Here is a 57,671-nt window from a genome sequence, read left to right on the forward strand (position 1 = left end):
ATCATTCCCGGTACCGCAGGCCATCCGAATGTCATTATCTTTTTGACCGCTGATGCCTTTGGCGTGCTGCCTCCAGTATCCAAGCTGACGAAGGAGCAGGCGATGTATCACTTCCTGTCCGGTTATACATCCAAAATGGTAGGTACGGAACGCGGCGTAGTCGAACCAGAAGCGACATTCTCGGCATGCTTTGGAGCTCCATTCCTCCCCTTGAGACCGGATGTATACGCAGAAATGCTCGGCGACAAAATCACGAAATACGGTGTGAAGGTTTATTTGGTCAATACAGGATGGAGCGGCGGTCCTTATGGGATTGGTGAGCGGATGAATCTGTCGTACACAAGAGCGATGGTCAAGGCGATTATGAATGGAAGTATCGAGAAGGCAGCCTTCACTTCTCATCCTGTATTCGGCATGCTTATCCCTGATGCAGTACCATTCATTCCCCATGAACTGCTTGATCCGAGGAACATGTGGGCGGATAAATCGGCTTATGATCGTAAGGCGAAGCAACTGGCGGAGATCTTTGCTCGCAATTTCGAAAAATTCAGTGATGTAGTGGAATCTATCAAGCTTGCCGGCCCGCGTCTGTAGTTGCCGTGAGAAGGGGCTGCTTCTACGTATTGCTCAACGTAGAGGCAGCTCTGATTCATTTTGGGCGTAAAGACGCATAGAAGGGAAGTCATAGGAATAAGGACGGCGACAAATCTCGAATTATGTTTATTGGCCTGAAAAATGACACCCTTTACGACGGTGAATCGTGCATCACAGTAAACCCGATCTTGCAGATTTGGAGGCGCAACATGGGCCACTGCTGAGGAACCTACGATATCGTTGTCTATCAGGTCGGGGCACTACACGGATTCGTCAAGGCAGTGGGGCAAAAATGCAGCATGCAAAGCCGCATGGCGATTTGTACTCAAATGGTTACAAGGGACTACCTACATTGGCAGAGGTGTTTGCCCGCGCAGTCTATGATATTAATCCGGTCATTGGTGTTGTTTGGTACGATTCAAGCGATCCCGTATGCATTCAGTAGGATCTATTTTAGTGTTCCGTGTAGTAAATTATTGGAAAAAACGAATCTATCATCTCTTGTTCATATTTGAAGTTGATTTTTGTGTTTAGTATGCATTATCGTATAAGTGAAATACGGTAAAATAATGCAATCTACATGTTTTTTGTTAATTTCCTGATGTTGATATGAACATAATCTGTTCATTCACCGGCGGTGCGAATGTATAGTGCACATGAATTTCCCGGAGGATTCGCACCAGAATAATTACAATATATGTAATTCAAGGTGTTGGTAGTTAAGAGATTATCATTTTGTGATTGGAAAAAATCGTTTTTTTATGAATTTATCGATCATTTTGGTGTGGAGTTTTGATTTTGTTGATCAAAATTCGCTGTCGCATCCTACGCGGATGCGTGGATTGAAATAAATTCACATTGCAGCATACTCATAGATGTTTAAGTCGCATCCTACGCGGATGCGTGGATTGAAATATAGTCGAGCGTTTCATCGATATCGTCATCTTTGTCGCATCCTACGCGGATGCGTGGATTGAAATACGCAGACCTTGCGATATGTGACGCGGCAACTCCTGGTCGCATCCTACGCGGATGCGTGGATTGAAATCGCTCAGGGAAACGATACGATGCCCTTCGGAAAGAGAGTCGCATCCTACGCGGATGCGTGGATTGAAATCATCAAAATAAAATACTTTCCCTGATTCGTGAAGTCGCATCCTACGCGGATGCGTGGATTGAAATATAGTTAATAGCCGTAAATTTGGGTACGATATCGTCGCATCCTACGCGGATGCGTGGATTGAAATACTTAGCGTACCTGACACTCTGGCAGTTGCCTAGTCGCATCCTACGCGGATGCGTGGATTGAAATCATGATCCACCTCCGGTATTTGGTATTCGTCATTGTCGCATCCTACGCGGATGCGTGGATTGAAATTATTACTATCTGCCGTTGTGTTATACGGATGAGGTCGCATCCTACGCGGATGCGTGGATTGAAATACGCCGCCAAGCGTCTCGGTGACAGTGATCAAGCGTCGCATCCTACGCGGATGCGTGGATTGAAATTCAGTAAAAATAGACTCACTCTTATTAGGGATGAGGTCGCATCCTACGCGGATGCGTGGATTGAAATGTCCAACGTCTGTCCGTTATCTGCGCTGCCGTAAGTCGCATCCTACGCGGATGCGTGGATTGAAATCTCCAATCCGCATACATGGCCAGCACACCGTCAGCGTCGCATCCTACGCGGATGCGTGGATTGAAATCTTACGATCTGCAAACTAGACTCGATAATGTCATAGTCGCATCCTACGCGGATGCGTGGATTGAAATCTTACGATCTGCAAACTAGACTCGATAATGTCATAGTCGCATTCTACGCAGATGCGTGGATTGAAATGAAACTGCCGCAGGTACACATCACGCGTTCGATAAGTCGCATCCTACGCGGATGCGTGGTTTGGAATAAACAATAAAAAGAGTGCCTAGTTGGAGACTGCTGCAAAAGTCGTATGTTTAGAAAAACTGATGATTTAGGGGAGACAAATATGTCTCCTTAAACACGAAACGAGCCTTAGAAGCGATTCTAGAGGCTCGTTTTCTCTGATGACTAAGTTTTTTATGAAGAAAGTGGACTTTTGCAGGGATCTCTAGTTGGCACTCTTTCCAGTTCAGATACGTAACAATTGAACATATGATGCAGGAAGAAACAGAATGGGCTGTCCTACAAGTAGAGGACCACTTGTAGGCTGAGCCCATTTTTTTATGGTCATGTTATTGGAAGTCGTGCAATTTCTATAACCAGGATTCTTCTCTTGAAAATCAAATCAATGGAACACTATTCTACGTGGAGTAGTTACGATGATGTAAGGCATCAAATGAAATGATGCCGGAAATGACGAATTTTAAAATATTGTGCTTCCGTCTGCGGTAAGTTGCTGCTAACTTTTTTTAGCGAAGAATGCGGATTGGTTGGAAAAAATAGAATCTAAACCCTGCCACTATCTAGATCCTTTTATGTGTTCCTTTTGAAGCTCCAGTATATAAATATCTAGTTGTTGACTAATCTGGACTACTTCGTGATCGCTAAGATTTCGTCCCTTTTTGTTTACGAGGCAGGATAGTTTTTGCTTGAGTCCATTGATTTTACTTAGTAGATCATCACCGTATACAATAGTCTGTCACCTCACTTTAGTTCTTAAAATGGGGCGCCCTTTCTTTACTATTAGTATACAATGAGTCGAATGGATCCTATTAAAAGGAATTAATGGGAAACTTTTAAAAATGAAAAGAGTACCAGCTTGGTACTCTTACCATGGAGTATTCCGCCATTATTACCAAACAATGAAGACATCATAGCTTCCCCGATAATGACAGCGCTCAGAAAAGCAATGTATGCTTTTGGAGCGAAACGTCTCACTTTAATCCCTGCCAATCGGTTCGTTTGTAGTACTCCGACAGTTTTTTCATGGTTGGTATGGTCATCGTAATATCCTGAGCCAAATGATTTTGCATAATTTGGCGAATACACGGTCATTCTTAACGAAGCGTCGTCCGCTTTTAAAAAAATGAAACGCACCTTCGATGAAGTCAGATACGTCTTTATCGAGTTTAGCAACTCTCATATGTTACCAAGGATGAATTCCGTCTCCACTGAGTGCTAATATAGAAATTGCAGCTTCCCCGATAATGACAGCGCTCAGAAGACCGATATATAGTTTTGTCACGAAACGCTTCACTGTAATCCCTCCCAATCGGTTCGTTTGTAGTACTCCGACAGTTTTTCCATGGTTGGTATGGTCATCGAAATATTTTGCGTTAAATGACTTTGCATGATTAGGTGAATGCACTGTTTTTCCCGACGAACATCGTCCACTCTTGAAAAGTGAAACGCGCCTTCGAGAAACTCAATTACACCTTTGTCGAACTCATCTACAGCGATGAAATACTCCGCTCGATGGTAATAATATTCAGCCAGTTGTGAAATCATGATGGGATTATTGTCGCTGATCTGCTGTAGGTTAATTGGGTAAGAAAGAAAATTTTCAATTTCATCTAGTCTGTGTTCCTTTAAATAAAGAATCATTAAGTGATTCAAAGCCTGTAAGGCTATATTTTGATCACACGTTTTTAACAAAGATGTAAACTGGTCTACAGCTCTGTCAATCATACCCTTCTTGGCATCAAGCATTGCGTTCATCAGTTGGGTATTTTCTTTGATGTAAGGAGCATCATGCTGTGAATAAAGGTGAGTGTAATATTCGGACTTATCATATTCCCCAATGCGAAAGTATGCCCCCCGCAATATACCGAGAGCATATATGTAGTACTCATTGTCTGAACTTGCTTCCTCAATAATAGGAAGGAGAAGATCAATGCTCTGTGGGTACAAAAATAAATTATACGCATGAATTCCTAGCTTGTAATAGAGCATGATGCGGTCTTCCAAACTTAAAAAATGTGCGTACATCACGATATGCTTACCACTGTCGTATACATCTCGCATCCGGGAAAAGTCATCACGTTCAATAAGGTATACCTGGAGTAAGCCTCTTGCTAGAAACGGCATCATGCCGTGATCACGGGAGTAATCAACGATTAATTGATACAAGGCTAATCGAATTTCCTTACGTTCCACGCTGGCTGTGAAGCCATATAGGCGTTCGACTAAGGAGTGACTATCGTCGCTGTGCGATTCCAGAAATTTGGCTCCTACTTTTCGTGCAAGCTCGGCAGAGCCTGAATACTGGATGACATCCTGCAACACAAGCAGCAGAATATCTGCTCTTCTATCAATGGCAATATACAGTTCGACAACAGCATCCAATGGTATGTCTAACGCTTCGACAAGCGGGCGGAGTGTCGAATATTCCGGTCTTTTGACATCTTCGTTCTCAATTTTGGAGATTGTGCCTTTTTGGATCCCGGATGATTCCGATAATTGTGCCTGAGTCATACCGCTATTGCGCCTGTAGCTCTGTATTAATTCGCCGATGGACAATATCTGTTCCATCCCATAAGCACCTACTCTCATCCTTAGTTATTATTTCCTATATTTTACCATGTGGTTTATCAAATGGGAATGTCCTACTTCAAAAAACATTTCGTGTTAATCTCCTATAATTCAACAATATTTTACAAATAGCGATTCAGATGTCATGAACGATTCAAAGTAAAACGGCTGATATTTGGTAGACGTTGCTTATAAGCGAGTTGTTCTTACAGAGGTGGATCAATGTGCATTCCTGACGGCAATGTACGGGCATCTTCTCCGTGGAGAAGAAGGATAGCTATGTCGAGTTGACGCTAGCGGGTACCCTCTGTCGAACGGTATCAGGTGGAGCCGTCCTGGTATTAATCACGGTTCATGAACTTATCTTCAAACTTATCATTTTTAGTAGCAGAATTATGAAATTAATCTTTTCCCTATTAAATAAGTACCAGATAATACCGACTAGATCTATTATGCCAAATATAGGTAATTCAGGGGGCTATGATAATCTTCGTAGCGCGTTGGAGGGATTCAGCATGCAAGACAAGGTGATGACGTTCGGTGATATCTATGTGGCGCCGTTTGAGTTTACGAATTTGCAATCGTTGAAGGTTGTCAAGCAGTTCAATGAGCATGTTCACCTGAAGATAACGGGCATCATTCCCGAGGAAAAGAAGGACAGCTATGCAGAGTTAACAGATGGACACGGTCAGATGCGAGTATCACTTAACAATGAGTCAGGTGAGCCGAAATATTGGTTCCGGGGTGTTGTTACTCAAGTAAGCATCAAGTCTGTGCGCGGCATTTATTACTTGACGGCACATGCCGTATCCCATAGCTATCTGCTCGATATAGAGAAGAAGAAGCGTTCGTTCCAGAATCCGTACATGTCGTACGCGGGGCTCGTTCGTTCGGTATTGTCTGATTATGCGGGCTTGGACTTTATCCATTGTGCTTCCAAGGACGAGGTACTGGGTACGCTTGCGATGCAGTATGAGGAGACGGATTGGCAGTTTCTAAAGCGAATGGCTTCGCGATTCTATACGGGCTTGATGCCGGCTGCGGCGTTCGATACGCCGAAGCTATTTTTCGGTTTGCCGGATAATCAGTCCAAGGGGGAGCTGAAGGCTGTCAACTATACGGTGCAGAAGCGGTCGGCAGCGTACAAGCAGGCTGTCGAACACCGTATTCCTGGCATAAGAGAGCAAGATTATGTGGTGTATGAGGTGCAGTCTGAACGGGTGCTGGATGTAGGCGATGAAGTTGTCTTTAAGTCACGAACGTTCGTCGTAGGCGAAGCGGTAACCGAATGGCAGAGCGGTCTGCTGATGCATACGTATGCGCTGTATCCACGAGCTGGATTGAAGCAGAGACGGCTGTACAATCAAGCGATTATTGGAGCTTCGATTCAAGGCCGTGTATTGCAGGTGCGCAAGGATCAGGTGCGAGCGAAGCTCGATATGGACGACCAGCAGGATGAGAGTACGGCGTATTGGTTCCCTTATTCAACTATCTATGCGTCAGAGAACAATACAGGCTGGTATGTGATGCCAGAGGTGAACGATCAGATACGCATTTATTTTCCGAGCAAAAAAGAAGAGGAAGGCATCGCGATTAGCTCCGTTGTAAAACAAAAGCCAGAAGCAAGACCTGCACCTGTAGTCACCAGCAATGGCAGTGCTGGGCGAGGGACGAGCATGCAAGCTGGTGGTTTTGCGAAAGCACCGGATCGCATGGTCGACCCTGCTATTAAGACATTGCGCACGAAGTACGGCAAGGAGATTATGTTGGCTCCCGACAAGATCGTCTTCTCCTCAGGAGGGATGTCGATTACGATCAGTGATGACAGCGGCATTGATATTGTGAGCGATCAGAATGTGAATATTACGGCTGGCGGTGGAGATATACAGTTGTCGTCCCGCAATCTTCGCATCCAGGCGGATAAGGTGGAGCTGACAGGCAACGGGAATACGATCACGATGGAAGATAAGGTAGAGTTGAAGGGTGCAGAAGTGAAAATGAACTAAAGGGCTAAAGGAGCGAATACGTGTGGATAAGGAAGAGGCGCGTCAGCATCTGTACGAGCATGTACTGCAGCCTGCGCTGGAAGAGCAGGTGTCAGTGGTTGCGCGCTTGTTCCACGACCAGCAGGAACGGCTGGTTGCAGAGTGGATTGAATCGTTCCGAGGCATGTGCATGCAAATTGCACAGATGCAGAGGCGCGGGGAGAAGGCTCCTATCGGATTCATTCATTATTCGGTGCTGCGTACATCTGTGCTGGAGGGGACATGTACGTATCAGATAGAGGCCTACTCAGATGATTGGTATTGGGATCCTGCTGAATGCTTTGCACGTTACGATGCTAGATGGGCGCTGCAAGGGCTGACTGCGCTGATCGAACTGTTGTATGAGCGCCGCAAGATGTACATGGGGATGCTTCATGCGGCGGACGTGGAGCGGATGGTGCTGCAGCATATCGGGGCTTTCAGCCAGTTCGTGACGGCGCTTGCGCGCGATAGGCTGCGCGGGAAGTCCGGTCTTCGCGAGGTCGCATCCTTTACGGATGCGTGGATTGAAATACAGCTACGACAATCCTAGTATTACCGAAATCATGACCGTCGCATCCTTTACGGATGCGTGGATTGAAATCGCTTGGTTCGCCTTTGCTTGGGCACCCGCGGGCGCTTGTCGCATCCTTTGCGGATGCGTGGATTGAAATTTCGGTGGTCCTCGTGCATGGGGGAACCGCACAGTCGCATCCTATGCGGATGCGTGGATTAAAATGCATCCAGGATGTCAACGCGCATCGATCGGGTGAAGTCGCATCCTACGCGGATGTCGTGTAGGTTGAGTAGGCGGTGGAGTGGCGAGTCATATCCGATATGGGAACATGAATCGAATACCTAAATTACCTGCACAGGACATCAATGGAACTAATGCTGGTTCGGTAGATGTCCTTTCGTATTATTAGGTCAGCCAGAGGTTTCTGGTTGGCCTATTTTTATAGGCATCTTATGATGGTGGTAGCCGGGAGAACGTGGGCGTCTTAGGGACACAGATCCCGTCAAAAAAACTGTTCTCTCACTACCGTCCAATGACCATGTTTGAGCTGGTAGAGGCTGTTGACCTCGCATCACAAGCGAAGCTATGGGTTTGGAAGCCATGTGGGAATGCCGGCAAATCGAATCAAGGAGGTTATTATGCAGCCAGTAATAGGAATAGACGTGGCAAAAGGGATTAGCGTCATACAGGCCTTTATCGATCGCAATGAACCCTACGGGAAGATGGAGAACCTTCAGCATGGGGAGAAAGGCTTTGAACAGCTAGGGGAATTGTTAGAAACGCTCAAACAGGCAAGTGGCGTCGATCCCGTTGTTGTTCTAGAGGGAACCGGACATTACCATCGAAGTCTGACAGGATATCTTAAACGCAGTGGATGGACTCATTACATTGTCAATCCCCTACAAGCGAAACGATCGAAAAGTATACAGCTTCGCAAGGTGAAAACAGATGCAGCGGATGCATGGCATTTGGCTGAGATGTATTACCGAGGGGATGTTAAAGCGCACCGTGAGTGGGAAGAAACCTATACCGAGCTTCAACACTTGACGAGGCAACATGAGTTCGTAACTGCGATGTATGTGCAGGCCAAGTTAAACAGCAGAGCTTTGCTTGAACAGGTGTTTCCGGACTTTATTGGGCTATTTCATAATTTGTATGCGACAACATCATTGAAAGTGCTAGAGCGATGTTTGAAGAGCAAGACTGAAGATGTGGAAACCCTCATCCGTGAATGTGTAGGTAAATCCCATTCCAAAGGATGGATTGCAGAGAAAACGGAACGGCTGAGGGAAGTCATACTGGGCTGGAGTACACAAGCCAGAAGTCAATCCCAGAGCGTAGCGTTGACCAGCATGGTCTCACTGTTATTGGAATTCGACAAACAGTTAAGTCATTTGGAAAAGCAGATAGAAGAACTGAGTTTAGAGTTACCCGAAGTGGAATTGGTCAAGAGCGTCCCAGGAATTGGGGACAAGCTGGCGGCTGCCATCGTGGCGGAACTCGGGGATGCAAGCCAATTCAAGGATGCAAAGCAACTCGTTGCGTATGCAGGACTAGATCCGGGGATCTACAGTTCAGGAAAGTTTACAGGGACAAGCAACCGGATCACGAAACGAGGCTCTAAGAGACTTCGCCGAGCGCTGTATCTAGCTGTGCAGTGTGGAATTCGCAGAGGTGCAAACCACAGGATAAGTGATTACTATGAGAAGAAAAGGAAAGAGGGCAAGCCTTATAAGGTGGTTGTGATCGCCTGCGCCAACAAGCTTCTCCATCACATTTACGCCATCCTTTATAAAAACGAGCCCTACCAAACTTAATCCCATATTTATCCATAACTTTCACGCCAATGAAGGTTATTTGTGTTACAAATAAAAGTATATCAGTAAGTATTAGACGACTTCAAGCCGCAATACTTGACAAACATTAGCTGGTTTTTTTGTTCACTATTTGTCGTTTACTATGTACAAACAATATGGTAAATTGTAGATAATTGTGGGGTTCTGTAGAAATAGGTCAAAAGTATTGCTTTTGTTGTCTTTGTTCATATCATGAAATTCATGACACACAATGAGGGGCGTTGATATGAATTCGATTGCTCATATTCGTGAAAGTGACCAACAGGTACAGACAGTCGAGGCGCACTTGTTAGAGGTAAGGGCATTAGCGGAAGGTTACGGGACGAAGCTGGGTGTCTCCCATGTGACCGGATTAGCAGGTATGCTCCACGATATGGGAAAATATTCACAAGAATTTCGCGAGTATATTATAGCGGCTGTAAGTGGTTCTAATGTGCCAGTTAAGAGAGGCAGCGTTGACCATTCGACAGCAGGAGGCAAGCTTTTATACGAGTTTTTTCATATGGCCAATATCACGAAATATAAAGGCCTGTTAGCTGAAGTTGTCGGCAACGCCATCATTTCGCACCACTCTTATTTGCATGACTATCTCAATCAGGAGTTGGAGTCTCCTTATTTAAGACGCGTTAGGGATAAGCATTTGGAAGAATATGAGGTAAGCAAACACTCCTTCTTCACGCACGTCATAAGCGAGCGGGAATTTCATCAATATGTAGATCGGGCTGCGGCAGAACTGGAGCAATTTATGGCGCAAAATACGACTGGCAGCTCTGAACGGAAGCTCATGTTCCTCACGAAGTTCGTGTTCAGTGCATTGATTGATGCAGACCGGACGAACACCAGATGTTTTGAAGCAAATGTGTGCGAAGAGCCAACAGTGAATGTGTCGAACCTGTTCGAACACTATTATGCGAAATTACTGGAAAAGGTATGTTCGTTTGCAGAGCATGATGATGCCAATACGTCTATTAATAGGCTCAGAAGTGAGATGTCAGCGCAATGTGAGCAATTTGCTGCGAAACCGTCTGGAATCTATACCTTGTCGATACCAACCGGAGGCGGCAAAACGTTAGCAAGCTTGCGATACGCTTTGAAGCATGCCACGACTTTTCATAAACAACACATTATCTATGTTGTTCCTTATACTACAATTATTGAACAGAATGCCGCCACGGTTCGCAGTATTTTAGAGGACGAGTTGAATATATTGGAACATCATTCTAACGTAGTTGAACATGAACACGATGATGATGAAGAACTGGACGGCTTCGCCATGACACAGCAGCAGAAAGCCAAGCTGGCCAAGGATAACTGGGATGTTCCTATTATTTTTACGACGATGGTGCAATTCCTTAATGTGTTCTTTGCTAACGGGAGCCGTAATATTCGGAGACTTCATAATTTGTGTGAAGCGGTTATTATATTCGATGAGGTGCAGAAGGTTCCAACACCTTGCATTTCGTTGTTCAATCAGGCACTAAACTTCCTTAAGCACTATGGTCAATCCAGCATCGTTCTCTGTACGGCAACGCAGCCAGCACTGGACTTCGTGGAGCAGAAGCTCGATATTAATCCAGACGGCGAAATGATAGGCAACATTGATCATGTCATTGAAGCATTCAAGCGAGTCGAGATTGTAGATCAAGCGACGGGGGAGACGTTTAATACCGATAAGCTGGCCGACTTTGTGCAAGCTACAATCGAAGATATTGGCAGTGTTCTTATTATTTTGAATACGAAGTCTGTGGTCAAACACTTGTATCGGCAATTGATGACACGATCCATGGAAGAGCAAGGCGAGGCTATTCCCGTCTATCATTTGAGCACTTCGATGTGTGCAGCGCATAGGTTCCATATTTTGCAGAAAGTGAAGGAGCATCTGGAGCGAGAGGAAAAAGTCATTTGCATTAGCACACAGCTAATTGAAGCGGGGGTTGATGTCAGCTTCGGTTGTGTCATACGTTCTCTGGCCGGATTGGACTCGATTGCGCAAGCGGCAGGACGCTGCAACCGGCATGGAGAGGATGGGATTCGGAAGGTTTATATTATAGATCATGCGGAAGAGAATTTGGACAAGCTGATGGAAATCAGGGTTGGCAAAGAAGCGGCGAAGAAGATGCTCATCGACATGAAGCGTGATTCGTCGGCTCATGGTGGTGACATATTGTCACGTCGGGCGATGGAGTGGTATTTCCAAGAGTACTATTCGGAATTCAAATTGAATTTGAACTATCCTATTCCGAAGCTGAGAAAGAACATGACGGAGTTGTTGTACGGAGAACGGGGCGGAGAAGATACGTATTTTCAAGCCTACTGTCAAGCGAATAATGCCAAACCGCCGCTATTTATCGCGAACAGCTATGGCACGGCTGCGAAGCATTTTCAGGTCATAGATAGTCATACGACATCCGTCATTGTCCCTTATGGTGAAGGCAAAGACGTTATTGCCGACCTGAACGGAGCTGCCACCATTGATGATCTCACACTGTTGCTGCGGAAAGCGCAGCAATTCACGGTTAATCTCTATAAGCATGAGCTCCAACAACTAGATCGCAGTGGCGGGCTGGATAGCTGTCTGGATGGGAGCGTTCTCGTGCTGAAAGAAGGCGCTTACAGTGAAGATTATGGAGTGGATCTTGAAAATGAAAGTGAAATGGGATTATTGTCCTTTTGATACCTATAGAAAGGAGGCGGCGTGATGAGGAACAGCATCGAGTTCGAGGTATATGGGAACTATGCTCTGTTCACCGATCCACTAACGAAGCTGGGCGGAGAAAAGCTATCTTACCAGGTGCCTACCTATCAAGCTTTGAAGGGAATTGTAGAATCAATCTATTGGAAGCCGACCTTGCTGTTTATCGTGGATGCAGTACGCGTCATGAATCCGATACGCATGGAATCTAAGGGGGTTCGGCCCATTGACTACGGTGGGGGCAACACACTGGCTAACTATACTTACTTAAAAGATGTGCGATACCAATGTAGAGCACATTTTATTTTTAACCCGCACAGACCAGATCTGGAATACGACCGCAATGAGCACAAGCATCACAATATACTGAAGCGTTCCCTGCAAGCAGGTGGGCGCCGGGACATCTTTCTCGGGTCAAGAGAGTGCCAAGGTTATGTGGAACCTTGTGTGTTCGGGGAAGGTGAGAGCTTCTACGATAACTATGGCGATATCCATCTGGGAACGATGGTACATGGCATTAACTACCCGGATGAGACCGGCAGAAGGCAGATGGAGACGCGCCTGTGGAATCCGGTTATGCGGAACGGGATGATTGAGTTTATTGCGCCGGAGCAATGTACCCAAGTACGCGCTGTTGCGGATATGGAGCCTAAGCAGTTCACGGGCGATCATATGGAATCTGTTGATGATCTGTTTGCCCAAATGGAAGCGGGTGAAGCAAGATGAGCTGGTTGCTGCAATTATATAAAACGTATGAAGCGAATCTGGATCGGGTTGGCGTCATCGAGAAAAAGTACAACGAGCAAGAATATACGCTGCTGCCGATTTCGCATACGACGCAGACGGCACATATCGAAGTAAATGTAACGGAAGACGGCGAATTTCATTCTGCAACCTTCGTTGATAAGAGCGATGGCAGTACGTTAATACCTTGCACGGAAGCTTCGTCGAGCCGGGCGGGCTCCAAGGTGGCACCGTATCCGCTGCACGATAAAATCAGCTATGTGGCTGGAGACTATACGGCCTATGGCGGGCCAGTAAAGAAGGAAGATCCGTTCACCGCTTATATCGAGCAATTAGGAGACTGGGCGTCATCTCCCTATGCCCATGCCAAAGTGAAGAGCATATATGCGTATGTGAGCAAAGGACGGTTGATACAGGACCTGGTGGAGGACAAGAAGCTGGTACTGGATGCCAATAACCATCTGATCGGAAAATGGGACAAAAAATATGTCTCTATGTACAGCGAGAAACCGCAGATTTTTGCTGTACTGACCGGGGAACAAGATAGTGCTTTCATTCGTTTTAACGTCTACTCGTCGAGCAAGCATTTGGAAAAGGTCTGGGATGATCCGGAGATGTACGAATCGTTCGTGCAGTATTACAACCAGAGGCTTGGAGCCGAGAAGCTCTGCTATGTAACAGGCAACATGCTGCCCGGTACAGACAAGCATGCGAATAAGATCCGCAACGCGGCAGATAAAGCCAAGCTCATCTCGGCGAATGATACGAGCGGCTTCACCTTCAGAGGACGGTTCAGTCATAGTGATGAAGTGGCAAGCATCAGCTACGAAGTATCGCAGAAAGCCCATAATGCATTAAAGTGGCTTATTCAGCGGCAAGGCAAGATTATTGATCAGCGCGTTTTTCTCGTATGGGCGAACGATGCGCTTTATGTCCCGGCCCCGGAAGACGACACGTTCTCACTTGATCCTTCCCCGTTCGTCGTACAGCAAAAATCCTACACGAATCGAGAGTTGGCACAAGAAGTGGCTAAGGCGTTGGATGGCTATCGCAATAAGCTCGCCTCTTCTTCTGAATCCCATGTAAATCTGCTTGTTCTCGACTCGGCGACAACAGGGCGAATGGCCGTGCTCTACTATCGGATGATGGACAAGCAGCAATACTTCGACCGTTTGTTGAAATGGCACACGACCTGTGTATGGCTGCACCGTTATCGCAAGGACGAAAATGGAGATTTTGTACAGTTTTACGGTGCGCCGTCTACGAAGGATATTGCATTTGCAGCTTATGGCTCCAAGGCGAACGAGAAGATCGTGAAGGGATTAATGGAGCGCATGCTGCCTTCTATCGTGGATGAAAGAGAGATTCCGTCTGACATTGTCAATAGTGCGATCCGCCGCGCTTCCAACCCGATCTCGATGGAAAAATGGGAATGGGAAAAGACGTTAAGCATCGCTTGCGCCTTGGTCAATAAAGATTCGCTGAATAAAAAGGAGGGATACGAGGTGGCATTGGATAAGGAAAATATGGATCGAAGCTATCTGTTCGGGCGGTTGCTGGCGGTTGCTGATGTGTTGGAGCGTCGGGTGTTGGACGAAGAAGCACGCCGATCCGGCAAATCAGGGTCAAGTCATGTGCGTGCCAGTAATGCGGTTCGGTATATGAATTCATTTGCACAGCATCCAGAACGAACATGGAGAACCATTCAAGCCAGCTTGCAGCCGTACCAAGCGAGATTAGGGTCGAAAGGCTATTATTTATCTGGAATCATCGACGAGATTGCATCTGCATTTCATCCTGATGACTTTAATAACAAGCCATTATCAGGAAAGTATCTGTTAGGTTTCTATAGTCAAAGACATGAGCTCTATCAAAAAAAAGAGAATAAAGAAAGCCCAATCCAACAATCCAATGAAGAGGAGCTGGAATCATGACAGTTTTGGATCATAAAGTTGACTTTGCGGTTGTATTTTCGGTAACGAAGGCAAATCCCAATGGCGACCCGCTGAACGGGAATCGTCCGCGTCAGAACTATGACGGACATGGCGAAATATCGGATGTGGCCTTGAAGCGTAAAATAAGAAATCGATTGCAAGACAACGGCGAGTCTATTTTCGTCCAATCCAATGATCGCAACACGGATTCGTTCAAGAGCTTGAGAGAACGTGCCGAAGCAAATGAGACGCTAGCTAAAATTATGAAAGCAAAAGACGGATCAAGTGAGGAGTTCGCCAAGTTAGCTTGTGAGGAATGGATTGATGTCCGGAGCTTTGGCCAAGTGTTCGCTTTCAAAGGGGGAGCGGATAAAGGTGTCTCGGTTGGCGTGCGCGGGCCGGTATCGATCCATACGGCAACGAGCGTAGAGCCGATTGATATTACGAGTATGCAAATTACGAAAAGCGTAAATTCTGAACCGGGCAAAGAGAAAGGTTCGGACACGATGGGGATGAAGCACCGCGTTGACTTTGGCGTGTATGTCTGCTACGGCAGCATTAACACCCAATTAGCAGAGAAGACGGGATTTTCGAATGACGATGCGGAGAAGATCAAGCAGGCACTCGTGACATTGTTTGAAAATGACGCATCTTCTGCCAGACCAGACGGCAGTATGGAAGTAGTGAAATTGTTCTGGTGGGAGCATCATTCGAAGCTTGGTCAGTATTCTTCAGCCAAAGTACACCGTTCCTTGAAGGTTAGCAAAAACAAGGAGGAACCTAAATCCATAGAGGATTATACAATTGCCTGGGATGAGTTGGAAGGATTGAAGGTAGAGGTTATTGATGGCCTGTAAGGATGAGGACGACTTTTTACTTCTGTCTGGCATTCAGCACTTTCAATTTTGCAAGCGGCAATGGGCACTCATTCATGTAGAGCAGCAGTGGGAGGAGAATGTAAGAACAATCGAAGGGCAGCATCTCCATCGCCATGCCGATCAGCCGTTTACGAGAGAAAAGCGTGGCGATAAGCTTGTCGTTCGTGCGATGTCTGTGAAATCGCATGAACTGATGTTCACCGGAGTGTGCGATGTTGTAGAGTTCCTCCGCGATGAGCGTGGGATACCTATCAACGGAGCGGATGGCACATATTTGGCATATCCGGTCGAATACAAGCGCGGCAAGCCGAAGAAGGATGAATCGGATGTGCTGCAATTGGCGGCGCAAGCGATCTGTCTGGAAGAGATGCTGCTGTGTGATGTACAGACTGGATACCTTTTTTATCAAGAGCTGAAGCATCGGATTGAAGTGCCGCTTACGGATGATGTGAAGCAGAAGGTACGGAAGATCGCCGCAGAGATGCATGATTATTATAAGCGCAAGATTACGCCGAAAGTGAAGACAGGAGCATTTTGCAAAAGCTGTTCGCTTCATTCGATATGTTTGCCCGCACTGATGAATAAACGGACGGTCAAAAGCTATATTGAGGGGAAGATCAAGGATGAGGCGTCTTCTTAATACGTTGTATATAAATCAGCCCGACGTTTATTTGTCGTTGGACGGTGATAATATCGTACTGCTGAAGGAGCAGCAGAAGCTGGGCAGACTGCCGCTGCATAATCTGGAAGCAATCGTATCCTTTGGATATACGGGGGCCAGTCCGGCGTTAATGGGATATTGTGCGGATCGGAATATTTCGATTACCTTTTTGACGCTGAGCGGAAGGTTTCTAGCTAGGGTCATCGGGCAGAGCAAAGGTAACGTTGTGCTAAGGAAAAAGCAATATGCGATATCCGAGGATGAAGCTTGGTCAGCGAAAATTGCCCGCAACTTTATCGTAGCTAAGATATACAATCATAAATGGATGGTTGAACGAATGACCCGGGATTATCCGCTGCGGGTGGATGTGGCACAATTCAAAGCGGTGTCGGAGCAGCTATCCGCCCTTATGCTTGAAGTCAGGGCATGTGAGGATTTAGAGCGGTTGAGAGGCTTGGAAGGTCAAGCTGCTGTAAGCTACAATAGAGTGTTCGGTCACATGATCTTGCAGCAGCCGGATGATTTTTATTTTCACACACGTTCGCGCAGACCGCCGCTCGATAACGTCAATGCGATGCTGTCGCTAGCCTATACCTTACTGGCTCATGATATGGCAGCCGCCTTGGAAGCAGTCGGGCTTGATGCCTATGTCGGCTTTCTGCATCGTGACCGGCCGGGACGAGTGTCTCTGGCGTTGGATGTGATGGAAGAACTGCGGGGCGTCTATGCGGACAAGTTTGTTCTCAGCTTGATCAACAAGCGTATTGTGAATAAAGATGATTTTTTCAAGAAGGAAAATGGCGCCGTCCTGATGACGGATGAGGCGCGAAAGAAGTTTTTGGATGCGTGGCAGAAGAAAAAACAAGAGAAGATTAGCCATCCTTTTCTCGGGGAAGACATAAACTGGGGATTGGTCCCGCATGCCCAAGCTTTGTTGCTAGCTCGCTATTTGCGCGGTGATCTGGATGAATACCCTCCATTTTTGTGGAAGTAGGTGTTATGGGATTGTTGGTGTTAATTACGTATGATGTCAGCACCACTAGTAGTGACGGACAGAGACGGTTGCGCAAGGTGTCGAAGATGTGCCAAAATTATGGTCAGCGTGTGCAGCATTCGGTGTTCGAATGCAATGTGGATGCCGCTCAATTCGCCGCTCTCAAGATCCAGCTTGCAGATATAATTGATCAGAAGGCAGACAGCCTTCGATTCTATCAGTTAGGCAATAACTATAAGAACAAGGTGGAGCATATCGGTGTGAAGGAATCGATCGATTTGGACGGGTCATTAATTTTCTAGTGCGAATGTGAAGTGCACATGATTTCCCTGGGACATTCGCACCTGATTTTTGCCATTTTTATTCCAGTTCCATGATATTGATGTATGGTTGTCAGTTGTTTTTTTTCAATAATCGCGAAATTTGACTAATTCAATCATTGTATCCAGTTATTTTGATTGCTTTGGTCAAAAATCGCTGTCGCATCCTACGCGGATGCGTGGATTGAAATAATAGAGACATCCTTCTCCCTGGACAATGAACGGTCGCATCCTACGCGGATGCGTGGATTGAAATACTACGTTGCCGTTCGGCACGCCAATCCTCATTCAGTCGCATCCTACGCGGATGCGTGGATTGAAATCCGTATAACTGGGTACCCATGTATTTCACAAATCAGGTCGCATCCTACGCGGATGCGTGGATTGAAATAACCATAGCTTTGATCCATATCGCAGGGTCATTAGTCGCATCCTACGCGGATGCGTGGATTGAAATTATCACTTGGTGGCGCGTTGTCTAGTGTTGGTATGTCGCATCCTACGCGGATGCGTGGATTGAAATCCAGACGGAACGCCCCCAATTCTCCACCTGTGCCAGTCGCATCCTACGCGGATGCGTGGATTGAAATAAAAGTAAGGTTATGGTGTATATTGGAAGCGTGTAGTCGCATCCTACGCGGATGCGTGGATTGAAATTTAATTTTAAGTGAAGCTGTACAGGAACTAAATGTGTCGCATCCTACGCGGATGCGTGGATTGAAATTTAAAGGATAATAAATATGAATGCAGATATATTAGTCGCATCCTACGCGGATGCGTGGATTGAAATTGTAAAGCTGAGTCGGTGCATTTAATGAAATTAGTCGCATCCTACGCGGATGCGTGGATTGAAATATCCAAGATAATACCGTGTATAAGGCGACATCTCGAGTCGCATCCTACGCGGATGCGTGGATTGAAATTGCTTTGTCTCTACTTCTCGCATGGAGTAACCGTAGTCGCATCCTACGCGGATGCGTGGATTGAAATTATCGACTCCGGTACCTGTGCATAGGTTACTGTCGTCGCATCCTACGCGGAAGCGTGGATTGAAATTTCGTCGCACTGTGCGGAGTCGATTCCGGATACAACGTCGCATCCTACGTGGATGCGTGGGATGAAATGAATTAAATAAGAATGCGAAGCAAGCATTTCTACTACATGATTCATGCGATCATGGAGCGAAATGCTTGTTTTTTTGCGTAGAACATATATTCGCTGACAAGATTTGTCGTTGAGAGCCTCTATAATAGAGACAATATATCTCAGAGAGGTGACAAAAAATAGCTATGAGTTCAACGGTTAGTGAGCAACAACTTCATCCGAATGTCATACCCTACTGGCGGATATACCGATTTCTGTCAATACTAAAGAAGACTGCACTGGTCAGTATTCCGATTGCCATTCATCTGTTATGGCTCCCTCAATGGAAGTGGATCATGTATGCAGCAACGGCATATCTCCTTTTTCATTGGTGCAAAGCATTATTCTATATCTTCTATGGGGTTCGATTCTCTTATGCACGAAGAAGCTATGTCCTGACTTCTGATGAAATTATAATCCGGTGGGGCAATATATGGTCTGCTCATTCATCGGTTATTCCGCTCAGCCGCGTGCTGCATGTGGTTATCGAGCAGGATGTCATTCAAAAAAAGCTTGGCATATCTGATCTGGCCATTGTGACGGCAGGTGATGCGAACTACATCTTAGGCTTGTTGGAGGAAGATACGACAAAGCTGCGGCGACAGGTCATTGAGCTCGCCAAGATAGGGGATACGGGTGCGTATGGTGAATAGACAGCATCCAATCAAGATTCTCGTTCATGTATACCGTTCCGTCCGTTACATGATTATTCCGTATACACTTATGCTGTTCAACGAGATTAAGGCAGGAACAGGACAGCAACCATACTGGGTGTATGGATTGGCGGTGGTAATCGGTGTTTCTATTTTGCTGTGGTCTATGATTACGTGGTGGAAAGACACTTATCAGATCGATGAGTCTGCACTTCTGATTCAACAAGGGGTATTCAACACGACTCATCGAACAATCCCACTGGAACGGATTACGAATATATCGATGAAGGCAACGTGGATGGATCGAATCATGGGGGCGACAACCATAGAATTGCAAACCTCTGATTCGAATGAGGAGGCGGATGCAACATTTGTACTGACAAGAGACAAGGCGGACATTCTCCTTGCTGAGATCAATCTGTCAGTGCGTAGTCACGGTCAAGCCAAGCCATCATGGGTGCTTCAGCCGAAGGATATTTTTATGAGATCCATTAGCTCGAATACGTTTTGGATGGGAGTACCCTTGTGTCTATCCATCGTTACGTATATATGGGATTGGATTGAGCCTCGTGCTGAGGGAGAAGAAGTAAGCTTGGTAGCCTTTTTCAAAAATGAAATGTGGAAAATGATACTCAACATAGATGTTATACCCGTCCTGCTCCAAGTTCTTGGAATTATTGCTTTATGTGCGTTCGCTACATGGTTGTTCTCGCTTGTCATGTTGCAAATTCGATATAATCGATGGACCGTTATCCGAGACGGCGCATATCTGCATGTGCAGTATGGCTGGCAGGAGAGAAAGTCTATTTCCCTTCATGTAGCCAAAATTCAGTCGATTCGCATCAAGGAGCATTTACTCAGTCGAGCGTTCGGCTATGTATCTATCTGGATGGATTGCGTAGGGTATGAGGGGGAACGGCGAATGAAGCTGCTTCTACCTGCGGTTCATCGTCCAGAACTGTATACTGCTATGGAGCGTTTGCTTCCTGAATTCACCTTAACGATGCCTAAGCGGAACCTGCCTTCGGGCAAGGCGATGTATTTTATTGGGCTCCCTCTCGCTATGGGGATGCTTGTTATCGGATTGGGTGCTTGTATGTCAATTTGGGCTTGGTTAGCAACGCCGTTGATAGCGGCAGTGTATTGGTCAGGTAGAAAAAGGTATGCCGGAATGTACTGGGATACTCACGGCAAACAATTTGTGCTTGCAAAGCCTGGCATCACCCGAACAACGATCTATGTCCTTAGACAAGCTATTCAATCTATCGATTATCATCAGAATAGGATTCAGCATGGATTTGGCATCTATCAGGTGGAAATCATCATCAATTCGCCGTCGAAAGCCAAGGAATACATATTTACAGGCGCAGCCGAAGGAGATATTGCGAAGTTAATTGACTGGTATAAAGGGCAGCAACGTTATTGAACATTGCTCATAAGCGCAGGAGATGACGAAATCCTCTATTTGGATAAATTGGGCAGGAAGACCTATGGGCGTTGTCGAATATCCAATATTTATAGGGGATTTCAACATCTGGAGGGAAGCACAACCATGTCGGATAAAATGATTAAGGTCATGAAGATCATTATGGCGATACAGGCGAATCCAGGCATATCTGCGCTGGAGTTGGCACGCAAATGTGAAGTGTCAGATCGAACGATCTATAGATATTTACGCACACTAGACTTTGTTGCTCCGGTAACGAATGAAGGATATGGGGCAGGGTATCACTTTATCGGCAACTTTGCGCTGTATCCGCTTAATTTTACAGAGGAAGAGGAGATGGTATTTTCCATTCTTCCTTCAATGTTAGACAAGAGTAAGCTGACGCCTGAATTCGATTCGGCATACGACAAAGTCATGGCGACGCATGTGAAAGAGAAGCAGAAGCGACGGGATGCGATGGAAAGCTTTGCGAATCTCATTCAGATGGGGGCGCCTGCCTACAAGGAAGACAGTCCGAATTACCTTCTTCCGATCATGGAGGCAATTGTGGCTCAGAAGACGATTCGCGTCATTTATCATACTCAGAGTCGCAATGCGGAGAGCGAGAGGGAAGTCGACCCTTACTGTTTAGTACCACGCGAACAGCGCTTCTACTTGATTGGGTTTTGCCATCGAAATGAAGAGATTCGAATGTTCCGTATGAGCCGCTTTCGCCATGTAGAGATGACGAACAGCAGCTTCGATAAAGGGGACTTCAATATTCAACAGTATATGAAGCATACTTGGTCGGTGCATCGCGGAGAAACGCTAATCACGTTCAAGGTGAAATTCCAGCCTGATGTGGCGAGATACATCAAGGAAGAAGAGATGTTCGTTCGTCCCAAGATGACGGATATGCCTGATGGGAGCTTGCTGTTCGAGGCAACCGTGAATCATGAACAGGGCTTCCTGAACTGGGTAGCACAGTATGGGCCGTCGGCGGAAATATTGGAGCCGCAGTCGATTAGGGAGAAATTCGAAGAGCAGCTGAGGTGTTGGATAGGCGTATACAATAATTAGCATGTACATACCTATAGCTGCCGTTTGCGCCATGCAGCAGATAGCGGCAAGCAAATTGTCGAGGCGGCGCAAACGATCCAGACCGCCTATTTCCGGGACAATGATCCGCAGGTGCTAGAGCGTATCGACGCTCAAGTGGCGCAGATGGAATTGTTCTGAATAGCCAACTTAAGGCGAACATTGATTTCCTAGTGAGTCACTGAGGAAATTACGAGGGCATAAGTAGTCAAACCGTAGCAAGAAATGAAGCTATCCTAAAGGTGCGTTGCACCTTTAGGATAGTTTCTATTTCCTTTACCTACATCACTATTAGTATTTAAATCCACGCCAAGTAGGCGACGAAGATAGATCATTAATATTTTAGTAGAAAAAATAGGGAGAATCAATATGCGCTTATTTACATTTCTAGCCATCATTCGTTATAATTATAAGGTACATAGATACTTTCACTAAAAGTGAAGTACATTAGATCTTGCTTTATATTAGAATTTCCTTGAGACACCTAAGCAATCACTCCATGTACAGAGCTCCTTTATTAATTTATTTAGATATTAAGACTCCATCGAGAATAGGTTTTGAGATTATTTCAGGAGGGAATTTAGTTGAGTTGGACTTTAATCCATCGTAACGGTGAACATTATGAGGGAGACTTCAGCTTACTGACTAAGACTGATCTAGTACAACTAAAAAAGAACAATGGATGGACACGTGGATTAAATTGGGGCGCATATTTACAGAAAAATGAAGAGTTCACAGCGTATAAGTTACAAGTTATTGGAGATACCCATATTCAAGGGCTAATTGCTGTAGCTATCAGAGATGGGTACGTAGAATTAGCACTTGTAGAAAAATCGAAGCACAATCGAAAGCCGGTGCAACAATTTAGAAATATTGGAGAAGTTTTATTCGCGCAAGCTTGTTTGCTCAGTGTAGAAAATAATGGAGATGGATATGTATTGCTCAGAGCGAAGACCGGCTTAATTAATCACTATATTCATTATTATCGAATGGAAGTAGTTAATAGCAGACAGCAATTGATGGCTATTCCCCCTGTTGAAGCCAAAAGGTTAATTGAGCTATACTATAGACAAAGGAGCTGATGCAATATGCACAAGTCCAAATCCTTGCAAACGGTTCGTGTTATAGGGCGGAAAGATGGTAATATCGACCCGCTCGATGATGGAATTCTGGCTGTTCCCATTCCAGCGCAGCATCGTGCAGATGCTGATATTGAGATGAAGAATTATATCCAGCGTAATAAACATAATAAGCAGTCTTTGTAAAAACAATAAATTCCAGAAAAAGAGGATCGCATGTTCAATGCGTCCTCTTTTTGCGTTATGTTGAAAGTAGTGTGTTATTGCGATTGCTGCTCAAGTCTGCTGAGCATGAGCCGGTAACTTCCGTTGCCATTGTGCAGGATACGCTTGACGCGCGAAATAATGGCCGTGCTTGCGCCAGTCTCCGCTTCGATTTCCATATACGTGTTGCCGTTCAACAGCAATTTGGCGACTTCCAACCGTTGGGACAGTGCCTGCAATTCTTTGGGTGTCGTCAATTCCTCAAAAAAATCATAACATTCCTCAATGCTTTGCAGCTTCATTATGGCCTCCAGCAATTGCTCAATCGCCGGGTCGCCGGAACGCTTGGCACACATATCGTCGATCAACTCCAATTCGAAATGAATACCACGAATGCGCTTACGCTTTACTTTTTGACAAGAAGACGTCTATTTCCTTCTATTTGTTCAAAAAACATTCACATTCAATTCAATGAAGATACGCTCCACTTGTTTGCTTCCTCACTGCGATAGTGCGTCGATGCGGTTTATCCCCGCCGAATTCATGCGTATCAGTTCAGCCGCGGTTCTTCCGCCGTGCGTTGGAGCATGGGCGCGTTCGAGTACACTTTTGCTAGATATTGGTATCCATCATATACTCTCAGTGGAAGCAATCAATGTGAGTGTAGGAGGATGTTGAATGAAGAGACAAGAGGTTTTCGAATTAACGGAGAAAGAGATTTTCCCAATTCAAGAAATCGACTACATTGAACTTTATACAGGGAACGCAAAGCAAGCGATGCACTATTTCGTAAAAGGGTATGGATTCCGCCCTATTGCCTACTCTGGACTGGAAACCGGAAACCGGGAGCAAGTATCGTATGTAATCGAGCAGAATAAAATTCGGTTCGTACTCTCTGGCGCTCTCTCTGACGACCATCCAATTGCCGAGTTCGTTAAATTGCACGGGGACGGGGTCAAAGATGTTGCATTGCGGGTTAGTAATGTTGAAAAGGCTTACAAGGATGCGGTCTCACGCGGCGGAATTCCCATTATGGAGCCGGTCGAATATTCGGATGAGCACGGCAAGGTCAAAAAAGCGATTATAGGCACATATGGAGATACGATTCATACGCTGATCGAGCGGGATAATTACGAAGGATTGTTCCTTCCTGGCTATCAATCCATCGAAGATACCCTTCCACATCAATCGTCCGGACTGATCGGCATCGATCATGTCGTCGGCAATGTGGAACAAATGGAAGAATGGGTAGCTTACTATGAAAATGTGATGGGCTTCAAGCAAATGATTCATTTCGATGACAAGGATATCAGCACGGAATATTCGGCCTTGATGTCTAAAGTGATGCATAACGGCGGCAGAATTAAATTCCCGATCAACGAGCCGGCGACTGCCAAGCGCAAATCGCAGATTCAGGAGTATCTGGAATATTACAAAGGAGCGGGTGTACAGCATCTAGCGCTGCTGACGAACGATATTGTCTCTACGGTTACGGCGCTTCGCGAGAACGGGGTCGAGTTCCTGAGCACGCCCGATTCCTACTATGAAATGCTGACGGAACGGGTTGGAAGCATTGACGAAGATATTGCCAAGCTTCAGGAATTGAAAATTTTGGTGGATCGCGATGATGAAGGCTATTTGCTGCAAATCTTCACGAAGCCGCTTGTCGATAGACCGACGTTGTTTTTCGAGATTATTCAACGCAAAGGAGCTATTGGCTTCGGCGAAGGCAATTTCAAGGCCTTGTTCGAATCGATCGAACGGGAGCAGGAGCGCCGCGGCAACTTGTAGCCCCGCGCCGCAGGAAGGAGTAGAAGCCGCATGAATATTACACCGCATGATCTGCATTGGAGAGACGCTTATAAGCTGATGATAGGCTCCATCCTGCCGCGACCGATTGCTTTTGTGTCCACGATCGATTCGAACGGTATGGCGAACCTGGCGCCGTTCAGTTTTTTCACAGCAATCTGCGCGGATCCGCTTATGATCTGCTTCGCCCCGATGCGCCGAGGGACGGACGGATGCAAGAAGGACACGCTCGTCAATATTGAAGCAACCGGCGAATTCGTGGTCAACATTGTTGGGGAACAGATTGTCGAGCCGATGAATGAGACAGCTGCTGAATTCGATCCTGAGGTGGATGAATTCCAAGTCACGGGCTTGACCCCGATCCCTAGCGAGCTCATTCGCCCCTACCGGGTTCAGGAAAGTGCCATTCACATGGAGTGCGTTCTCCATGATATCCTGCATTTCGGCGATCAGCCGGGCGCTGGCAGCCTTGTTATCGGCAAGGTCGTAATGATGCATATCAGCGACGAGCTGTATGCCGATGGCAAAATCGACATGGAGAAGCTGCTTCCGATTGGACGCATGGCCGGCCAAGTTTACACCCGTGCCGCTTCTGACACCTTCATATTGGAAAGAAAAAAGTAGTGGTATACGGAAAGCGGGAGGTTCTATGAAGTTCGTGACATTTGACACTGGAACCGGCTCGCCGCGTTCCGGTTGGCTGCGGGAAGGCTGCGTCGTCGATATGCATGAGGTCAGTGCAGGGCGGCTGCCGAGCGAATTGCTGGAATTTGTGCGCCGCCATGAGGATTATATGGAGGAGGCCGAGCGAATCGACAGCCGCCTTGGCTCAGATGCGAAGGCAATGCTCGCGCTTAAGGGCATCTATCCGGCATCCGATGTCGCCTTGCTCGCGCCGCTTCCGAAGCCGCCGAGCGTCCGCGATTTCTACGCCTTCGAAGCACATGTGATCGGGGCGAGGCGGAGACGGGGACTTGATATCATGCCGGAATGGTACCAGTTCCCGGTGTTTTATTTTAGCAACCATCAGGCCATTGTAGGCCCGAACGCGCTTATCCGCAAACCGACCGCCACCTCCGCTCTGGATTACGAGCTGGAGGTGGCCTGCGTCATCGGCAAGGAAGGACGCGATATTACTGCCGAAGAGGCTGATTCCTATATATTCGGCTATTGCATCATGAACGACTGGAGTGCGCGCGATATCCAGAGGGAGGAAGTGAAGGTCGGCCTCGGCCCGGCCAAGGGCAAGGATTTTGCCACCTCGCTCGGACCCTATCTGGTCACCAAGGACGAGCTGGAACGGTATCGTACAGGTGAGCGCCATGACTTGGAGATGACGGCTCGCGTCAATGGTGCCGAGTTGTCAAGAGGGAATATGCGCGACCTCCACTATACGTTCGGGAACATGCTCGCGCGGGCATCGTCAGACGTCACTTTGTATCCTGGGGATATTATTGGATCGGGTACGGTCGGAACCGGCTGCCTTCTCGAACTGGGGCCGGAGGTTCACCGCTGGCTGGAGCCCGGCGATGTCGTCGAATTAGAGGTCACGGGACTTGGCTTGCTGCGTAATACCATCGGTTAGGCGAAGAAGCCGCTCAACCGGTATTGAATTGGAAAGAGGAGGATTCGTGTTATGGCCTATTACCGCCGCATGGGAGACATCCCTGGAAAGAGGCATACGATGTTCCGCAAGCCGGACGGCACCCTGTACCGTGAGCAAGTGATGGGAACGAAGGGGTTCTCCGGCATTCAGTCGATCTTGTATCACCATTATCCGCCGACGGCTATCAGCAAGGCGGAAGTGCATGCCGTCTTCGATATTGAGTTCGAAGAGCAGGGGGCGCTTCGCCACCGTCATCTATTGACTGGCGATTGCATGGATGCGGACGACGCTGTCGCTGGCAGACGCTATATGCTTGGCAATGAGGATCTGCTTATCGCGACTGCGAACGTCGATCAGCCGATGGATTATTTCTACCGGAACGGGGACGGGGATGAACTGTTGTTCGTACATGAAGGAGAGGGTGCCGTGGAGACGATGTTCGGCACGCTCCATTACCGTCCAGGGGATTATATCAACATACCGATCGGCACGATCTATCGCGTCATACCGGAGCTGGGGGGCGGACGTACAAAGCTCCTGGTCGTGGAAACGAACAGTTGGATTACAACGCCGAAGCGCTATCGCAACCCGCATGGCCAGCTTTTGGAGCATAGTCCGTTCTGCGAACGGGATTTCCGCGGGCCGGATAAGCTGGAGACTTACGCTCAGGTTGGTGAATTCGAAGTAAGAACGAAGTCTAGGGGATATATCCATCTGCATATATTCAACCATCATCCTTTTGATGTTGTAGGCTGGGATGGGTATTTGTACCCGTGGATTTTCAATATTGCCGATTTCGAGCCAATAACGGGCCGCATTCATATGCCGCCGCCGATTCACCAGACCTTCGAGGGGAATAACTTTGTCATTTGCTCCTTCGTGCCTCGATTATACGATTATCATCCCGATGGAATTCCTGCCCCCTATTTCCACAGCAATGTAGACAGCGACGAGGTGCTCTATTATGTCAGGGGCAACTTCATGAGCCGCAAGGGAGTGAAGGAAGGTTCCATTACCTTGCATCCATCAGGCATCCCGCACGGACCGCATCCTGGCAAGATCGAAGACAGCATCGGCAAAAAGGAAACGACAGAGCTTGCGGTCATGATCGACACGTTCCGTCCGCTGCGCGTTGTCAAGCAAGCTCTGTCCTACGAGGATAGTCAATACATGTACAGCTGGTGCGCGGGTTCGCCGGAAGCGTCGCGAACCGTGTAGGTGTGTGCATGAGGTGTAAGATACGCTGATGAAAGGAGCGCATCGCATGAAGGATAGGAAAGTCGTGCATTCCGCCGCTGAGGCGATACAGGGAATTCAGGACGGCGCTACCTTGATCGTGGGTGGATTCGGCCTATGTGGAATCCCCGAGTTGGCTATTGCGGCACTGAGAGACAGCGGCGTGAAAAATCTGACTGTTGTGAGCAACAATTGCGGCGTAGATGATTGGGGACTCGGTCTCCTGCTCGCGAACCGCCAGATTAAGAAGATGATCTCCTCGTATGTTGGGGAGAACAAAATATTCGAACGCCAGCTTCTGAATGGTGAGCTCGAGGTTGAACTCGTTCCGCAGGGCACGCTGGCTGAGCGCATTCGCGCGGGCGGAGCCGGTATCCCTGCCTTTTATACGGCTACCGGCGTCGGCACGCCGGTAGCGGAAGGCAAGGAGCTTAAAGAGTTCAACGGCCGCACATACCTGATGGAAGAGGCGATTGTCGGCGATTTTGCGTTCGTGAAGGCGTGGAAGGGGGATACGCTCGGAAATCTGATCTACCGGAAGACAGCCCAGAACTTCAATCCGCTGGCAGCAGCTGCAGGGAAAATTACGATTGCCGAGGTGGAGGAGCTGGTCGAGCCGAGACAATTGGATCCGAATCATATTCATACGCCTGGTATCTATGTGCAGCGGATACTTCACGGAACCGGATATGAAAAGCGGGTGGAACGGCGCGTTGTCCAGTCGGCGGCGCAGCAAGGAACGGAGGGATTCGCATGAGTGATGCACGTCAAGCCATCGTGCGGCGAGCAGTGCTGGAGATTGCGGATGGGATGACAGTCAATCTCGGCATCGGCATGCCGACCCTCATTGCAGGAATCATTCCGCCAGAGTTCGATGTGATGCTCCATTCGGAGAACGGCCTGCTCGGCATCGGGCCATACCCATTGGAGGGGAGCGAGGATCCGGATCTGATTAACGCAGGCAAGGAGACGGTAAGCGCTGTGGAAGGGGCGTCCTACTTCGACAGTGCCGAATCGTTCGCCATGATCCGCGGTGGTCATATCGATCTTGCCATTCTGGGCGGGATGGAAGTATCGGAGCAGGGTGATCTGGCGAATTGGATGATTCCCGGCAAAATGATTAAAGGCATGGGAGGCGCCATGGATCTGGTGAACGGCGCCCGGCGCATCGTCGTCATTATGGAGCATGTGAATAAGCATGGTGAATCTAAAATCAAGCGCGAGTGCAGTTTGCCGCTGACGGGCAAACGAGTCGTCGACCGGTTAATTACCGATTTGGCCGTATTTGATTTTACCGAAGAAGGCATGGTCTTGATCGAGACACAGCAAGGAGCTGACGTAGAAGAGATTCGTCACAAAACCGAGGCGACGTTCCGAATAAGCCCAGCATTGAACGCGGCGAACGCAACGCCTCGGGCATCGGAGTAAAGGGCTAAGGAGGAGCGTGTATGCAAGTGTCTGTCAAGATCTCGACGAGAAAAGAAATCGAGCCGCTCGGCGTGTACGTGCCGGGAAAACCGATTGAAGAGGTAAAACGGGAGTTCGGCCTTACGGAGATCATCAAGCTCGCGTCCAATGAAAATCCGTACGGCTGTTCGGAATTCGCCGCCCAGGCTATTGTACGCGAAATGGAGAAGTGCGCCTTGTATCCGGAAGGAACTGCTCCCGAATTGGCGGCGAAGCTGTCAGCTCATCTGGGCGTGGAGCCTGAATATTTCATTGTCGGCAATGGTTCCGACGAAATTATCCGTTTACTAACACGGAGTTATATCGCCGCAGGTGACGAGGCGATAATGGCCGATGTCACATTCCCTCGTTACGATACGAACGTTCGTATTGAGGGTGGCATTCCCGTTGCGGTGCCGCTCATTGAGGGCGTTCATGATCTGGACGGCATGTTGAAGGCGATCGGCAGCAGGACGAAGATGATCTTCATATGCAACCCGAACAATCCAACAGGGACAATTGTGAGGCGAAGCGAGCTGCTTGCCTTCATCGAGCAGGTACCGCGTCATATTTTGCTGGTCATCGACGAGGCATATTACGAGTATGTGTCCGACCCGGACAACTTACAGACCATACCTCTGCTTGCCAGCTATCCAAATCTGGTCATCTTGCGCACGTTCTCTAAGATTTATGGCTTGGCTGCGCTGCGAGCAGGCTACGGTATGATGCATCCGAGCATTGTGCAGGAGCTGATCAAGGTAAAGGAACCGTTCAATTCGAATCGGATGGCGCAAGCTGCGGCTCTTGCCTCACTGGATGATACGACGTTCGCCGAAGACTGCGCCCGGCGGAATGAGGCGGAGAGAACCAAGCTGGTTGCGGAATTGAAGCAGTTGGGTCTGTCCTGCTATCCATCGCACGCCAACTTCCTGATGGTGAAGCTGAATTGTTCTGGTGACGACGTATTCCGCTCGTTACTGGAGCGGGGTGTGGTAGTGCGCGCGGGCAGTTTGCTTGGCTATCCGGATACGATTCGTGTATCCATAGGAACGGAGCAGGAAAATCAAGTGTTCATCGAGGCGCTGCGGCATATTCTCGGTCCTTGCGTCAAATCGGTTTGAACCAATCGCGCGCTTCTTTATTGCTGACCTATGTTCGAACGGTTGGTATTGGGATATAACGAGCTATGTTTGCATAGCGATGACTTGAATGATTATCTATTGCACTTAGTAACTATCGATGGTTATCAGTAAATATCAATGTCTATCGGTGACTATCAGTCACTATCAGTGACTAAATAATGCATTGCAGATGGGGGTGGCGATCTGTCTGACGTTGTAATTGCAAGCGCTGTGCGAACGCCGATCGGCGCGTTCATGGGCGGATTGAGCACAGTACCGGCTGTTGAACTGGGAGCGCGGGTTATCGCAGAAGCACTGGGGCGAGCCGGAGTACAGCCGGGAGCAGTGCACGAAGTGATCATGGGCAATGTACTGCAGGCGGGCAGCGGCCAAGGGCCAGCACGTCTGGCCGCAATAAAGGCAGGGCTTCCCTGCGAGGTTCCGGCCGTTACGATTAATAAAATATGCGGCTCGGGTTTGAAGGCGGTCATCATGGCTGCGCAGGCCATCAAGGCAGACGATGCAGATCTCATTGTCGCGGGCGGCATGGAAAATATGTCACTAGCGCCTTATGTATTGGCGCAGGGAAGAACGGGATATCGGCTTGGGAATGGGGTAGTTGAGGACAGCATCCTCAAAGACGGACTTACCTGCTCGATATGTGACATTCATATGGGCAAAACTGCGGAAAATATTGTGGGAAAATATGGCATTGCGAGAGAAGAGCAAGATGCCTTCGCTCTGACGAGTCAACAGCGGGCTCGCGAGGCATGGGAGCGCAGCGAGTTCTCCGCTGAAATCGTGCCGGTGGAGATTCGAACCAAGAAGGGGCTGGCGACGATTGAAGCCGATGAGCATTTCCGTCCTGATGTGACGGCTGCTGCCCTGGCCCGACTCAAGCCTGCATTCCAGCCAGACGGCACGGTAACAGCCGGAAATGCTTCCGGCATTAACGATGGGGCGGCAGCGCTAGTGGTCTGCTCTGGGCGTATGGCGAAGCAGCTTGGGCTGTCTGTGTTGGCGCGCGTCCGCGGCTATGCCTGCACCGGCGTGGATCCAGCCTATATGGGCATGGGCCCTGTATCAGCCGCGCAGGCGGCGGTAAAGAAGGCGGGCATGTCGCTGGCGGATATTGACCTGGCGGAAATAAATGAAGCTTTCGCCGCCCAATCTATTGCCGTCATCGGTGAGCTCGGGATCGATCCAGCGATCGTCAATGTGAACGGCGGCGCCATTGCACTCGGGCATCCGATTGGCGCCAGCGGCGCGCGTATCCTCGTGACGCTGTTGCATGCCATGAAGCGCAGGCAAGCAGCCACTGGGCTCGCCACCTTGTGTGTCGGCGGCGGCCACGGCGTCGCTGTCATCGTCGAGCAAGTGTAACCTTTCCATTACGTAGCACCTCCGATTCCCATTGAGTCGGAGGTGTTGTCGTCTGATAGAGCTAAGGAAGAATAAACATGAATGAAGTCGTGAAGGGTCTAAGATGATATGGCTTTATCCTGTATCCGATGATGTGGACAAAATGGCTCCATCTTGGTCAAGTTTAAATGTGAAATATTGTATAATGATAAAAGGCAGTATATTTCAAGCAGTATATTTCAAAGAAAAAAGGAGGAAAAGCATGAAGCAAACCCCATCAGTTGAAGCTTTGTTTAAACCTTTCTCGATTGGCCCACTAGAGCTGAGTAATCGCATTGTCATGGCGCCTATGACGCGCATGTTCTCTCCAGAGGGTATTCCAGGGGAGAATGTGGAGGCGTACTATAGACGTCGTGCAGAGAATGGTGTTGGGCTTATTATAACGGAAGGTACAGTCATTAATCATCCTGCTTCCTCATCACACCCAAATATTCCGAGATTTTATGGAGAAGACGCCCTAGATGGTTGGTCTAGGATCGTTCAGTCGGTACATAAGGCGGGGGGAAGAATCATTCCACAGCTATGGCATGTCGGAACCCAGCGCGCAGTTGGGCAAGCGCCGAATCCAGAGGCTTTGCCTATTGGACCATCGGGTATAACAGCTGATGGCTTGAAGGTAAATGAACCGATGACGAAGAACGAAATTGACATGGTAGTGGATGCATTTGCTCAAGGTGCAGCAGATGCGCAAAGACTTGGTTTTGACGGTATTGAGCTCCATGGGGCACATGGCTATCTTATCGACCAATTTTTCTGGGAACAAACGAATCAACGAAAGGACGAGTATGGAGGCGGGATCGTAGAACGGACGCGTTTTGCAGTTGAGATTGTGAAAGCTTGCAGACATGCTGTTGGCCCAGACTTCCCGATCATATTCCGTTTCTCCCAATGGAAAAGAAGACCCTTTACGGCTAAATTGGCTTATACATCCGAAGAGTTGGCTCAATTTTTATCTCCGTTGGTAGATGCCGGGGTAGATGTATTTCATTGCTCAACTCGTCGTTTTTGGGAACCCGAATTCGAAGGCTCTTCTCTTAATTTGGCTGGATGGACGAAGAAGATTACAGGCAAACCCGTAATAACTGTAGGCTCTGTGGGACTAGACAGTGAATTTTTAAGTTTCTTTGCGGAGGGTAAAGGGGCCCAGAATGTAAGCATTGACGGGTTGATTGAGAGACTTGAGCAAGATGAGTTTGATTTGGTAGCAGTGGGCCGGGCTTTGCTCGTCGATCCCGCGTGGGCTGCAAAAATACGCGACGGAAAAGTGGATGAGTTGATTCCATTTACAAAGGAAGCGTCAACTGTTTTATTCTAAAATGTTGGTTTACCTCGTTTAAAGAAACAGCTGTTGGAGGCATTCCTCCACGTTGACGGTTATTGTGATTACTTGTATAATTTTGGATAACATGAATGTCAATGAAAAGAGGGTTACTCTTGTCTCCACGTACGAAAGAGCAGAACGAAGAAATTCGAAAACAGCGAAAACAAGAAATATTGCAAGCAGCCATACTTGTGTATGCAGATAAAGGATATTCAGCTGCCGAGGTTGGTGATATCGCTGCAAAGGCCGGACTGGCGCGCGGTTTGATGTACCATTATGTTGATTTTCCACTTCTAGATACGACCGTATCGAGTTCCCAATAGACAAAACTACTACATATCTATCTCTTCTAGTCGTTGGCTGTTAGACACCCACTGATAAATCATCTTGAAGCTGTGCACTCTAATAATGAAAAATTGTGAATAGCCCTGTTGGTTTATTCTGTACAAATGGTGTCGCGAAGACTTCCATTTTACATAAAATCCAACAGGGCTTTATTTCTAGTGTCTTACTTCATATTAGAATTCGCCATCTAATCGCCGTCATTCTTCCGATGATGCGGACATAATGCTTCCATCATGGCTACGGTTTCCTTGTCTAAGTCTTTATCTCGTTCCAGCAGACCATTCGTCACGATTTCAAATTTCTCTTCTTTCATATTTTGTCCGAATTTATACTTGGCTGATAACTCATGCACGTTGATGCGGACAACGGAGGTGCTTTTGATCTGACCCGTATAGTCTGGATCCTCCGGATCAATCGGAGCATAGCCTCCCTCTGGCTGAAGCTTCTGCATAAAGGCGGTCAATGCTTCCGCTTTCTCTGTTAGATCCGACACCTTTTCCGCATGGCCTTTGATCAGAACCGATTTGAAGAATGCTGTTGCAGGGCAGGCCAGCTTCGCTTCAGTGAAATAGGAGGGAATGATTGCGTACTCCTTCGCCACAGAGAATGTAACACGCTGATCTACCTTGATGTTCTTCATCTTGCGTCCTGATACGCTGCCGTGAAAATAAATAAAGCCGTTGTGATATACAAAATTAAGCGGGGTAAGCTCTGGCCATCCATCCTCATTGATCGTCCCGAGAATGCCAAAGCTCATTTCTTGCATAAATTGCTCGGTTTCCACTGTGTCCATGACTTCGAATTCTTTTCTTCGCATTAACAAAGACCTCCTCCGATTACTCCATTCGATCTTGTTTGTGTAGTATTTAGCTTACCTCACGAATTGACAATGAAAAAGATCCAATTTAGATTAGTTTTACTAGACCATTGGTGACGGAGGATGAGTTTATGCAATTCCACATTCCTTACCATTCCTATCTGGAACAATATCCATCTAAACGCCTCGCACTGTATCATGCCATCCGAGATTCCATTGCCTCACAAGTATTTGTAAAGGATACAAGACTGCCATCGAGCCGGGAAATGGCTGCCCTGTTCGGGCTATCTCGGGGAACTGTCAATGAGGTGTACGATATGTTGTCTGCTGAAGGTTATATTTCAAGCGGGGTGGGAAAGGGAACCTTTGTTGCGTTCCAGCCCTCAACCAAGAGAGGAACTGATACTCCCTGTCAAGAGCTGAACGTATTGTCCGACTGGGGGATGCGTCTGAAGGAGATCGAGGAACGGCGGGATGAAAATAGTGGAATGCGCATCAAGGCCGGCTTGAGAGTAGCGAATTTCAAAGAGTTCGGTCCTGGTACACAATGGTTTCCAGATAAAGAGTGGAATCGCAGCTTGTATGCGCAGGCCAGATTGCTGCACAGCAGTGATCGAATGAACCTATTGGTGTCCACATTAGGCGATGATAGGCTTAGAGACAGTATTGCCCAATATATAAGGCGAGCACGGGGCATAGCTGCTGATCCGAGTCAGGTGATTGTGTTCAATGGTTCGAAGCAGGCACTCGCTTTGACGGCACAGTTGTTCATTAATCCTGGGGATCGCGTAGTTGTTGAGAATCCGGGATATACGGGAGCAATACATATCTTCCAGACGCTAGGGGCGAGCTGTGTTCATGCACCTATTGATGGACAGGGGATAATACCGCATGATTGGCAGGCTAAGCTGCTTCTTGTGACGCCTAACCGCCAGTTTCCGACAGGGGCTGTGTTGACAATGGAGCGCCGTCAGCAACTGCTCGCTTGGGCTTCGGAGAACAATGCGCTCATTCTAGAAGACGATTATGACAGCGTGTTCCGTCATCGGGGCAAATCGCTGGAGCCGTTGAAAGTGTTAGATAGTGAGGGTCGAGTCATCTATATCGGAAGCTTCAGCAACACGCTGCTCCCACATATACGCATCGGTTATGCGGTTGTGCCGACATCGCTCGTCTCCGTGTTCGCTAAAGCGAAGGGGGTATTCGAGCCGAATCCGAGCAACTTGCTGGAGCAGCGCACGTTGGCTTCTTGGATGCACAATGGCCAATATGAACGGCATCTACGAAGAATGAAGCGGGTGTATGGGAAGAAGTTCAAGCTGCTGCAGGATTTGTTGACGGCACATGTATCGCACTTGTTCCATTGGATCGAAGCGGATGCCGGATTAAGCATTTTCGGATGGTGGCGAGGCAGCACAGAGCAATATGTCACGTTTCGTACAAAGTGCTCGGAAGAAGGCATTTACTGGTCTGATACCTGCATTCAGGAAGAAACTGGTGAAGGTATGAATCAGTATGGTGCGTACTTTTATTTCCCTCGAATGTCTGAAGAGGACATGATTTATGGGGTTATGAAGATGAAGGAGGTTTGGGCGAGTCTGGTGGTGGAAGGATGAAGGCAAGTGAAGTGTCAGTTTAGCAGACAGAACAGATAGCGCAAAGTATTGAGGAGAACGAACAGATTGTCTTCCCTTGTGTGCGAATCGAATTTTACACTTTCCCGGTTACACGGTCTTAGATCGACTTCACCCTGCATACAGTGCAAGGAGGGAGTGTGATCCAATGATCGAGAATGAGAAGATAAAGAGATATTATAAGCTGAAGCAGCAGCAAAAGGAAATTGAGGATGAGCTGTCGGCGCTGCGAAGCGATATTATTCAATACTGTGAAGAGCAGGGAGAGTCAGAGATAGACGTGGGCAATTTCCATGTGAGGCTGGTTCAGCAACAGTATAGACAATATGATGATGCCAAGCTGTATGCGGCTCTGCCTGACCCGGAAGTATGGCGCTTGCTGTCCAAGCCGGATACTGCGAAGATAAAGAGCTTGATACAACTGGGTGTCATTTCAGATGAGAGCATTTCAGACACGTACAGCGTGCATCCGAAGGTATTGCTTCATGTGGATAAAAAGTAATTGATTTCGGGAAAATCGAAGTAGAGGGCATCGGCAAAGCAAGGATACTGTCGATGTCTTTTTGCTGTATGGAGCAAACGATGCTCATGGAGGGAATGTATCTGAAAATCGAAATTTATTTATTTTTCAGGAAACATTTTACATATATTCAACGTATAAGAAGAAACGAAATATATGAGCGTCATCGATAGAGTGGACAACATGGAGAAGGTTAGTAGGTTGCTAGATTTGCAATCAGCATTCGGGATGTTCTTCATTTACACACCGATTATGCGAGGTGATTCATAATGTGTTATCTTCACTTCCCCCATGATCTTCAAATGCTTGAGAAAATCGAACGACTTAAAAAGCAACTTATTTCGATTGTCAATGAAAAGAACGATTTCAAAGATGATGAGGTTGTGAGGATTAGTCAGGAATTAGATGTGTATTTGCTAGATTATCAAAAAAAACGATTGTTCGCTTCTACTTCTACCTCTACAGTACCTACTCAGAGGCAGAGGAAAGAGTCGATGGCGGAGTAGTACGTACATCCTCAAACTGCTGTCGACTCTTTAGACTCTGTAGACATCAATACAACAACTGGGTATACCACTTGGTAAGGTACAAACTACCCATATAAGTACCATTCGTCAATCCATGGATAATCCCCATAGTGCTCGCGGATAAAACGAATCACGGAGTCAATCATCTCCCATGCTCGCTGATAGCATGGATATTCATTCAGCTCCATATGAGGAGTAATCGACCCCCCAGTTGGTATCACGCTTAAATAGGATACAATCCGTTCTTCCTGCAAGCTGCCGAAGCGGGTAGTTGATAAAAAACTAGACAGCCACTTGTCATGTGGATAGCTCTTTCCATCCAAAATATAGGACAGCTGACATAGCTCCCTTACAATCTTGGAGCAGTGCAGACTAGTGGAAATCGCATCGCCGCGCTTCAGCGGATGCCGCATCCAATCGAGCGTAAACTGCAAGCTGAGGTATAGAGGCTTGATAACCTTAATCGGATTGGACAAGAAGTGCGCAGATTGCTGCGCAATTGTATGCTTGAATCGTGACTCAGGATCATGAATAGGGATCGCCTGCTGGAATTCCCACACTTGCGGATAGTTATTTTCCCCGTAATATCCTTCTAACATAGTGAACGACTCAAAGTGATAATGGCCCTCCCAATCTCCAATCGGTTGGAATGCGTTATCTTTTGTCGTGCTTAAACCTGCTTCCCGATATCCGATGATAATCGCTTGCCGAACATCTTCGTCACAGAAAAACACAAAATCAATATCCGAATATTGATCGCAATTGCCACGGGATACACTGCCCTTCACTACAAGTGAACATTGATTCCAGTAGTGAGAGAGGACAGGGTGTCTGGATAGCTCATTGGCATGTATATAGGCTTGCTGCAATAGCTCTTTGCTCTTGTCATTCATAGATGGACCTTCTCTCAATCTAGTAGTGTAAAGAGTACGGATGCTCTTTCGATTGTAGTTCGAAGGAGCGATCAGTGCAAGGACGTTGATAACGGGTGGCAGCTGGGAACAGAGCCCTTTGGCTTCCTCATAGAAATCGAAAGGGCTGAGATATTAGCATCTGTTTACTATTATCTACTCATAGCGAACGCCGCCCGAATATCATTCAGCAAGTAGCGCTGGCTTATTTCCTCCAGGCGTGCGAACTCTTCTTCCAGCTGATTTTTCAGGTTGCTGTCAGGCACATATCGCGGTGTCAGTACTTGATGATGCTGTAGACTCTGTAATCTGTACGGTGGTCGGCGGATGAGTAGAATCCAATTGTACAGTGATAGAATCGCGAATCCGTTGGATTCGTTTCTGCTCGCTTGCGGGGACATGCTCCATCTTCTGGCGGAATTCCTCGAACAAATCCGAATTAAAGCGGTAGCGTGCGATTTGTTCAGCCGTCAGCCAGAATACGGGAGCGAAGTGAGATTTGCTTAAGGCCGAGCATGCGGCATCTGTTCCTGCAATCTCGCCCGCGACGCGGTCGGCCAAATACTCGGCGCGCTGGCTCTCATCCCAGACCGTAATACCGAGGCCGTAATACAGGATGAAAATCAGATTGGCCAGCTGCAGCTGGGCATATCGCATCGGTGTGGATATAGGCCTGAGCACTTCTCCTTCTTCGCAGTATGGATATACGAACTCGTACCAAGAAGCCATAATTCGCCTCGCTGACACGATAAACCAGGAACGGGTCACATCCTTATGCGCATGATGCGCGGTCTCGTGGGCGAGGATTGCGATCTTCTCCGATAGGCTCAATGCCGAAAATAGAGGTACTCCAATCCCGATGATCTTGGTTCGGCGCCGGCCGAACTTGGTAAAGTACGCATTGTATGAGTTCGTCATCCGAATCTCGTCGATGGGCGGTGCTTGAACGGCTGCGGCAATGTCATCGGCGAGACGATATAATCCGGGATATTCCTCCCGCCGCAGAGGCTGGCCCGACAGTCTCCACCTGGAGGGCAGCATTAAGCCGATGAATAGTAGAAACGGGACAATGGCAAGCATGGTAAGCAATAACGAATTGCTATAGAAAAACCAATACACCGCAATAATCGGTAGGCTGAAGGTACCTGCAAGGATACTTCCGGCTAACAAATAAGCGAGCGCTTTACGCCAGGTTAAGGGATACGTAATCGGTATGCAGATTCTCCTCAAGCAATAGCTGTGATTTTTTGACTCCCATGCGGTAATTGAGCCGTTCCACAAGGCCCAGTGAAGAGATGGGGCGCCAGTCCGGATCGATGTTCCAATTGCATTCCTCGCACCAGGTAACATACCCCGGCACGGATTCCATTTTGTGCCCGCATTCCGGGCAGTATTCCGTTGTATGATTGGTCATTTTCCCACTCCATCATGAAGGTTTCATAAAAGCTTCCTTATCATGTATCGGTAAATGACACCAAAACGTGAATCGCATGGGAAATTAGGGAGGTGCAATCTGACGTCTGATCAGCATTATAGTTCTGTCATCATAAAACTCAACTATGCTGCGTTTCTTCATGAATATAGTGCCGCTGCCTTTCAGGGTTCCATGTACGATGGAACTCGATCTCTTTTTTATATACAGAGAATAAATGGAAATCCCATTTCCAACCTATGAAATCATGAAAATAAGTGATAAATTAATATACCGTCTACTATGTGCGTAAATATGAACATGAACATCGACATGAACATCAATGGAAAAGAGGAAATGGATAGTGGAACTAGGTATAAGCACGTTTGTTGAGACTACGCCTGATGTGAATACCGGAATCACGATTAGCCACGCAGAGCGGCTGCGGCAGGTGGTCGAGGAGATGATCCTCGCAGATCAGGTAGGGCTGGATGTATATGGGATAGGGGAGCATCATCGTCCGGACTTTGCGGCATCCTCTCCTGCGGTTGTATTAGCTGCAGCAGCAACTCAGACGACAAGAATTCGGCTGACAAGCGCAGTGACGATCCTGTCGTCTACCGATCCTGTGCGTGTATTTCAAGACTTTGCAACTGTGGATGGCCTCTCTAATGGTCGTGCAGAAATTATGGTTGGTCGCGGTTCGTTTCTGGAATCATTCCCTTTGTTCGGTTGTGATCTGAACGATTATGAAGAGCTGTTCGATGAGAAGCTGGATTTGCTGCTGCAGATTCAGAAGTCGGAGAAGGTAAGCTGGAGCGGGAAGCATCGCTCTGCGATTCATGAACAAGGCATCTATCCGCGACCTGTGCAGGATCTATTGCCAGTGTGGATTGGAAGCGCAGGAAGTCCGGAATCCGCGATCAGAGCAGGGAAGATGGGACTTCCATTCGTTCTAGCGATCATCGGCCCGGTGAAGCCGCTTGATTATGCATCTCAGGCTGAACTATACAAGAAAGCTGCTGCGGAAGCAGGCCACGATGTAAGCCGTCTAACGATTGCTTCGCATTCTCATGGATTTGTCGCGAAGGAGCAGAAGCAAGCAATCGAGACGTTCTTCCCGTCCACATTTGCAAGAACGAATGTGAGAGCGAAGGAAAAAGGAGCGCCTCCTTATACGAGAGCGAATTACGACGCGGCTTGCAGCCCTGAGGGTGCTCTCTATGTTGGCGATCCCGAGACGGTAGCCCAAAAAATTATCGAGCTCCGTAAGCACGTAGGGGTTACGCGATTCATGCTGCATATGCCGCATGGCACTATGCCTCACGAAGAGGTTATGGAAGCGATACGGCTGTTCGGAACAGAAGTAGCGCCTCGTGTCAGAGAAGAAGTGGCTCGATGGGAACAAAATCAAGGTTGAGCTGGATGCGAGAAGACGCTGCCCGAATGAGGCAGCGTCTTTTTTATCGTTTCTAACCGTAGTTTCTCGTAACCCAGCCAATACATATGTAGGTTTATGGAAATGCATGCTTGTTCATTTGAATCAGCCATTGATGCCATCAGTTTTGGAAATCATTTGTTAGATGATACTTCGTCGATATGAATTTGCAGCAGTTTGGGATTCCAGGTCACATGAAGACCAAGTCCTTTTTCTAACAACTGATAAGGTATGGAGGTAGTACCAGTTGCACCGACTAACGGTTTCTCACGATCAATGAACCCACCGTCATAAACAATGCGATCTTGTTCATATCCGAAGGACAACGTTCGGCTCTTATACGTTATAGAGTAAGGCATTGCAACACCGTATTCCGCGTTGAACTGCAGCTTCGTACCGAGTGCCGCCGCGACTGTCGCTGCGGGGAGAAGCACGGTATTGGTTTGAATGAAAGAAGGATACCTGGAGTTGATGAGCTTGCCATTGACGTAAATGTCTGCCGTACGTTCTACAGGAACAGGGCTATAGACCATATTGTCTTTAAAGTTCTTCGTTGTCCCGATCGAAGAAAACATATTTCCACCCCAGCCCCATACGTTCCCATCTTCCGCTATGGCTTGACTGTGGAATGCCCCTGCGGCTATCGCCGTAACTTTAGGCAAACCGTTTACTTTTCCTTGCTTTCCAGTCGGTGTTCGTCCTCCATAGCTGTACACTTCACCGGAAGTCGTTAATAATAGTTCGTAATCGTCATAAGTGCGAATCGATTTTATCGTCAGCTGGGGCTGAACGGCGACAGGCTTTTTTTGTTCCTTTACTCTCCAGACCTTTCCCTTCTTGTTCAGAGCAAGCAGAGAATAACCGGAGGAGATCATGCGAATATCAGATAGTCCTTGGATTTTTGTTGGTTTTGCTGCGTCTGACCAACTCCACACGGTACCATCTTTTTTCACTGCATATATTTTTTCTGCGGAGGCTTCAATTTGAACGACTTCGGATAAGCCTTTCACTTGCACGGGCTTCACAGGAGCTGTCTCTGTTCCTTTTGCACGAGGCCAGTACCATACCGTTCCGTCATTGAGAACTGCTGCACCCCTATTGGATGTTGCGGTTGTGGAGACAGCATGCTTAATGCCTTGAATCGGATGCGGCAGGATGGAATGCTGTCGAGCGTCTTTAGAATCTCCTGCAGCACCCCATGTCCATACGGTTCCATCCGCTTTCGTGGCCAAGTGATATCCGTCTCCGCTTGTTGAGATATGACGGATGTCTGTCAGTTCAAATAGTCGAATCGGATAGGAGTCGTAAGTGGTCACTGTTTCTTGGATGCCCAATTCCCCAGTGAGATTGCGGCCCCAAGCCCATACTGATCCGTCACTGCGCAGCGCGATGGAATAATAATATCCGCCCTCGACTTGTATGAATTTTGGCAGTGATTCTTTTGTAGAGTTGGATGCTGAGGCAGCACGGGCAGTCGGTGTTAGCGATGCGGTGAAGAGGATCATAAATGTGAGAGCGACAGACAGCAATCGAAAGGTATGTTTGTGTCGTGATGAGGACGTGTGAGTAAGAGAGTCGCGTGTAATGGACGGTTGCATACGTTTTCTCCTTCCTAATAAGAGGGATTGAGTAATATAGTAGATCAATATATTAACGATCCAAATTCGTATAAAGTTGCCAATTTGTTATTGTTAACATGGAATTTTTTCTCCGGCAGATTTATTTTCATTAACTTAACTCGTATCTTCTTCATTTTCCCTGTTCTTTAAGCTCTGATGGATAGCACTCATAATAGTCCCGGAACAGCTTGGCAAAATGGCGTGCACTGTAATAACCGACGGCTTCGGCAACCTCCTGCACTTTAAGATGAGGCTCCTTGAGCAGCAGCTCCTTCGCTTTCAACATTCTTGTTTCCGTTACATATTTCAGAAATGGTATGCCATGCTTCTTATGAAATAAGCTGCTTAAATAATTCGGCGTCACATGGAACATATCAGCGATTTGCTTCATTCCAATGTTATGCATATAGTGCTCGTCAACAAAAGCAACGACTTGCTGTACGATATCTTTGTTCATGCTGTCATGACGTGGCGGCTGGATTATCATCTGATCCCCGAGACTTTTCAATTGCCCAAACCAGCATTCTTGATCTTCTATCTTGTCTATCGATATTCCAATCGAATAGGATATGGACTCTTGAATCCGATGAATAAGGGATTGATCAGCCAAGTGTGTTCCGCGCAGTTCTCTTTCCATGCTCACGATGGCTTTGGAATAACCGTGATAGTCTTGCTGACGGAACAATCGGCTTACTTTCTCAACGTGATGACTTACAGAGAGCCATTCAGGCTGCTGATCCAGATCGAGTAGGTCATGAAGTGACAAAGTGCGCTCCATCGGGAACAGCATGCGAAGGGGAGCGATTCGTTGAAGCTCTTCCACCTTCTGCGCCGCTTCTTGAAGATTCGCACACTCTTCGATCTGAATGGTAGTAATGGTAGGAGAGGAGGAAAACTCATCTTTACACATTTGCTGCACAGCATCCTCCATCTCCTGTTGAAGCTCCATCGCATGTTGTTGATGTGCAGCCGGCCATGACCATACGATTGCAGGATTACCGCTAGTGAGGGGCAATGCAACGGTATGGAGACTGGTGGTAAGAGATTGATTACGGATGAGCAACTGCAATTGCTCATGGAACTGCTGCTGACACAAAAGCGTCTCTTGCTCAGAGAGACAGCTGTTCAAATAGAACACGCTGACTTTGTATCGCCGTGCCCCAAGCTGACATAGGTTTGCTTGATTGCCGCTGCTGCCATGCATACCAGAAAGAATGGCATGTTCAAGCTGGCGATTGAGATCCAAGATATGTGCATCATGGATTTCCTGCGCACGGATTAGGCTATCCTGAAGCTCATCGAGACTGAATGGCTTCAATAAATAATTGCATGCGCCAAGACGCAGCCCTTCCTTCGCATATTGGAATTCCGAATGGCCGCTTACGATAATCCACTTCGTATGAGGGGAGTTATCCCGACTCTGCGCGATGACCTCCAGACCATTCAACTTCGGCATCCGAATATCGACGAACACAAGATCTGGCTGCCGCTCTGCCACATACCGAAGGGCTTCTTCTCCGTTACGGGCTTCTCCGATGACGTGGACAGTCATGTTCAATTCAGCCAGCATGCTGCGCAAACTGGCTCTTACCAAGGCCTCGTCGTCTGCCACTAAAATCCTCATGATAAGCTGTCCTCCTTCGAAATCTGAATCGTTACGCAAGTACCGATATGAGGCTCGCTTACAATGCTCAGTTGTGCGTTCGGGTAGACGAGCTTCAATCGCGAATTTACGTTGGCAAGACCAACATGTGCTTGAGATTGCATTGCCTTCGCATCGAATCCAACACCGTCGTCACGTACCCCGATACAGATAAGCGGAACGTTGTCTTGCTGCTTGATGGAAGCGGACACGTGAATGGTGTGCGCTTGATCATCGGGTTCAATGCCATGGATGACGGCGTTCTCCAATAGAGGCTGGATGAGCAGTTTTGGAATACGGCACTCAGCAGCTTCATCATCATAGTGAATATGAATCGTCAGCCTGTCTTGGAAGCGAAGCTGCTGCAGCAGCGCATATTTGGTTAGAAACTTGAATTCGTGTTCGACCGTTGTCCATTGATTTTCCTCTAGAATGTAGCGCAGCATGCCGCTCAGTGAAATAATGGCCGTTTCCAGACTCTTCGTATCGCCGATACGGTTCAATCCGATGAATCCGGACAGCACGTTGTATAGAAAATGGGGCTGAATTTGCGATTGCAAGGCTCGATATTCTGCATGCTGCTGTGCCAGAACCGCTTTATATTCACGATTAATGAGCTCATCGAGCTGGATGACCATTTTATTTAACGAATGCCCAAGGTAAGACAACTCGTCTGATCCTGCCCCTTCATAACGTGCTTGCAAATTTCCATTGCGCACTTTTGTCATCACTTCTTTCATCTGCGTGATCGGTTTAACGATCCATTGCGATGAGTAGCGGAATACGAAAAAAGTGACAATGAGGCCGCCAATCGAAATGAGTGCTGCCGTAATGTAAATCCAATGCACCTTCTGCTTAAGCTCGTCATTGGATAAGAATACGGTGATTTCCCAATTTGCTGGCTTGATAGTCTGGGTTACGGTCACGAATCCGGTGTTCCGTACGTCTTCATTCCCTCGGGTCTGAAGTTGTTTGAGCATTTCCTCGGTCAGCGGCTTGCCTGAATAGATTACATTTCCCATGTCATCCGTAATTGCGACGACAGAACTAACGTTAAATGGAATGTCCTTCGTGATCTGATCGAGTACATTCGTATCTGCATCGGCAGATATGACCGCGAGCGGCTGGCCGGATTCTGGATTTTTAATTAATCGGGATACGGAGAATACCTGAATGTTGGATGGGTTCGTCAAGTAGGTCTGCGAATGAGAACTGATGAATGCAGCTTGCCCATCTCTTTTCACTGCTTTTTGATACCATAATTCGTACTGGAACGGAAAGTCGGGAACGAGGTCTATGCTGCTGTTCTTGGTTGTGAGGTAGGATTTTCCGTTCATCGTAATGATGAGCGTGCTGAGAATATCTTTGCGGGTATTTATTAAATAATTTGGCAATGTGCCTGTTAAGGCGCGATCCGTCTGAAGCTTCGTGTATGCGCCTGCATGATCATATACATTGTCGGCAATAATCTTCAGCGCCTGTATGACATTATCATTCAGATAGGGGGAAGCCGTCAGCCGTTCCAAATCATCCAGATAGGTCTCGATATTGCCGGCCATAGCACGCAGTGTTCCTGCCGTCAGCTTCTCCGTGTCTCTGATGAGCACATGCTGGGCGTAGATGGGGAGTACAAATGCCAATATGACAAATGGAGTGACAATGGTCAGACCATATACGAGCGTCAGCTTGGATCGTATTGACTTGAATCCAGCCATAGTCGCCAGCCTCCTTCACTTAAGTTAAAGGATAGGTACTCCTTGCAGGTTCGTCAATACGAAAATCGACAGTGTAGAAATGAGCGGATCAATTGTAGGTTTATAGCATATGAAAGCGCAATCATAAATGGTATCTTCTAAACAGAAAACGGAATCAACGACCATATCGTCGGCAAGGGGGATACAGATGAAACGGAACAATTGGTTCAAGATGCTCACACTGCTTGTTATCGCAGCATGTCTGCTTGCGGCATGCGGAACAGGAAGTACGGGCGGGGATGCAGCTGGAGGAAAGGCATCTAGCAGCGACCCTGGTCAGAGTGCAGGAAGCAAGGGAGGAACCGGGGTCAATCTTACGGTTATGACGAACGTGGTTGGCGAGCCAGCGAAGGTGCTCCAGGAGATCGCCAATCAATTTATGAAAGACAATCCAGACATTAAAGTGGATTTCAGTGCTCCAGGTGCGGAGTATGAGAACATTATGAAAATGAAAATGGCATCCAATGAGCTGCCTGATGTATTTGCGACTCACGGTTGGGCCAAGGTTCGTTACGGCGCGTACTTAGCTGACCTGAAGGACGAAGAATGGGCAAGCAAGCTTAACGCCTCCATCAAACCTGCTGTAACCGACGATCAGGGGAAAGTGTTCGTGCTCCCTATGGATCAAGATAAAGGCGGGCCTGTGTACAATTCATCAGTGCTGGAGAAGTATGGCATACAGGTTCCGATGACATGGGATGAATTGATGAAGGCCGCGGAAGAAATCAAGACGAAGAGCAATGGAGAAGTCGTGCCAATTCATATCGGAGGCGCGGATTCATGGCCGATCGGACAATTTTTCGATTTCTATGCGACGTCCGTTTTTATAAGCCCTGAGAAGAATGATGCAGCACAACTGCTCGACGGAACCTTCGATTGGAACCGATTCGACGCACTGCCGCAAATGTTCTTATCCTTGCAAGAGAAAGGGTACCTGAACAAGGATGTGCTGACTGCGAAATATAGCGATTCCGCTAAAGCCTTCGCAGAAGGAAAAGCTGCATTCGGGATATATGGTCCGTTCCTCATCGAAGAAGCAAAGAAGCTGAATCCTGATCTGAAAGCAGGCTTGATGCCGATTCATTCGGTAGCAGCTGGCGATGCGCCAACGCTTGTAGGTGGAGAGAAGACGACATGGGGCGTGTGGAAGGATTCCCCGAACAGCGATGCGGCTCGTAAATTCGTCGCCTATTACGCCAAGCCGGAGAATATAGCCTTGGTCGCCGCTGCAAATGTGCTCCCTCCTGGGCTTGATGGAGTAGCCACCAACGCGGGCAGCTTGACTGCTGACTTTGAGAAGTTCAAAGATTTGCGCGTGTTCCCGTACTTTGACAGAGTGTATTTGCCGAACGGGATGTGGGACGTCATGTGCAAGAACGGCCAGGATCTGCTGGCTGGCGGCATTACACCTCGAGAATTCTCGGAAAATATGAAAAAGGAATATGAAAGATTACGTGCTGCTAAATAACAGATAGGCAATTCATCGACCCGCGGCTGCATCTGTCTTGCTGCGGGTCTATTTTCACATCTAGGAGGATGCATATGGCTAGAAGTCCGTCGAAGATGGAAGCCACGCATGAAGGACGAGTGCAGCTGCGTTCGGGCTTCATGGTCAGATGGGTTCATTCTGCTGGAATACTCAATCTGATGTACGTCCCGGCGCTAGTGCTGTTTGCCGTGTTCATTTTCTATCCTCTAATCCAGGGTGTTAAAATCTCCTTCACCAATTGGGACGGCTATTCGCAGCAATACGCATGGGTAGGCTTCGACAAATATCGGCTAATGCTGTCGGACAAGAAGATTGTCCAGACGATTCAGAACACGTTTATTTACGGCTTCGGAAGTACGTTATTTCAAAATGTGATGGGTCTTGCTTACGCCTTGTTTTTGGATCAGAAGTTAAGAGGGAAGGGTATCATCCGTATGATCGTGTACATTCCCGTTATTATCAGCCCCTTAATTATGGGCTACATCAGCTACTTCTTCTTTCAGTACGACGGCGGGGCGCTGAATGATGCGATCCGTTTATTTGGCGGAGAGGCTGTGGATTGGCTGTCGAACGGCTCACGTGCGGTATGGATGATTGTCCTAGTTAACACGTATCAGTATATGGGCATTGCGATGATTATTTTTTTGGCAGGCTTACAGTCTGTTTCGAAAGAGTATCACGAAGCGGCCAATATCGATGGCGCTGGCTGGTGGAGCGGATTCATGCGGATTACGCTCCCGCTGCTTATGCCGGCAATTACGATCAATATTGTGCTTAATCTCATTGGGGGCTTGAAGCTGTTTGACGTGATAGTAGCGATGACGAACGGCGGACCGGGCTATGCGACGCAGTCTTTGTCCACGATGATGTACAATCTGTATTTCGCCCGTCAGGATGCGGGATATGCGGCAGCGCTCGGGAATCTGATGTTCATCATCATCGCGGTCATCAGTATTTCATCACTTGTACTGCTTCGTCGGAAGGAAGTGGATGTGTGAAGATTGCCAAATATATAGCGCTAGTACTCATCGTGCTGATTCACAGCATCCCTTTTTACATTTTAGTCAATCTGTCCTTCAAACCAATAGAAGATACGAGCAGTAAATGGATGCCTTCACAGCAGCTCCAAGTGGATAATTTCATTCATGCATGGCAGGATGCTCAGCTAGGAAGAGCTGTTATGAACAATGGGATTATCACGGTTACTGCGGTTATTCTCGTCGTGTTCATCGGTGCGTGTGCTTCGTATCCGCTGGCTCGCCATCAGACCAAATGGAATCGATTCGTATACACGCTGTGCATCTCATGCTTAATTGTCCCCGCATTGACGATTCTCGTACCTTTGTACAAATTCATCGTAGACGTAGGCGGAATCAATACATATTGGGCGATTATTCTGACACAAGTCACTTTTGCGCTGCCGATGACGATATTTTTGTTCACCGGGTTTATCAGTACGGTTCCGCGAGAGATGGACGAGGCGGGGCTGATCGACGGCTGCAGCCGGTACGGAATTTTTCTGCGAATTATTTTCCCTTTGCTGAAGCCAATTACGGCTACTGTGGTCATTTTGATCGGTGTGCAGGTGTGGAATGACTACCAATTCTCCGTGTTCTTCTTGCAGAAGAAAGAGATGATGACGATTCCGGTTGCCCTGTCGGGCTTTGTCTCGCAGTTCCATAGCAACATTAGTTGGGTCGCTGCGGGCTGCTTTATTGGGATGCTGCCGCTCACGGTCGTGTATTTGTTTCTGCAAAAATATTTCGTGAAAGGGATGGTAGACGGGGCGATTAAAGGTTAGCAAGTTAGCATGGCAGCAAGGCAAGGAGGTAAGGTCAAGGTAGGCAACAAGGAAGAGGCTACAAGATCAAGGTAACAAGATCAAGGCAAACAAGGACGAGACTACAACAATTAGGAATGTGAAGGGGGTTAATCATGTTCAGGAAGAAATCGAGTGCAAGGATCACTTCATTAGCGCTTGTTCTTGCTATGGTGTTGGGCTTATTCACTCCCGGCGGTATGATTCAAGCCCAAGGGACAGCTGATAATGACAATCCACTTGTATCGGTTAAGCTATCCGCTGACGATACATCAGTGCCTTTGGACGGTGTGACGCAGCTGCAGGTGACAGGTTGGTTGAAGGATGGCAGTGAGATTGACTTACGGCATGATGAAAAGACGACAATTGCATATAGCTCTCCTATCGATATGTTCACCATCGGGGATGATGGACTAGCAAGGGCAGGGACACAGGATGTTGGTGAAGTCCAGATCGGCGTGGAAGTAGTTAGAGACGGTATTCGCTTGACAGATACATTGAAGCTGACGATCAAGCCTGAGCCTGCGCGGCCATTTTTGCGAGATTACACTGGCACTTTAACGATGAAGCTATATTTGGGAGACAACGGGAAAATAGAATTAACGCTGGATGAAGCGCTGGAAGCGATCAAGAAGGTGGATCACATGACGCGCGGCATGCCGAAAATCATCTATTTGGTTGGCTGGCAGCATGATGGCCACGATTCGAAATATCCAGATTGGAATGTCGTCAATCCGAAGCTGAAGCGACCAGGTGATGCTACGGCGCTGGACAGCCTGAAATGGTTCATGGATGAGGCGGAGAAGTACAATACGACGATCAGCTTCCACATCAATATGACGGATGCCTATCAAGATAGCCCGCAGTGGGATGAGTTTGCCAGCAAGGATCTTATTCGCAAGGATGAGAATGGTGAGCTTATAAAGGGCGGCTATTGGGTAAGCGGCCAGAGCTACAAAATCAATCTGACACGCGCTTGGGAAGCAGGGCTATTCCAGCGCAATATCGATGACTTGCTTGCGAAGATTCCGGAGCTGCTTCGTGGAAAGACGATTCATATCGATGCATTCGTAACGAGTCCAACGGAATGGGTGCCTTCCGTCGGATATGCGGATCCGTATCATAAGACAACGTATCGTCAGGAGAGCGACACGCAGAAAAAGATTATGCGATACTGGCGTGATAAAGGAATGGACGTTACGAGCGAGTATTTCCATGGCTACCGCGGTGATCCGTTATTCGGTCTGCAGCCGATGGCGTGGTGGGCGGATTGGCGTTCGTTCGACAGTCAGATGAAGCTGCCAGCAGCGCTTGCTGTCGGTGGAAAGGGTGGCAATGAGTTGTTCGGCACGAGCATGCATGGCGAAGACATTGTCAAAAAAGACAAGGTGAGGCTGACGGGATTTTTGCAGGAATTCAGTACGACAACATTGCTCTTGCAGTATCTCAATCAGTACGAACGCCTAAGTTACGATGGCGCAACGGACACTGTGCAATTTTCAGATGGAGTGACGAGCTCTAAGCAGAACGGCAAACGCGTCGTGAAGCACGGTGATGTAACGATTGCCAACGGTACAGAGATGTTCGTACCTGCCTTATGGCGTAAGGATAAGCTGGAGATTATCGCATTCAGCCAGGATGGCTACAAGGATAAAAGCTGGAAGCTGCCTGCTGGATGGACGGGCGTGCAGGCGGTTGACGTGTTTGAGATCGGTCTTGGATTGCCAAGATTGATCGAGCGAGGGCTGCCGACTGCTGGGGGAGCCGTCACATTATCCTTAACAGCGGGAACGACAGTATTCCTTGCTCCAGCGAATCAGGAACCATTGGATCCGATACAGACAATCGCTGCGGGATTGAAGTCAGTTCCAGCGCCTGCGAAGAATGCGACTCGTTTAACGCTGCCACAGGTACCGGAGGGCTACGAGATTGAGCTGCTTGAATCCAAGCGTCCAGATATTATTGATCATACTGGACTCATCTCGCCAACGAGCCAAGCGGAAGAAGTTATGCTTATCTTCCAAGTAAAGCAGAAGGCTGACGGTGTGAGTACCCATACGGCTGCAATCCCTGTTATCGTTCCGGCAGGAAGTGTTGTGAATATTAACGACGTGTATGATGCGAGGAATGCCGTATTGACAGGAAATGCGGTACTGCGAAGCAATGGCGCGTTTATGACCGGGAGTGTGGTTGGATTTGTCGGCGGGCCTGCTGGAAACAACAACACCGTTACTTTCCAACAAGTCAACGTGCCTGGGGATGGCGTCTATGAATTGCAGATCGAGTATGCAACTGCCGCACCTCGTTCGGTGTTCATGCGGGCGAATGAGGAGCAAGGTATCGAAGTACCATTGACGGGGACGGATTGGAATAAAGCACAGCTCAAAACCATTCAGATTGTGCTGAAGAAAGGCTTGAACTCGATTACCTTATATAATACGACGGAATATGCCCCTGACATGGGATCGATTATTGTGAAATCCATTACACCACACGTGATTGCAGACTGGATTACCTCCATCCAGCCACCTGGGAAAAACGATAAGTACGTAACGCTTCCTTCTGTACCGCAAGGCTTCACGGTTTCGATCAAATCGTCGGACAACGAGATGGCTATTCAGCCGGATGGTACGATTGTACGTCTAACTGCGGATCAGATCGTTCATCTTATTTTGCAAGTGACTCGAAATTATGATGGCGTAACGGCTGAGACGGCAGCAATCCCTGTCATCATAGCTGGAGAGCCTCACATTATCAGTGTTGCTCCGGTAGTTGTGAATACGGAAGTCGGGAAGCTTCCAGTGTTGCCGTCAGTCGTCACAGCGACGTATTCGGATATGACGGTAGCAGAGATATCCGTTGTGTGGGATGCGATTGAGGCTGAACAGTATGCGAAGGCGGGAACATTTACGGTAATGGGGAAGGTTGCGGGTACGAATATCCAAGCCGTTGCAACGGTTCATGTCAAGGAGTCGCCTGTACAGACACCATATATTACGAGTCTATCGCCAATAGCTGTGGATACGGAAGTCGGGAAGCCTCCATTGCTGCCGTCAGTCGTCACAGCGACGTATTCGGATATGACGGTAGCGGAGATATCTGTTGTGTGGGATGCGATTGAGGCTGAACAGTATGCAAAGGCGGGAACATTTACGGTAATGGGGAAGGTTGCGGGTACGAATATCCAAGCCGTTGCAACGGTTCATGTCAAGGAGTCACCTGCACAGACACCATATATCACGAGTCTATCGCCAGTATTCGTAGAGACAGTAGTTGGAACACCGCCAGTGATGCCGTCTGTCGTAACGGCCACGTATTCGGACTTATCGATAGCGCAGGTGTCAGTGGTGTGGGATCAGATTGATGCTAGTCTTTATAGCAAGGTTGGCAGCTTTACGGTGAAGGGAGCTGTTGAAGGTGCGCTCATGAAGGCAGAGGCCACTGTTACGGCGAGGGCAGATCGGGGATCTGGGAACGGAACAGACAATGGATCAGGTGGGGGAAGCAGCAGTTCCAGCACGTATACAACAACCCTGCCGCCAGCTAAAGAAACGGAGAAGCCAAAACCTAACATAAAGCACGGTGCACCTAAGCCTTTGGAGCTGCCCTATGAGCCGACAGCTGAACAGCTGCAGCATCCACACTATATATCTGTCGTGCGGGTGAATGAGGATGGGAACACCACACCGGTTGCATTCAGTTACTATGACCCTTCAGCTCTAAAAGTGAAATTCCTTGGTTACGATGGTGAGGATTACAAAGTTGTGTACAAAGAAGCAAAGTTCACGGATTTGCAGAAGCACGCTTGGGCGAAGGAAGCCATTGAAGCACTTTCCTCACGCGGTATGCTGAATGGCGTATCGTCCTATCGATTTGCACCAGAACAAGAGATAACACGTGCTGAGCTCGTAGTCATGCTCGTTCGTATGCTCCGCCTCACTGCGGAAGCGGATTCGAATTTTGCAGACGTCAATCCATCTGCCTCCTACTACCATGACATCGCAATAGCCAAAAAAGCTGGGCTTATTCAGGGAGTTACGGATAAGAAGTTCCAGCCTGAGGCAAAAGTGACGCGGGAGCAGTGGATGACTATCATCGAGCGTGCGCTCCGCCAAATGAAGCTCATCAATGCATCAGCAAATGGCGACGAATTGAATATATTTACGGATCGTGAGCAAATTGCAGATTATGCACTGCGAAGTGCAGCAGCACTTGTGAAGCTGAAATTGATCGAAGGAGCGAATCAGCAGCTTCTGCCGAGAAAAACAACGAGCCGTGCCGAAGCCGCGTTAGTTCTGTATCGAATCATTCCTTTGGCATTGCAGAAGTAAGTACAGAAGATGATCATGACAACAGCCTTCTCCTCGTAATAGGGAAGGCTGTTCATGCTTTACATGGTAGCTGAACTGATAGTTTCTGATCTGTATGATTCTTTTTTGGTAAAATAGATGTTGATTAAATGATTGAATTGATTGGATGATTGAATGATTATATGCCTGAATGTGAACCCCTCAATCTTGTTGTTGGTATGTTGGCTATTAGCTTGCTTCTCCGTATGATCAAAAAGGCTGCATGCCAAGCGTGTTGAGCTTCTCACCTGTAACATCCACGCCCATTTTGCTTGTAATGTCCAAATAGTGGCCGGTGCGGCGCTTGATGGCGCCGTTCGATTCATCCAGATTCGCTTCGAGCCCATTGAGCACCATGATGCTGGCTCCGAATCCTGCAGGAGCTAAGCCCTTCGCTTGTTCCTCTGCGGAAGGCTTCCATCTGCCAATCATAACATCATGGGCAGAAGGCTTTGGGGCTTGCGGTGTCATCCAGAATAAGATAGCGGTTGCAAAACCAAGCTTGCCGTCGGCCGCAATCCATTCCGGATTTCGAAGCAGCACATGTTTATCCCCGTATATAATGGCACTCATTAACCCGTAATTGAAATTCCAGCTCAGCATGATTGGCCCACGGCCGTAGTATCTCTTGCCTGGAACGCCCGGATATTCCTTGCTGCTTGCAGGATCTACGAACTCCGATTTATTCTGTCCCGTTCTGCCTGCAATGTTCTCGTTCCAATAGAGCCCCCAGCGCAGCATGCCTCCCGGAGCCGTATCCCAGCCTCCGCCAGTTTCATGAGACAGATTGGCGAGCAGCGCCGCGAGATCGCGCTTGCGATCCTTCTCCAATCCTTCATTCAAGAAGGCGCCGTAATCGACGATTTGTGTGATGATGCGCTTAGTCTTGTTCTCTGGTGTATTGAAGTCATCGGAACGTACAATGAGCGTTTCTGTTTTTCCCTTTTTCTCTAAACGATAAATTTCTTGAGCAGAATAGTTGCCTTCCCGATACGAAACTTTGTATTTCACATTGGCTACAAGGCTGACGGCATTGATGAGATTTTGATAGGAGTAATAGTCGGTCTGATTGGGATTATAGTCTTTCTTATCTTTGTTGAAGGCATGCCATTCTTTCGAACCAAGGCGCATTGGGAATAACGCTTCGTATTCCTTCTCGGGGAGTGCGGAACGGACAGCCTCAACCGCCTTGTCTGCGGTATAGTCAGGATCGATTCCATCCCATTGGGATTCAATCTGCTGTCTGGTCAGAATGCGGCTGTCGCCAACGGACAAGCTCTCATCTAGCAGGTACACAATATCAGCTTTGCCTGAAATGGAAGTAACGTCAGCAGCCGAGGCAGAGGCAGTTGTGAATTCAAGCGAGGTGAGAAGCAGTGTTGAGCTGAGTGTCAACAGCAGTGTGCACCGAATCCATTTCTTTGAAAGCGGATACGAAACGTTGGACATCAATACATCCCCTTTATAATCGAATAAGTGCAAGTTTTATTGATACATATTTATATCGCTTTCATTTTGGAATATGACAAGTAAAAGAGACGAAATTGGAAGACCGACCCCAACAAGCAGCGAAAAAATATAGTTGAAGGTATGATGATACTTACATATAGTAATTCCGACTATTCTGGTGTATAATGACGGAAATAAAATTTTCGGTAATTCGGCAGTACATAGAACGACCAGGAAGGGTTGGACATCATGATCTCATTATCGAATATTAGGGTAACGTTTGACACGGGTACTCAATCGGTTGCTGCTGTACAGGATGTCAGTCTGCATGTGAACGCGAGTGACGTATACGGCATTGTTGGATACAGCGGAGCGGGGAAGAGTACCTTGGTGCGTGTCATTAACTTGCTGCAGCGGCCTGCATCAGGGAGTGTAGAGGTGAACGGTCAGGACTTGCTGGCTCTGAGCCCCAAGGAACTGCGGGCAGCTAGGAGGAAGATCGGAATGATCTTTCAGCACTTCAACCTGATGAATTCCAGAACGATCTATGACAATGTAGATTATCCCTTAAAGAGCTCCAAGCTTTCGAAGCGTGAACGCTCGCAAAAGGTTAAGGATTTGCTCGAATTAGTAGGCTTGTCAGATAAATTGGACGCGTATCCCTCTCAATTGTCAGGGGGACAGAAGCAAAGGGTGGCAATTGCCAGAGCGCTGGCGAATGATCCGGAAATCCTATTATGCGATGAAGCGACGAGCGCCTTAGACCCCAAAACCACACTATCCATATTGGAATTATTGAAAAAATTAAACCAAACTTTAGGGTTGACGATCGTGCTCATTACGCATGAAATGCAAGTGGTTAAAGAAATTTGCAATAAGGTTGCCGTAATGGAAGACGGTCGGATTATCGAGCAGGGCGATATCGTTTCGATCTTCAGCCGTCCGCAAAATGCGTTAACTCGTGATTTTATTAATACAGCTACTCATATTGAACAAACGCTGGAGAAGCTCTCCCAGCATCCGTCATTGGTGCAGCTGAAGAACAACGATATTTTGTGCAAGATATCCTACATTGGCGATAGCACAAGCGAGCCGATTATCTCAGCGCTTACCGCTCGTTATCGGGTAACGACCAACATCTTATATGCGAATGTGGAGATATTGCAGCAGACGCCTATCGGCAATTTGATTGTGGTCATGTCGGGATCAACTAGCGATCTAGAAGCGGCGCTCGAATATTTGCAGTCGATTCAAGTTGCGGTGGAAATGATTGATTCCCGTCTTGTGCAGAACGTTAAGGTAGGTGAAACGGTATGAGTGAGTTTTTGATGAATAACTTCCCAAACATTTGGAATTTAAGAGAAGAGATTCTGATCAGCATCTATGAAACGATATACATGGTGGTCGTAACCTCCTTATTCTCGGTACTTTTCGGCCTTCTGCTAGGTGTAACCTTGATTGTAGTTGATAAGGGCGGGATTTTAGAAAACAAGCTCGTTTACAGTGTCTTGGACAAAGTCATTAATCTATTTCGCTCTATTCCGTTCATTATTCTTATCGCGGTTGTCGTTCCGCTTACCCGCCTTATTGCGGGGACATCGATCGGCATGCAAGCAGCAATTGTGCCGTTAGTTATCGGGATCGTTCCTTTTTATGCGAGACAAATTCAAAATGCGCTGGTCGAGGTAGACCCGGGAATTGTGGAAGCCGCTCAGTCCATGGGATCAGGGCCAATTGAGATCGTATTTCGGGTCTATTTGAAGGAAGGTTTAAATGCGATTATCCGTGCTTCTTCCGTGACGGTTATTAACTTGATCGGGCTGACGACGATGGCGGGTGCGATTGGCTCGGGTGGTTTGGGCAGTCTGGCAATTAGCAAGGGGTATAATCGGTTCCAAAATGATATCACCATAGTTGCTACCATTTTGATCTTAATTCTGGTGTTTGTGTGCCAATTCATTGGCGACTATTTTACGAAGAAGACGATGCATTAGCAGCGGATTAGTGAACTTGATTTATGCAGTATGCTCCCTTAGGTGCGTACTGGATTAAATACAAACTACAGACAAAGGACTGAAGAACAATGGCAAAAGTAGAAAGCTTCCAACTGGATCACACAATCGTAAAGGCTCCTTATGTAAGAGCAGCAGGAGTTGAACATGATGAGAAAGGCAGCACCGTGCAAAAATACGATCTGCGCTTTTTGCAGCCAAATAAAGACGCAATTCCAACAGCAGCGCTTCATACGCTGGAGCATCTGCTTGCTACGTATATGAGAGACGAGATTAAAGGGATTATCGATATTTCTCCGATGGGATGCAGAACGGGATACTATCTGATTCTATGGAACGAGCACAGTCCGGAAGAGATTGCTTCCGCTTTGGAGAGAACGCTGAAGCGTGTATTGGAGACAACAGAGGTTCCTGCTGTATCCGCACTGGAATGCGGCAACTACAAGGATCATTCTCTGTTCTCTGCGCAAGAGTATGCAAAGATTGTGCTGGAAGCGGGAATCAGTAGAGATCCGTTTGAAAGAGTGCTGTAATTGCGATGATTACGCTCAATCTATCGCACCAGACAGCGATTGTCACAGGCGGGAAGTCAGGCATAGGGCAAGGTATCGTGCAAATCTTGCTGGAAAGCGGAGCTACGGTCATCTCTGCTGATCTGGCGTACGAAGCTGGTTATCTAGAGGTTAACGGTCAGCTCATCG

At 47.6% G+C, this 57,671-nt stretch carries 50 protein-coding genes and 2 CRISPR repeat arrays (2 of these 52 running past the window's edge); of the genes, 39 read left to right on the forward strand and 11 right to left on the reverse strand.

Annotated features, from left to right (window positions below):
- Positions 1-594, forward strand: the 3' end of a protein-coding gene (pckA, locus tag M3661_RS03425; RefSeq protein WP_285852759.1) for a phosphoenolpyruvate carboxykinase (ATP). The gene continues 1,029 nt to the left of window position 1, outside the view; the window shows 594 of its 1,623 coding nt (coding positions 1,030-1,623); the start codon falls outside the window, past its left edge; its stop codon occupies positions 592-594.
- Positions 595-886: 292 nt separating this feature from the next.
- The gene (locus tag M3661_RS03430) at positions 887-1,039 is read left to right on the forward strand and encodes a hypothetical protein (RefSeq protein WP_251482376.1); all 153 of its coding nucleotides are present in this window, start codon (positions 887-889) and stop codon (positions 1,037-1,039) included.
- A 372-nt stretch (positions 1,040-1,411) separates the two neighbouring features.
- Positions 1,412-2,504: direct repeats of the CRISPR family, unit length 32 nt; unit sequence GTCGCATCCTACGCGGATGCGTGGATTGAAAT.
- Positions 2,505-3,038: 534 nt separating this feature from the next.
- On the opposite strand, the gene M3661_RS03435 is transcribed toward M3661_RS03430, so the two are convergent.
- Together M3661_RS03435 and M3661_RS03440 are read right to left on the reverse strand one after the other, a co-directional pair.
- Positions 3,039-3,212: an aspartyl-phosphate phosphatase Spo0E family protein gene (locus tag M3661_RS03435; protein ID WP_083189656.1), complete on the reverse strand. Its 174-nt coding sequence runs from the start codon at positions 3,210-3,212 to the stop codon at positions 3,039-3,041.
- A gap of 560 nt (positions 3,213-3,772) precedes the next feature.
- The gene (locus M3661_RS03440) at positions 3,773-5,050 is read right to left on the reverse strand and encodes a helix-turn-helix domain-containing protein (protein ID WP_251482378.1); all 1,278 of its coding nucleotides are present in this window, start codon (positions 5,048-5,050) and stop codon (positions 3,773-3,775) included.
- A 515-nt stretch (positions 5,051-5,565) separates the two neighbouring features.
- On the opposite strand from M3661_RS03440, the gene M3661_RS03445 reads away from it, so the two are divergent.
- From M3661_RS03445 to M3661_RS03515, 15 genes are all read left to right on the forward strand, one after another.
- On the forward strand, positions 5,566-7,056 hold the full coding sequence (locus M3661_RS03445; RefSeq protein WP_251482381.1) for a phage baseplate assembly protein V: 1,491 nt from the start codon (positions 5,566-5,568) through the stop codon (positions 7,054-7,056).
- A 22-nt stretch (positions 7,057-7,078) separates the two neighbouring features.
- Positions 7,079-7,627, forward strand: coding sequence for a hypothetical protein (locus M3661_RS03450; RefSeq protein ID WP_251482383.1), 549 nt, complete (start codon positions 7,079-7,081; stop codon positions 7,625-7,627).
- A gap of 602 nt (positions 7,628-8,229) precedes the next feature.
- A complete protein-coding gene (locus M3661_RS03455) occupies positions 8,230-9,408 on the forward strand; it encodes an IS110 family RNA-guided transposase (RefSeq protein WP_251482387.1) in 1,179 nt (392 codons plus the stop codon).
- A 265-nt stretch (positions 9,409-9,673) separates the two neighbouring features.
- The gene (cas3, locus tag M3661_RS03460; protein WP_251482391.1) at positions 9,674-12,121 is read left to right on the forward strand and encodes a CRISPR-associated helicase Cas3'; all 2,448 of its coding nucleotides are present in this window, start codon (positions 9,674-9,676) and stop codon (positions 12,119-12,121) included.
- A 24-nt stretch (positions 12,122-12,145) separates the two neighbouring features.
- Positions 12,146-12,865: a type I-C CRISPR-associated protein Cas5c gene (gene cas5c / locus M3661_RS03465; RefSeq protein ID WP_065294233.1), complete on the forward strand. Its 720-nt coding sequence runs from the start codon at positions 12,146-12,148 to the stop codon at positions 12,863-12,865.
- A complete protein-coding gene (cas8c, locus tag M3661_RS03470) occupies positions 12,862-14,817 on the forward strand; it encodes a type I-C CRISPR-associated protein Cas8c/Csd1 (RefSeq protein ID WP_065294234.1) in 1,956 nt (651 codons plus the stop codon). The genes cas5c and cas8c overlap by 4 nt, the downstream gene beginning before the upstream one ends.
- Positions 14,814-15,674: a type I-C CRISPR-associated protein Cas7/Csd2 gene (cas7c, locus tag M3661_RS03475; RefSeq protein ID WP_065294235.1), complete on the forward strand. Its 861-nt coding sequence runs from the start codon at positions 14,814-14,816 to the stop codon at positions 15,672-15,674. Before cas8c ends, cas7c begins: the two co-directional genes overlap by 4 nt.
- A complete protein-coding gene (cas4, locus tag M3661_RS03480) occupies positions 15,664-16,335 on the forward strand; it encodes a CRISPR-associated protein Cas4 (RefSeq protein WP_251482395.1) in 672 nt (223 codons plus the stop codon). Before cas7c ends, cas4 begins: the two co-directional genes overlap by 11 nt.
- Positions 16,319-17,350 (forward strand): type I-C CRISPR-associated endonuclease Cas1c, encoded by a 1,032-nt coding sequence (gene cas1c, locus M3661_RS03485; RefSeq protein ID WP_251482400.1) that lies wholly within the window; start codon positions 16,319-16,321, stop codon positions 17,348-17,350. Before cas4 ends, cas1c begins: the two co-directional genes overlap by 17 nt.
- Positions 17,351-17,361: 11 nt before the next feature.
- On the forward strand, positions 17,362-17,652 hold the full coding sequence (cas2, locus tag M3661_RS03490) for a CRISPR-associated endonuclease Cas2 (RefSeq protein WP_251482730.1): 291 nt from the start codon (positions 17,362-17,364) through the stop codon (positions 17,650-17,652).
- A gap of 177 nt (positions 17,653-17,829) precedes the next feature.
- Positions 17,830-18,794: a CRISPR direct-repeat array (repeat unit 32 nt; unit sequence GTCGCATCCTACGCGGATGCGTGGATTGAAAT).
- 165 nt (positions 18,795-18,959) lie between these two features.
- Positions 18,960-19,466, forward strand: a complete 507-nt coding sequence (locus tag M3661_RS03495; protein ID WP_251482403.1) for a PH domain-containing protein — start codon at positions 18,960-18,962, stop codon at positions 19,464-19,466.
- Positions 19,456-20,892 (forward strand): PH domain-containing protein, encoded by a 1,437-nt coding sequence (locus tag M3661_RS03500; protein ID WP_251482406.1) that lies wholly within the window; start codon positions 19,456-19,458, stop codon positions 20,890-20,892. Before M3661_RS03495 ends, M3661_RS03500 begins: the two co-directional genes overlap by 11 nt.
- 126 nt (positions 20,893-21,018) lie before the next feature.
- Complete coding sequence (locus M3661_RS03505; protein ID WP_251482409.1) at positions 21,019-21,972, forward strand: helix-turn-helix transcriptional regulator; 954 nt, start codon at positions 21,019-21,021, stop codon at positions 21,970-21,972.
- 602 nt (positions 21,973-22,574) lie between these two features.
- Positions 22,575-23,072 (forward strand): hypothetical protein, encoded by a 498-nt coding sequence (locus M3661_RS03510; RefSeq protein WP_251482413.1) that lies wholly within the window; start codon positions 22,575-22,577, stop codon positions 23,070-23,072.
- A gap of 6 nt (positions 23,073-23,078) precedes the next feature.
- Positions 23,079-23,255 carry a hypothetical protein gene (locus M3661_RS03515; protein WP_251482416.1) on the forward strand — a complete coding sequence of 59 codons (177 nt, stop codon included), beginning with the start codon at positions 23,079-23,081 and terminating at the stop codon, positions 23,253-23,255.
- Between the two features lie 74 nt (positions 23,256-23,329).
- Here M3661_RS03515 and M3661_RS03520 read toward each other — a convergent pair whose 3' ends face one another.
- The gene (locus M3661_RS03520) at positions 23,330-23,629 is read right to left on the reverse strand and encodes a YerC/YecD family TrpR-related protein (protein ID WP_065293161.1); all 300 of its coding nucleotides are present in this window, start codon (positions 23,627-23,629) and stop codon (positions 23,330-23,332) included.
- Between the two features lie 322 nt (positions 23,630-23,951).
- Between M3661_RS03520 and hppD the strand changes: the two genes are divergently transcribed.
- The 10 genes from hppD (at position 23,952) to M3661_RS03570 (ending at position 33,557) form a co-directional block, all read left to right on the forward strand.
- Positions 23,952-25,064: a 4-hydroxyphenylpyruvate dioxygenase gene (gene hppD, locus M3661_RS03525; RefSeq protein ID WP_072730438.1), complete on the forward strand. Its 1,113-nt coding sequence runs from the start codon at positions 23,952-23,954 to the stop codon at positions 25,062-25,064.
- 30 nt (positions 25,065-25,094) lie between these two features.
- A complete protein-coding gene (locus M3661_RS03530) occupies positions 25,095-25,706 on the forward strand; it encodes a flavin reductase family protein (protein ID WP_021256898.1) in 612 nt (203 codons plus the stop codon).
- Between the two features lie 25 nt (positions 25,707-25,731).
- Positions 25,732-26,667: a fumarylacetoacetate hydrolase family protein gene (locus tag M3661_RS03535; protein WP_065293158.1), complete on the forward strand. Its 936-nt coding sequence runs from the start codon at positions 25,732-25,734 to the stop codon at positions 26,665-26,667.
- A 51-nt stretch (positions 26,668-26,718) separates the two neighbouring features.
- The gene (locus M3661_RS03540) at positions 26,719-27,906 is read left to right on the forward strand and encodes a homogentisate 1,2-dioxygenase (protein WP_065293157.1); all 1,188 of its coding nucleotides are present in this window, start codon (positions 26,719-26,721) and stop codon (positions 27,904-27,906) included.
- 46 nt (positions 27,907-27,952) lie between these two features.
- The gene (locus tag M3661_RS03545) at positions 27,953-28,681 is read left to right on the forward strand and encodes a CoA transferase subunit A (protein WP_251482419.1); all 729 of its coding nucleotides are present in this window, start codon (positions 27,953-27,955) and stop codon (positions 28,679-28,681) included.
- Positions 28,678-29,352, forward strand: a complete 675-nt coding sequence (locus M3661_RS03550) for a 3-oxoacid CoA-transferase subunit B (protein WP_021256894.1) — start codon at positions 28,678-28,680, stop codon at positions 29,350-29,352. Before M3661_RS03545 ends, M3661_RS03550 begins: the two co-directional genes overlap by 4 nt.
- A gap of 20 nt (positions 29,353-29,372) precedes the next feature.
- Entirely contained in the window at positions 29,373-30,491 is a 1,119-nt protein-coding gene (gene hisC / locus M3661_RS03555) for a histidinol-phosphate transaminase (protein ID WP_251482421.1), read from the forward strand.
- A 204-nt stretch (positions 30,492-30,695) separates the two neighbouring features.
- The gene (locus tag M3661_RS03560; RefSeq protein ID WP_251482732.1) at positions 30,696-31,874 is read left to right on the forward strand and encodes an acetyl-CoA C-acetyltransferase; all 1,179 of its coding nucleotides are present in this window, start codon (positions 30,696-30,698) and stop codon (positions 31,872-31,874) included.
- A 241-nt stretch (positions 31,875-32,115) separates the two neighbouring features.
- Positions 32,116-33,228 carry an NADH:flavin oxidoreductase gene (locus M3661_RS03565; protein WP_251482425.1) on the forward strand — a complete coding sequence of 371 codons (1,113 nt, stop codon included), beginning with the start codon at positions 32,116-32,118 and terminating at the stop codon, positions 33,226-33,228.
- Positions 33,229-33,347: 119 nt separating this feature from the next.
- Positions 33,348-33,557: a TetR/AcrR family transcriptional regulator gene (locus tag M3661_RS03570; RefSeq protein WP_251482427.1), complete on the forward strand. Its 210-nt coding sequence runs from the start codon at positions 33,348-33,350 to the stop codon at positions 33,555-33,557.
- A gap of 209 nt (positions 33,558-33,766) precedes the next feature.
- Here M3661_RS03570 and M3661_RS03575 read toward each other — a convergent pair whose 3' ends face one another.
- Positions 33,767-34,396: a pyridoxamine 5'-phosphate oxidase family protein gene (locus M3661_RS03575; protein ID WP_251482430.1), complete on the reverse strand. Its 630-nt coding sequence runs from the start codon at positions 34,394-34,396 to the stop codon at positions 33,767-33,769.
- 131 nt (positions 34,397-34,527) lie between these two features.
- Between M3661_RS03575 and pdxR the strand changes: the two genes are divergently transcribed.
- From pdxR to M3661_RS03590, 3 genes are all read left to right on the forward strand, one after another.
- A complete protein-coding gene (gene pdxR, locus M3661_RS03580; RefSeq protein ID WP_251482433.1) occupies positions 34,528-36,012 on the forward strand; it encodes a MocR-like pyridoxine biosynthesis transcription factor PdxR in 1,485 nt (494 codons plus the stop codon).
- A 166-nt stretch (positions 36,013-36,178) separates the two neighbouring features.
- Positions 36,179-36,532, forward strand: coding sequence for a hypothetical protein (locus tag M3661_RS03585; protein WP_251482436.1), 354 nt, complete (start codon positions 36,179-36,181; stop codon positions 36,530-36,532).
- A gap of 320 nt (positions 36,533-36,852) precedes the next feature.
- Positions 36,853-37,056 carry an aspartyl-phosphate phosphatase Spo0E family protein gene (locus M3661_RS03590; protein WP_251482734.1) on the forward strand — a complete coding sequence of 68 codons (204 nt, stop codon included), beginning with the start codon at positions 36,853-36,855 and terminating at the stop codon, positions 37,054-37,056.
- 86 nt (positions 37,057-37,142) lie between these two features.
- Here the strand turns inward: M3661_RS03590 and M3661_RS03595 are convergent, their stop codons facing one another.
- From M3661_RS03595 to M3661_RS03605, 3 genes are all read right to left on the reverse strand, one after another.
- Complete coding sequence (locus M3661_RS03595) at positions 37,143-37,970, reverse strand: hypothetical protein (RefSeq protein WP_251482439.1); 828 nt, start codon at positions 37,968-37,970, stop codon at positions 37,143-37,145.
- A gap of 276 nt (positions 37,971-38,246) precedes the next feature.
- Positions 38,247-39,158 carry a M48 family metallopeptidase gene (locus tag M3661_RS03600; protein WP_251482443.1) on the reverse strand — a complete coding sequence of 304 codons (912 nt, stop codon included), beginning with the start codon at positions 39,156-39,158 and terminating at the stop codon, positions 38,247-38,249.
- 13 nt (positions 39,159-39,171) lie between these two features.
- Positions 39,172-39,402 carry a hypothetical protein gene (locus tag M3661_RS03605; protein WP_251482446.1) on the reverse strand — a complete coding sequence of 77 codons (231 nt, stop codon included), beginning with the start codon at positions 39,400-39,402 and terminating at the stop codon, positions 39,172-39,174.
- 361 nt (positions 39,403-39,763) lie between these two features.
- Between M3661_RS03605 and M3661_RS03610 the strand changes: the two genes are divergently transcribed.
- A complete protein-coding gene (locus M3661_RS03610) occupies positions 39,764-40,819 on the forward strand; it encodes an LLM class flavin-dependent oxidoreductase (RefSeq protein WP_251482450.1) in 1,056 nt (351 codons plus the stop codon).
- A 152-nt stretch (positions 40,820-40,971) separates the two neighbouring features.
- On the opposite strand, the gene M3661_RS03615 is transcribed toward M3661_RS03610, so the two are convergent.
- The 3 genes from M3661_RS03615 to M3661_RS03625 form a co-directional block, all read right to left on the reverse strand.
- Positions 40,972-42,435: a stalk domain-containing protein gene (locus M3661_RS03615; protein WP_065293146.1), complete on the reverse strand. Its 1,464-nt coding sequence runs from the start codon at positions 42,433-42,435 to the stop codon at positions 40,972-40,974.
- Between the two features lie 151 nt (positions 42,436-42,586).
- Positions 42,587-44,080: a response regulator gene (locus tag M3661_RS03620; RefSeq protein ID WP_065293145.1), complete on the reverse strand. Its 1,494-nt coding sequence runs from the start codon at positions 44,078-44,080 to the stop codon at positions 42,587-42,589.
- Complete coding sequence (locus tag M3661_RS03625; RefSeq protein WP_251482453.1) at positions 44,077-45,813, reverse strand: sensor histidine kinase; 1,737 nt, start codon at positions 45,811-45,813, stop codon at positions 44,077-44,079. The genes M3661_RS03620 and M3661_RS03625 overlap by 4 nt, the downstream gene beginning before the upstream one ends.
- Before the next feature lie 187 nt (positions 45,814-46,000).
- On the opposite strand from M3661_RS03625, the gene M3661_RS03630 reads away from it, so the two are divergent.
- The 4 genes from M3661_RS03630 to M3661_RS03645 all read left to right on the forward strand — a co-directional run bounded on the left by M3661_RS03630 (position 46,001) and on the right by M3661_RS03645 (position 53,491).
- Positions 46,001-47,320, forward strand: coding sequence for an ABC transporter substrate-binding protein (locus tag M3661_RS03630; RefSeq protein WP_251482456.1), 1,320 nt, complete (start codon positions 46,001-46,003; stop codon positions 47,318-47,320).
- A gap of 140 nt (positions 47,321-47,460) precedes the next feature.
- Entirely contained in the window at positions 47,461-48,339 is an 879-nt protein-coding gene (locus M3661_RS03635; RefSeq protein ID WP_251482736.1) for a carbohydrate ABC transporter permease, read from the forward strand.
- Positions 48,336-49,142, forward strand: coding sequence for a carbohydrate ABC transporter permease (locus M3661_RS03640; RefSeq protein ID WP_065293143.1), 807 nt, complete (start codon positions 48,336-48,338; stop codon positions 49,140-49,142). Before M3661_RS03635 ends, M3661_RS03640 begins: the two co-directional genes overlap by 4 nt.
- A 134-nt stretch (positions 49,143-49,276) precedes the next feature.
- Positions 49,277-53,491 (forward strand): Ig-like domain-containing protein, encoded by a 4,215-nt coding sequence (locus M3661_RS03645; RefSeq protein ID WP_251482459.1) that lies wholly within the window; start codon positions 49,277-49,279, stop codon positions 53,489-53,491.
- A 228-nt stretch (positions 53,492-53,719) separates the two neighbouring features.
- Here M3661_RS03645 and M3661_RS03650 read toward each other — a convergent pair whose 3' ends face one another.
- Positions 53,720-54,958, reverse strand: a complete 1,239-nt coding sequence (locus M3661_RS03650) for a chitinase (RefSeq protein WP_251482462.1) — start codon at positions 54,956-54,958, stop codon at positions 53,720-53,722.
- Positions 54,959-55,207: 249 nt separating this feature from the next.
- On the opposite strand from M3661_RS03650, the gene M3661_RS03655 reads away from it, so the two are divergent.
- The 4 genes from M3661_RS03655 to M3661_RS03670 form a co-directional block, all read left to right on the forward strand.
- Positions 55,208-56,275, forward strand: a complete 1,068-nt coding sequence (locus M3661_RS03655) for a methionine ABC transporter ATP-binding protein (RefSeq protein WP_251482467.1) — start codon at positions 55,208-55,210, stop codon at positions 56,273-56,275.
- A complete protein-coding gene (locus tag M3661_RS03660) occupies positions 56,272-56,952 on the forward strand; it encodes a methionine ABC transporter permease (protein WP_021257788.1) in 681 nt (226 codons plus the stop codon). Before M3661_RS03655 ends, M3661_RS03660 begins: the two co-directional genes overlap by 4 nt.
- Before the next feature lie 89 nt (positions 56,953-57,041).
- A complete protein-coding gene (locus tag M3661_RS03665) occupies positions 57,042-57,503 on the forward strand; it encodes an S-ribosylhomocysteine lyase (RefSeq protein WP_021256872.1) in 462 nt (153 codons plus the stop codon).
- Positions 57,504-57,508: 5 nt separating this feature from the next.
- Positions 57,509-57,671: the start of an SDR family NAD(P)-dependent oxidoreductase gene (locus tag M3661_RS03670; protein ID WP_065294194.1), read on the forward strand. The gene runs 608 nt beyond the window's last position; only the first 163 of its 771 coding nucleotides appear in the window; the start codon lies at positions 57,509-57,511; the stop codon falls past the right edge of the window.

This window comes from Paenibacillus sp. MER 180, from assembly GCF_023713665.1.
In the GTDB taxonomy this organism is placed as follows: Bacteria; Bacillota; Bacilli; order Paenibacillales; family Paenibacillaceae; genus Paenibacillus_B; species Paenibacillus_B suaedae.

Excerpts from the sequence above, each read along its gene's own strand:
- M3661_RS03430 (WP_251482376.1), top strand. The coding sequence starts at position 887 with ATGCAGCATGCAAAGCCGCATGGCGATTTGTACTCAAATGGTTACAAG.
- M3661_RS03440 (WP_251482378.1), bottom strand. The coding sequence starts at position 5,050 with ATGGAACAGATATTGTCCATCGGCGAATTAATACAGAGCTACAGGCGC.
- M3661_RS03445 (WP_251482381.1), top strand. The coding sequence starts at position 5,566 with ATGCAAGACAAGGTGATGACGTTCGGTGATATCTATGTGGCGCCGTTT.
- M3661_RS03455 (WP_251482387.1), top strand. The coding sequence starts at position 8,230 with ATGCAGCCAGTAATAGGAATAGACGTGGCAAAAGGGATTAGCGTCATA.
- cas3 (WP_251482391.1), top strand. The coding sequence starts at position 9,674 with ATGAATTCGATTGCTCATATTCGTGAAAGTGACCAACAGGTACAGACA.
- cas5c (WP_065294233.1), top strand. The coding sequence starts at position 12,146 with ATGAGGAACAGCATCGAGTTCGAGGTATATGGGAACTATGCTCTGTTC.
- cas8c (WP_065294234.1), top strand. The coding sequence starts at position 12,862 with ATGAGCTGGTTGCTGCAATTATATAAAACGTATGAAGCGAATCTGGAT.
- cas7c (WP_065294235.1), top strand. The coding sequence starts at position 14,814 with ATGACAGTTTTGGATCATAAAGTTGACTTTGCGGTTGTATTTTCGGTA.
- cas4 (WP_251482395.1), top strand. The coding sequence starts at position 15,664 with ATGGCCTGTAAGGATGAGGACGACTTTTTACTTCTGTCTGGCATTCAG.
- cas1c (WP_251482400.1), top strand. The coding sequence starts at position 16,319 with ATGAGGCGTCTTCTTAATACGTTGTATATAAATCAGCCCGACGTTTAT.
- M3661_RS03495 (WP_251482403.1), top strand. The coding sequence starts at position 18,960 with ATGAGTTCAACGGTTAGTGAGCAACAACTTCATCCGAATGTCATACCC.
- M3661_RS03500 (WP_251482406.1), top strand. The coding sequence starts at position 19,456 with ATGGTGAATAGACAGCATCCAATCAAGATTCTCGTTCATGTATACCGT.
- M3661_RS03505 (WP_251482409.1), top strand. The coding sequence starts at position 21,019 with ATGTCGGATAAAATGATTAAGGTCATGAAGATCATTATGGCGATACAG.
- M3661_RS03515 (WP_251482416.1), top strand. The coding sequence starts at position 23,079 with ATGCACAAGTCCAAATCCTTGCAAACGGTTCGTGTTATAGGGCGGAAA.
- M3661_RS03520 (WP_065293161.1), bottom strand. The coding sequence starts at position 23,629 with ATGTGTGCCAAGCGTTCCGGCGACCCGGCGATTGAGCAATTGCTGGAG.
- hppD (WP_072730438.1), top strand. The coding sequence starts at position 23,952 with ATGAAGAGACAAGAGGTTTTCGAATTAACGGAGAAAGAGATTTTCCCA.
- M3661_RS03530 (WP_021256898.1), top strand. The coding sequence starts at position 25,095 with ATGAATATTACACCGCATGATCTGCATTGGAGAGACGCTTATAAGCTG.
- M3661_RS03535 (WP_065293158.1), top strand. The coding sequence starts at position 25,732 with ATGAAGTTCGTGACATTTGACACTGGAACCGGCTCGCCGCGTTCCGGT.
- M3661_RS03540 (WP_065293157.1), top strand. The coding sequence starts at position 26,719 with ATGGCCTATTACCGCCGCATGGGAGACATCCCTGGAAAGAGGCATACG.
- M3661_RS03545 (WP_251482419.1), top strand. The coding sequence starts at position 27,953 with ATGAAGGATAGGAAAGTCGTGCATTCCGCCGCTGAGGCGATACAGGGA.
- M3661_RS03550 (WP_021256894.1), top strand. The coding sequence starts at position 28,678 with ATGAGTGATGCACGTCAAGCCATCGTGCGGCGAGCAGTGCTGGAGATT.
- hisC (WP_251482421.1), top strand. The coding sequence starts at position 29,373 with ATGCAAGTGTCTGTCAAGATCTCGACGAGAAAAGAAATCGAGCCGCTC.
- M3661_RS03565 (WP_251482425.1), top strand. The coding sequence starts at position 32,116 with ATGAAGCAAACCCCATCAGTTGAAGCTTTGTTTAAACCTTTCTCGATT.
- M3661_RS03575 (WP_251482430.1), bottom strand. The coding sequence starts at position 34,396 with ATGCGAAGAAAAGAATTCGAAGTCATGGACACAGTGGAAACCGAGCAA.
- pdxR (WP_251482433.1), top strand. The coding sequence starts at position 34,528 with ATGCAATTCCACATTCCTTACCATTCCTATCTGGAACAATATCCATCT.
- M3661_RS03585 (WP_251482436.1), top strand. The coding sequence starts at position 36,179 with ATGATCGAGAATGAGAAGATAAAGAGATATTATAAGCTGAAGCAGCAG.
- M3661_RS03590 (WP_251482734.1), top strand. The coding sequence starts at position 36,853 with ATGCTTGAGAAAATCGAACGACTTAAAAAGCAACTTATTTCGATTGTC.
- M3661_RS03595 (WP_251482439.1), bottom strand. The coding sequence starts at position 37,970 with ATGAATGACAAGAGCAAAGAGCTATTGCAGCAAGCCTATATACATGCC.
- M3661_RS03605 (WP_251482446.1), bottom strand. The coding sequence starts at position 39,402 with ATGACCAATCATACAACGGAATACTGCCCGGAATGCGGGCACAAAATG.
- M3661_RS03615 (WP_065293146.1), bottom strand. The coding sequence starts at position 42,435 with ATGCAACCGTCCATTACACGCGACTCTCTTACTCACACGTCCTCATCA.
- M3661_RS03620 (WP_065293145.1), bottom strand. The coding sequence starts at position 44,080 with ATGAGGATTTTAGTGGCAGACGACGAGGCCTTGGTAAGAGCCAGTTTG.
- M3661_RS03625 (WP_251482453.1), bottom strand. The coding sequence starts at position 45,813 with ATGGCTGGATTCAAGTCAATACGATCCAAGCTGACGCTCGTATATGGT.
- M3661_RS03630 (WP_251482456.1), top strand. The coding sequence starts at position 46,001 with ATGAAACGGAACAATTGGTTCAAGATGCTCACACTGCTTGTTATCGCA.
- M3661_RS03635 (WP_251482736.1), top strand. The coding sequence starts at position 47,461 with ATGGTCAGATGGGTTCATTCTGCTGGAATACTCAATCTGATGTACGTC.
- M3661_RS03645 (WP_251482459.1), top strand. The coding sequence starts at position 49,277 with ATGTTCAGGAAGAAATCGAGTGCAAGGATCACTTCATTAGCGCTTGTT.
- M3661_RS03650 (WP_251482462.1), bottom strand. The coding sequence starts at position 54,958 with ATGTCCAACGTTTCGTATCCGCTTTCAAAGAAATGGATTCGGTGCACA.
- M3661_RS03655 (WP_251482467.1), top strand. The coding sequence starts at position 55,208 with ATGATCTCATTATCGAATATTAGGGTAACGTTTGACACGGGTACTCAA.
- M3661_RS03660 (WP_021257788.1), top strand. The coding sequence starts at position 56,272 with ATGAGTGAGTTTTTGATGAATAACTTCCCAAACATTTGGAATTTAAGA.
- M3661_RS03665 (WP_021256872.1), top strand. The coding sequence starts at position 57,042 with ATGGCAAAAGTAGAAAGCTTCCAACTGGATCACACAATCGTAAAGGCT.